At 56.7% G+C, this 57,671-nt stretch carries 56 protein-coding genes (2 of these 56 cut by a window edge); 47 read left to right on the top strand and 9 right to left on the bottom strand.

What is annotated here, in order from left to right; all coding sequences use genetic code 11:
- From G8764_RS19010 to G8764_RS18965, 10 genes are all read left to right on the top strand, one after another.
- Window positions 1-662, top strand: the 3' portion of a protein-coding gene (locus G8764_RS19010) for a flagellar motor protein (protein ID WP_166166678.1). Its footprint begins 79 nt before the window's first position; only the last 662 of its 741 coding nucleotides appear in the window; its start codon lies off the left edge, out of view; it ends in the stop codon at window positions 660-662.
- 15 nt (window positions 663-677) lie between these two features.
- Window positions 678-1,763: a flagellar motor protein MotD gene (gene motD / locus G8764_RS19005; protein WP_166166675.1), complete on the top strand. Its 1,086-nt coding sequence runs from the start codon at window positions 678-680 to the stop codon at window positions 1,761-1,763.
- A gap of 154 nt (window positions 1,764-1,917) precedes the next feature.
- Window positions 1,918-2,727: an AAA family ATPase gene (locus G8764_RS19000; protein WP_166166672.1), complete on the top strand. Its 810-nt coding sequence runs from the start codon at window positions 1,918-1,920 to the stop codon at window positions 2,725-2,727.
- Window positions 2,724-3,311: a hypothetical protein gene (locus G8764_RS18995; protein ID WP_166166669.1), complete on the top strand. Its 588-nt coding sequence runs from the start codon at window positions 2,724-2,726 to the stop codon at window positions 3,309-3,311. The genes G8764_RS19000 and G8764_RS18995 overlap by 4 nt, the downstream gene beginning before the upstream one ends.
- 268 nt (window positions 3,312-3,579) lie before the next feature.
- Window positions 3,580-4,065 (top strand): chemotaxis protein CheW, encoded by a 486-nt coding sequence (locus G8764_RS18990; protein WP_166166666.1) that lies wholly within the window; start codon window positions 3,580-3,582, stop codon window positions 4,063-4,065.
- A gap of 34 nt (window positions 4,066-4,099) precedes the next feature.
- Complete coding sequence (locus G8764_RS23005; protein ID WP_166166663.1) at window positions 4,100-4,537, top strand: DUF2802 domain-containing protein; 438 nt, start codon at window positions 4,100-4,102, stop codon at window positions 4,535-4,537.
- Window positions 4,537-4,962, top strand: a complete 426-nt coding sequence (bamE, locus tag G8764_RS18980) for an outer membrane protein assembly factor BamE domain-containing protein (RefSeq protein ID WP_166166660.1) — start codon at window positions 4,537-4,539, stop codon at window positions 4,960-4,962. Before G8764_RS23005 ends, bamE begins: the two co-directional genes overlap by 1 nt.
- Before the next feature lie 196 nt (window positions 4,963-5,158).
- Window positions 5,159-6,004, top strand: coding sequence for an AAA family ATPase (locus tag G8764_RS18975; protein WP_166166657.1), 846 nt, complete (start codon window positions 5,159-5,161; stop codon window positions 6,002-6,004).
- A gap of 67 nt (window positions 6,005-6,071) precedes the next feature.
- Window positions 6,072-7,247, top strand: a complete 1,176-nt coding sequence (locus G8764_RS18970; protein ID WP_166166654.1) for a vWA domain-containing protein — start codon at window positions 6,072-6,074, stop codon at window positions 7,245-7,247.
- Between the two features lie 280 nt (window positions 7,248-7,527).
- Window positions 7,528-8,289 carry a DUF4197 domain-containing protein gene (locus tag G8764_RS18965; protein ID WP_166166651.1) on the top strand — a complete coding sequence of 254 codons (762 nt, stop codon included), beginning with the start codon at window positions 7,528-7,530 and terminating at the stop codon, window positions 8,287-8,289.
- Between the two features lie 70 nt (window positions 8,290-8,359).
- Here the strand turns inward: G8764_RS18965 and G8764_RS18960 are convergent, their stop codons facing one another.
- Both G8764_RS18960 and G8764_RS18955 read right to left on the bottom strand, forming a co-directional pair.
- On the bottom strand, window positions 8,360-9,142 hold the full coding sequence (locus G8764_RS18960) for an alpha/beta fold hydrolase (protein WP_166166648.1): 783 nt from the start codon (window positions 9,140-9,142) through the stop codon (window positions 8,360-8,362).
- Complete coding sequence (locus tag G8764_RS18955) at window positions 9,143-10,144, bottom strand: M14 family zinc carboxypeptidase (protein ID WP_166166645.1); 1,002 nt, start codon at window positions 10,142-10,144, stop codon at window positions 9,143-9,145.
- 446 nt (window positions 10,145-10,590) lie between these two features.
- Between G8764_RS18955 and G8764_RS18950 the strand changes: the two genes are divergently transcribed.
- The 5 genes from G8764_RS18950 (at window position 10,591) to G8764_RS18930 (ending at window position 15,041) form a co-directional block, all read left to right on the top strand.
- Window positions 10,591-11,559 (top strand): endonuclease/exonuclease/phosphatase family protein, encoded by a 969-nt coding sequence (locus G8764_RS18950; protein WP_166166642.1) that lies wholly within the window; start codon window positions 10,591-10,593, stop codon window positions 11,557-11,559.
- Between the two features lie 222 nt (window positions 11,560-11,781).
- Window positions 11,782-12,378, top strand: coding sequence for a LemA family protein (locus G8764_RS18945; RefSeq protein ID WP_166166639.1), 597 nt, complete (start codon window positions 11,782-11,784; stop codon window positions 12,376-12,378).
- A 53-nt stretch (window positions 12,379-12,431) separates the two neighbouring features.
- Window positions 12,432-13,169, top strand: coding sequence for a TPM domain-containing protein (locus tag G8764_RS18940; protein WP_166166636.1), 738 nt, complete (start codon window positions 12,432-12,434; stop codon window positions 13,167-13,169).
- Complete coding sequence (locus tag G8764_RS18935; protein ID WP_166166633.1) at window positions 13,169-13,786, top strand: TPM domain-containing protein; 618 nt, start codon at window positions 13,169-13,171, stop codon at window positions 13,784-13,786. The genes G8764_RS18940 and G8764_RS18935 overlap by 1 nt, the downstream gene beginning before the upstream one ends.
- Window positions 13,787-13,820: 34 nt before the next feature.
- A complete protein-coding gene (locus tag G8764_RS18930; protein ID WP_207951969.1) occupies window positions 13,821-15,041 on the top strand; it encodes a nucleoside recognition domain-containing protein in 1,221 nt (406 codons plus the stop codon).
- 86 nt (window positions 15,042-15,127) lie between these two features.
- Here the strand turns inward: G8764_RS18930 and G8764_RS18925 are convergent, their stop codons facing one another.
- Window positions 15,128-15,898, bottom strand: a complete 771-nt coding sequence (locus G8764_RS18925) for an SDR family NAD(P)-dependent oxidoreductase (RefSeq protein WP_166166630.1) — start codon at window positions 15,896-15,898, stop codon at window positions 15,128-15,130.
- Between the two features lie 210 nt (window positions 15,899-16,108).
- Here G8764_RS18925 and G8764_RS18920 point away from each other — a divergent pair, with 210 nt between their 5' ends.
- Window positions 16,109-17,251 (top strand): patatin-like phospholipase family protein, encoded by a 1,143-nt coding sequence (locus G8764_RS18920; RefSeq protein ID WP_166166627.1) that lies wholly within the window; start codon window positions 16,109-16,111, stop codon window positions 17,249-17,251.
- Window positions 17,252-17,352: 101 nt separating this feature from the next.
- Window positions 17,353-17,784: a hypothetical protein gene (locus G8764_RS18915; RefSeq protein ID WP_166166624.1), complete on the top strand. Its 432-nt coding sequence runs from the start codon at window positions 17,353-17,355 to the stop codon at window positions 17,782-17,784.
- Window positions 17,785-17,960: 176 nt separating this feature from the next.
- Here G8764_RS18915 and acnB read toward each other — a convergent pair whose 3' ends face one another.
- On the bottom strand, window positions 17,961-20,585 hold the full coding sequence (gene acnB / locus G8764_RS18910) for a bifunctional aconitate hydratase 2/2-methylisocitrate dehydratase (protein WP_166166621.1): 2,625 nt from the start codon (window positions 20,583-20,585) through the stop codon (window positions 17,961-17,963).
- A 409-nt stretch (window positions 20,586-20,994) separates the two neighbouring features.
- Here acnB and G8764_RS18905 point away from each other — a divergent pair, with 409 nt between their 5' ends.
- From G8764_RS18905 to G8764_RS18885, 5 genes are all read left to right on the top strand, one after another.
- A complete protein-coding gene (locus G8764_RS18905; RefSeq protein WP_166166618.1) occupies window positions 20,995-21,441 on the top strand; it encodes a DUF1289 domain-containing protein in 447 nt (148 codons plus the stop codon).
- 22 nt (window positions 21,442-21,463) lie between these two features.
- The gene (locus G8764_RS18900; RefSeq protein WP_166166615.1) at window positions 21,464-22,093 is read left to right on the top strand and encodes a MiaE family protein; all 630 of its coding nucleotides are present in this window, start codon (window positions 21,464-21,466) and stop codon (window positions 22,091-22,093) included.
- Window positions 22,094-22,156: 63 nt separating this feature from the next.
- Complete coding sequence (locus G8764_RS18895) at window positions 22,157-23,116, top strand: 2Fe-2S iron-sulfur cluster-binding protein (protein ID WP_166166612.1); 960 nt, start codon at window positions 22,157-22,159, stop codon at window positions 23,114-23,116.
- Between the two features lie 121 nt (window positions 23,117-23,237).
- Window positions 23,238-24,152, top strand: a complete 915-nt coding sequence (rdgC, locus tag G8764_RS18890) for a recombination-associated protein RdgC (RefSeq protein ID WP_166166609.1) — start codon at window positions 23,238-23,240, stop codon at window positions 24,150-24,152.
- 129 nt (window positions 24,153-24,281) lie between these two features.
- Window positions 24,282-25,121 (top strand): 23S rRNA (adenine(2030)-N(6))-methyltransferase RlmJ, encoded by an 840-nt coding sequence (locus G8764_RS18885; RefSeq protein ID WP_166166606.1) that lies wholly within the window; start codon window positions 24,282-24,284, stop codon window positions 25,119-25,121.
- Between the two features lie 302 nt (window positions 25,122-25,423).
- Here the strand turns inward: G8764_RS18885 and rapA are convergent, their stop codons facing one another.
- Both rapA and G8764_RS18875 read right to left on the bottom strand, forming a co-directional pair.
- Window positions 25,424-28,225, bottom strand: coding sequence for an RNA polymerase-associated protein RapA (gene rapA / locus G8764_RS18880; protein WP_166166603.1), 2,802 nt, complete (start codon window positions 28,223-28,225; stop codon window positions 25,424-25,426).
- A 105-nt stretch (window positions 28,226-28,330) separates the two neighbouring features.
- Window positions 28,331-29,164 (bottom strand): 6-carboxytetrahydropterin synthase, encoded by an 834-nt coding sequence (locus tag G8764_RS18875; protein WP_166166600.1) that lies wholly within the window; start codon window positions 29,162-29,164, stop codon window positions 28,331-28,333.
- 136 nt (window positions 29,165-29,300) lie between these two features.
- Here G8764_RS18875 and ung point away from each other — a divergent pair, with 136 nt between their 5' ends.
- Entirely contained in the window at window positions 29,301-29,981 is a 681-nt protein-coding gene (gene ung / locus G8764_RS18870; protein WP_207951975.1) for a uracil-DNA glycosylase, read from the top strand.
- 46 nt (window positions 29,982-30,027) lie between these two features.
- Here the strand turns inward: ung and G8764_RS18865 are convergent, their stop codons facing one another.
- A complete protein-coding gene (locus G8764_RS18865) occupies window positions 30,028-30,864 on the bottom strand; it encodes an HDOD domain-containing protein (protein ID WP_166166594.1) in 837 nt (278 codons plus the stop codon).
- Between the two features lie 36 nt (window positions 30,865-30,900).
- Window positions 30,901-31,845, bottom strand: a complete 945-nt coding sequence (gene ygfZ / locus G8764_RS18860; protein ID WP_166166589.1) for a CAF17-like 4Fe-4S cluster assembly/insertion protein YgfZ — start codon at window positions 31,843-31,845, stop codon at window positions 30,901-30,903.
- Window positions 31,846-31,972: 127 nt separating this feature from the next.
- Here ygfZ and G8764_RS18855 point away from each other — a divergent pair, with 127 nt between their 5' ends.
- Entirely contained in the window at window positions 31,973-32,221 is a 249-nt protein-coding gene (locus tag G8764_RS18855; RefSeq protein WP_166166586.1) for an FAD assembly factor SdhE, read from the top strand.
- Between the two features lie 8 nt (window positions 32,222-32,229).
- On the top strand, window positions 32,230-32,676 hold the full coding sequence (locus G8764_RS18850) for a protein YgfX (RefSeq protein ID WP_166166583.1): 447 nt from the start codon (window positions 32,230-32,232) through the stop codon (window positions 32,674-32,676).
- Window positions 32,677-32,704: 28 nt separating this feature from the next.
- Here the strand turns inward: G8764_RS18850 and nadB are convergent, their stop codons facing one another.
- The gene (gene nadB, locus G8764_RS18845) at window positions 32,705-34,351 is read right to left on the bottom strand and encodes an L-aspartate oxidase (RefSeq protein ID WP_166166580.1); all 1,647 of its coding nucleotides are present in this window, start codon (window positions 34,349-34,351) and stop codon (window positions 32,705-32,707) included.
- 392 nt (window positions 34,352-34,743) lie between these two features.
- Here nadB and rpoE point away from each other — a divergent pair, with 392 nt between their 5' ends.
- The 22 genes from rpoE to G8764_RS18735 all read left to right on the top strand — a co-directional run.
- Window positions 34,744-35,337, top strand: a complete 594-nt coding sequence (rpoE, locus tag G8764_RS18840) for an RNA polymerase sigma factor RpoE (protein ID WP_166166577.1) — start codon at window positions 34,744-34,746, stop codon at window positions 35,335-35,337.
- A 349-nt stretch (window positions 35,338-35,686) separates the two neighbouring features.
- Window positions 35,687-36,481 (top strand): sigma-E factor negative regulatory protein, encoded by a 795-nt coding sequence (locus tag G8764_RS18835; RefSeq protein WP_243748909.1) that lies wholly within the window; start codon window positions 35,687-35,689, stop codon window positions 36,479-36,481.
- Between the two features lie 169 nt (window positions 36,482-36,650).
- On the top strand, window positions 36,651-37,583 hold the full coding sequence (locus tag G8764_RS18830) for a MucB/RseB C-terminal domain-containing protein (protein WP_166166571.1): 933 nt from the start codon (window positions 36,651-36,653) through the stop codon (window positions 37,581-37,583).
- 132 nt (window positions 37,584-37,715) lie between these two features.
- A complete protein-coding gene (locus G8764_RS18825) occupies window positions 37,716-38,174 on the top strand; it encodes a SoxR reducing system RseC family protein (RefSeq protein ID WP_166166568.1) in 459 nt (152 codons plus the stop codon).
- A gap of 230 nt (window positions 38,175-38,404) precedes the next feature.
- Window positions 38,405-40,204: a translation elongation factor 4 gene (gene lepA / locus G8764_RS18820; RefSeq protein ID WP_166166565.1), complete on the top strand. Its 1,800-nt coding sequence runs from the start codon at window positions 38,405-38,407 to the stop codon at window positions 40,202-40,204.
- 28 nt (window positions 40,205-40,232) lie between these two features.
- Complete coding sequence (lepB, locus tag G8764_RS18815; protein WP_166166562.1) at window positions 40,233-41,078, top strand: signal peptidase I; 846 nt, start codon at window positions 40,233-40,235, stop codon at window positions 41,076-41,078.
- Between the two features lie 37 nt (window positions 41,079-41,115).
- The gene (locus G8764_RS18810) at window positions 41,116-41,520 is read left to right on the top strand and encodes a DUF4845 domain-containing protein (protein WP_341806420.1); all 405 of its coding nucleotides are present in this window, start codon (window positions 41,116-41,118) and stop codon (window positions 41,518-41,520) included.
- Window positions 41,513-42,196, top strand: a complete 684-nt coding sequence (rnc, locus tag G8764_RS18805) for a ribonuclease III (RefSeq protein ID WP_425049217.1) — start codon at window positions 41,513-41,515, stop codon at window positions 42,194-42,196. The genes G8764_RS18810 and rnc overlap by 8 nt, the downstream gene beginning before the upstream one ends.
- A complete protein-coding gene (era, locus tag G8764_RS18800; RefSeq protein WP_166166553.1) occupies window positions 42,196-43,143 on the top strand; it encodes a GTPase Era in 948 nt (315 codons plus the stop codon). The genes rnc and era overlap by 1 nt, the downstream gene beginning before the upstream one ends.
- A 359-nt stretch (window positions 43,144-43,502) precedes the next feature.
- A complete protein-coding gene (gene recO, locus G8764_RS18795; protein WP_166166551.1) occupies window positions 43,503-44,222 on the top strand; it encodes a DNA repair protein RecO in 720 nt (239 codons plus the stop codon).
- An 8-nt stretch (window positions 44,223-44,230) separates the two neighbouring features.
- A complete protein-coding gene (gene acpS / locus G8764_RS18790) occupies window positions 44,231-44,596 on the top strand; it encodes a holo-ACP synthase (RefSeq protein WP_207951968.1) in 366 nt (121 codons plus the stop codon).
- Between the two features lie 121 nt (window positions 44,597-44,717).
- The gene (gene cysM / locus G8764_RS18785) at window positions 44,718-45,608 is read left to right on the top strand and encodes a cysteine synthase CysM (RefSeq protein WP_166166547.1); all 891 of its coding nucleotides are present in this window, start codon (window positions 44,718-44,720) and stop codon (window positions 45,606-45,608) included.
- Window positions 45,609-45,611: 3 nt separating this feature from the next.
- Window positions 45,612-46,946, top strand: a complete 1,335-nt coding sequence (gene rlmD, locus G8764_RS18780) for a 23S rRNA (uracil(1939)-C(5))-methyltransferase RlmD (RefSeq protein WP_166166545.1) — start codon at window positions 45,612-45,614, stop codon at window positions 46,944-46,946.
- A gap of 68 nt (window positions 46,947-47,014) precedes the next feature.
- Complete coding sequence (relA, locus tag G8764_RS18775; protein ID WP_166166535.1) at window positions 47,015-49,258, top strand: GTP diphosphokinase; 2,244 nt, start codon at window positions 47,015-47,017, stop codon at window positions 49,256-49,258.
- Between the two features lie 254 nt (window positions 49,259-49,512).
- Entirely contained in the window at window positions 49,513-50,346 is an 834-nt protein-coding gene (mazG, locus tag G8764_RS18770; RefSeq protein WP_166166533.1) for a nucleoside triphosphate pyrophosphohydrolase, read from the top strand.
- 278 nt (window positions 50,347-50,624) lie between these two features.
- A complete protein-coding gene (gene adk, locus G8764_RS18765) occupies window positions 50,625-51,275 on the top strand; it encodes an adenylate kinase (protein ID WP_166166531.1) in 651 nt (216 codons plus the stop codon).
- Window positions 51,276-51,300: 25 nt separating this feature from the next.
- Window positions 51,301-52,344 carry a ferrochelatase gene (gene hemH, locus G8764_RS18760; protein WP_425049216.1) on the top strand — a complete coding sequence of 348 codons (1,044 nt, stop codon included), beginning with the start codon at window positions 51,301-51,303 and terminating at the stop codon, window positions 52,342-52,344.
- A 591-nt stretch (window positions 52,345-52,935) separates the two neighbouring features.
- Window positions 52,936-53,949, top strand: coding sequence for a hypothetical protein (locus tag G8764_RS18755; protein WP_166166527.1), 1,014 nt, complete (start codon window positions 52,936-52,938; stop codon window positions 53,947-53,949).
- Window positions 53,950-54,125: 176 nt separating this feature from the next.
- Window positions 54,126-54,863 (top strand): tRNA (adenosine(37)-N6)-threonylcarbamoyltransferase complex dimerization subunit type 1 TsaB, encoded by a 738-nt coding sequence (gene tsaB / locus G8764_RS18750; protein ID WP_166166525.1) that lies wholly within the window; start codon window positions 54,126-54,128, stop codon window positions 54,861-54,863.
- Between the two features lie 14 nt (window positions 54,864-54,877).
- A complete protein-coding gene (locus G8764_RS18745) occupies window positions 54,878-55,669 on the top strand; it encodes an undecaprenyl-diphosphate phosphatase (RefSeq protein WP_166166523.1) in 792 nt (263 codons plus the stop codon).
- A 56-nt stretch (window positions 55,670-55,725) separates the two neighbouring features.
- The gene (locus tag G8764_RS18740; protein ID WP_166166521.1) at window positions 55,726-56,601 is read left to right on the top strand and encodes an NAD(P)-dependent oxidoreductase; all 876 of its coding nucleotides are present in this window, start codon (window positions 55,726-55,728) and stop codon (window positions 56,599-56,601) included.
- A gap of 13 nt (window positions 56,602-56,614) precedes the next feature.
- Window positions 56,615-57,671, top strand: partial view of a M18 family aminopeptidase gene (locus G8764_RS18735; protein WP_166166519.1) — the 5' portion only. Its footprint extends 254 nt past the window's final position; 1,057 of the gene's 1,311 nt are visible here — the first part of the coding sequence; its start codon is at window positions 56,615-56,617; the stop codon falls past the right edge of the window.

Genomic DNA, 57,671 nt, shown 5'->3' with positions numbered 1-57,671 from the left:
GGCAGGCGCTGGTGAATGGGCCGGCGGCGCTGATTGTATTGGGCGGCACCCTGGGTGCTGCCATGCTGCAAACCCCCATGGTGCAATTGAAGCGGGCGCTGGCGATTTTCCCCTGGGTGTTCAACCCGCCGCGGCCGCAATTTGAGCAGGGGTTGCAGCGGCTGGTGCGCTGGGCGGTAGCGGCGCGCAAGGAGGGCTTGCTGGGGCTGGAGAATATGGCCGAGAAAGAACCGGACGGCTTCGCTCGCAAAGGTCTGCAGCTGCTGGTCGATGGCAGCGAATCGGAGGCCATCCGACGGGTGCTGGAGACCGATATGATCGTCGGCGAACAGCGCGACCTGGACGCCGCCAAATTCTATGAGTCCATGGGCGGCTATTCACCGACCATCGGTATTATCGGCGCTGTTATGGGGTTGATTCACGTGATGCGCAACCTGGCCGACCCCAGCGAGCTGGGGCCGGGTATTGCGGTTGCCTTTGTCGCCACCATTTACGGGGTGGCGTTAGCCAACCTGTTCCTGTTGCCGGTGGCCAACAAGATCAAGACCTGTATTCTCGATCAATCCCAGTACCGGGAGTTAATGATCGAGGGCATTATCGCCATCGCCGAAGGCGAAAACCCCCGCACTATCGAAATGAAACTCGATGGCTATTTGCGCTGAGGCCCGGGTTGCAACATGCCTAGACGTCGACCGATAGAAGTAAGCGTAAACCACGAGCGTTGGCTGATCTCCTATTCCGACTTTATCACCCTTTTGTTTGCCTTTTTCGTAGTGATGTATTCCATTTCCCAGGTCAATGAAAGCAAGTACCGGGTGCTGTCCGAGACCTTGTCGGGCACCTTTACCAAAGTGATGCCGGCGCTCAAGCTTGACCCCATCAGCATCGGCAATCCGAGTCTCGCCTCAGTACCCAGTGTCATCGACAGCGGCGGTGAGTTCGACGCCGATCACACCATGCAAGGCGACGGCGCCTTTGATAAAACCGCGGACCTGCCGCAGTTGTCGGACCTGTTCGAACAGGAGTTTGCCGACCTGCTGGACGATGAATTACTGCAGCTGCACAGCAACGAGTTGTGGCTGGAAGTGGAATTGAAATCCAGCGTGCTGTTTGACAGCGCGGAGGCGACCCCAACCCTGCAGGCGCGCTCCATCTTTGCCGACATTGCCGCCCTGCTGGGAAAATTCGACAACCCGGTACAGGTGGAAGGCTTTACCGATAACGTGCCGATCAACAATACCAGGTACCCCAGTAACTGGGAATTGTCAGCCGCGCGGGCGACAGCGGCGGTGAAGCTGCTGGTGGAGGGCGGTATCGCCCCCGAGCGGCTCGCTGCGGTGGGCTATGGTGAATACCGGCCGGTGGCGGACAACGCTACCGTTGAGGGCCGGGCGGCCAACCGGCGAGTGGTGCTGATGATTGCCCGGGAAAAAGTCGAGCGCCCCAACGTGCAAACCGAGGCGGAGATCAGCCGCGCAGTGGAGCCGCCGGCGGTACAGGCGAGCCAACCCTATCCGCAACCGGGGCTGTCGGGCACGTCACTGGGGGCGGACGAGGGGGCCCTGGCGGAGTTGTTGAGCAGTGAAGGGGCGGGGCCAGCAGCTGGCCCTGGCTCGGCAGGAGAAGCAGTCGGCGCAGGGGGCAGTGCGGCCGAGCGGTTGCCAGCGGCTGAGCGGCTGGCACCGGTGGGTGAGATAACTCCGGTTGAAACCCAAGGCGGCGGATTATTGTTCAGCTCGGATCCGGACTTGCCTCGCAATTGAACGGTCTTGAGTGAGGATGGTACGTGCTTTGCGTTGCTGCAAAATCCATAGGCGTTGGAGCCATAGAATTGACAGTTGTGGACAGGAGAGGCGCTGGAGTCGTGAGCTGCTGGATTGATAGGCTGGTTGTTGGTGGTAATAAGGAGACCGGGTTGTGCTGGTCTGGACTGTAGCCAATCAAAAAGGCGGAGTCGGTAAAACCACTACCGCCATTGCACTCGCGGGTCTGTGTGCCGAGCAGGGCAAGCGGGTACTATTGGTGGACCTGGATCCGCACGGCTCCCTCAGCAGCTATCTCAAATTCGACCCCAGCGGCACCGGCAAGGGCAGCTTTACCCTGTTTCAGCAGCGTCGCCAGCTGTCCCGGGAGCTGGTGCGCAGGTGTATCCAGCCAGCCGGTTTCGAGCGACTGGAGATCCTGGTCGCATCGCTGGCACTGGCGACCCTGGAGCGGGAGGCCATTAGCCGCGACGGTATGGGGCTGGTCCTCAGTCGCGCCCTGCAACTGGTGGCGCCGGATTACGACCTGGCCATAGTCGATTGTCCGCCCACGCTCGGAGTGTTGATGATCAACGCCCTGGCCGCCTGCCAGCAGTTGGTGATTCCGGTGCAGACTGAATTCCTGGCCCTGAAAGGGTTGGAGCGTATGACCCAGACCCTGGCCATGATGGGTAAATCCCGACGCCAGGCGCTGGCCTACAGTATCGTCCCGACCATGTTTGATCGTCGCACCCAGGCCTCAGTCAGCAGCTTGCGGGTCATTCGCAACAGTTACAGTGAAGGGGTTTGGCCGGGCAAGATTCCGGTGGATACGCGCCTGCGCGATGCCAGTAAGGCCGGTGTGCCGCCGGGCTTGTACCAACCCGATGGGCGCGGGGTAGAGGCCTACCGCTCGCTGCTCAAGTGGCTGTTGGTGCACAACACCGCGCCCGAAGTGGCGCCCGTGGCCAGGGCGTTGCCGTGACCGATATAACCCCGGATTCGCCGCCACTGGCGGTATTGCAAGATTATTTTGACCAGCTGCTGACCCAACCCGCGCCTGCTGCGGCGGGCGACTGGCTGGCAAACGGCCGCCCCCATTGGGCACAACAGCGCTTCGAGGTGTTGCCGTTCGAGGTGTCAGGGTTGACCCTGGCGGTATCCCTGTCGGCCCTGGATCAGGTTCAGCCGCTGGTCGGGGATTTAATCCCGCAGGCGGGGCAGGGGGGGTGGTTTCTACAGCTGAAGGCCGGGCAAACGGCGGGCATTGCCGTGCTCAATACGGCCCGGCTGGTGATGCCAGCACACTACAGTGACGATTTTCTCCACAGTGCTCGCCATGTGATTGCGGTTAGAGGCCTGCCCTGGGGGCTGCTGGCCTGCGCGGTGGAGCAACCGCTCAGCATCGAACCGGGCGGCGTCAATTGGCGCACAGATCGCGGCCTGCGGCCCTGGTTGGCGGGCGTCGCCAAAAAGCCTGGCTGTGCGTTGCTGGACATTTCCGCCATGGGGCGGATGCTGGAGTGCGAAACTTCGGCTCAGTCATCGGGCGGGAAGCCAAGTCAGTAGTTGATTGCAATAACTGCCTGCACCTAAAGTTTGCAACTACAACACACAACTACGACCCACAACTACGACCCACAACTACGACCCACAACTACAGCCTGTAGCATCGACCTGCAAAGATAATGGCACGGATGCTGCACATACAGTAAACAGTAGCCAGTATCGCTGGATTTTTGACGCCTCGCTCCGGTTTGCCGGGGGGATAAAGTCAGGGCGGCGGGCGGAGCTCAGTGCAATAGAGCCGGCGCTGAAGATTTTAAGGAACAGACTTATGGTAAGCACTAACACCCAGGCCAGCGCTAAAGACGACCCGGTTTTGCAGTGGGTGACCTTTCGTCTGGCGGGCGAGACCTACGGCATCAACGTGATGCAAGTGCAGGAAGTGTTGCGCTACACGGAAATTGCCCCGGTGCCCGGGGCACCGACCTACGTGCTCGGTATCATCAATCTGCGTGGTAACGTGGTCACTGTACTGGATACGCGCCAGCGCTTTGGGTTGCCGGAAGGCGAAGTTACCGAGCAAACGCGCATCGTCATTATCGAAGCTGAGCAACACGTGGTGGGGATTCTGGTGGACAGTGTCTCCGAAGTGGTTTATCTGCGCGAATCGGAAATCGAAGCAACCCCTAATGTGGGCAGTGACGACAGCGCGAAATTTATTCAGGGTGTTTGCCACAAGAACGATGAGCTGATGATCCTGGTGGACTTGAACAAGTTGCTCAGTGGCGCTGAGTGGTCGGAGATGGAAAGTCTCTAAAGGGCTGACCCAAACAAATGAGCGGAGGTGTGGGGTGTGGATTTTAGAGTACAGCTGGGTTGAGATCGGCGTGGCTCTGGCGTTTGGACTGAGTCTGTTGGCCAATTTGCTGGCGCTGGCGGGTTTGGCGCGGGGGCGCAAACAGGCGCGCCTGGGCGCTGCGTTGCAGGAGCAACTGGAGCAGGGCATGCAGTTGATCAACAGCAGTTCCATGGGTATGGGGCGCAAGTTATTGCATTTGGAGCGCCAACTGCAGGACAACGAGATTCCCACCCTGGCGGTCGCGCCGGAAACCACTGAGGCCCGAGCCAGCCAGGCCGCACCAATGGATGAGAGCCTGCAAGATGCCGCCTCGCTGCTGACCGCAGGTGTAGCGCCGGATGAGGTGGCTCGGCGCTGTGGCATATCCCGGGCTGAAGCGGCGCTAATGAAGCTGATGCACTCCCAAGTCAGTCGCGCAACGGCTGCCTGATGGGACGGATTAAGCGCGGCGGCACTGTATCCGGCCTGGGTATGACCCTGACAATTATCCTGCTGGCGACAGCATTGTCCGCTTGCCAGGTGCTGGAGGTTAGCAACCAGAGTCAATACCAGCAGGGCGGGGTGTCGCTGGATAAAACCCGGCTCGACCGTATCACGACCGGCAAGACCAGTCGGGCCGAAGTTCTCGCCAGTCTCGGACCACCGGATACGGAAACCTGGAAGGATGGCCAGACAACCTACACCTATCACTTTGACCAGCAGCAAAACAAGCGCGTGCGCCTGCTGTTCCTGTTTAGCTATCGCGGCCAGCAGACACACCAGCGTTCTTTCTATGTCCGCTTCGCGGCGGACGATACGGTGGATAAAACCTGGTACAACGACCTGCATCCCCAGGCGCTTGTCACGGAAGACTAAAGCCCCCGGCAAGACCACGCAGAACCAGCACCCGCGCTCAGCGCTACCCCCCGTCGCTCGCTGTTTAGCGCCGGCTCAGGGGCCGCTTTCGAGCGCAATGTCCTAACATTTGTTTACCCTTCCGCCCCTCTCCGGGGCCCGCCAGCGCCAATTCGTTGTGTTAAACTGCCCGGCAGTTGGAACTGAGGGTAAATTGATGAAGTTTGAAGGTACTGATAGCTACGTAGCCACCGATGATCTGAGCATGGCGGTCAACGCCGCTGTAATTCTGCAGCGGCCACTGCTGGTAAAGGGTGAACCCGGCACCGGCAAGACCATGTTGGCCGAGCAAGTGGCGCAATCCATGGGCAAGCGCCTGATCCAGTGGCACATCAAATCTACTACCAAAGCACAGCAGGGCCTGTACGAGTACGATGCGGTATCGCGCCTGCGCGACTCCCAGCTCGGCAACGAGAAAGTCAATGACATCGCCAATTACCTGAAAAAAGGTAAGCTGTGGGAGGCTTTCGAGTCTGACGAGCAAGTGGTGCTGCTGATTGACGAGGTGGACAAAGCCGATATCGAGTTTCCCAACGACCTGCTGGTTGAGCTCGACAAGATGGAGTTTTACGTCTACGAGACCAACCAGGTGATCAAGGCCAAACAGCGGCCGATTGTGATTATTACCAGCAACAACGAGAAGGAGTTGCCCGACGCCTTCCTGCGCCGTTGCTTCTTCCACTACATCACCTTCCCCGAGCGGGAAACCATGAAAGAGATCATCAAGGTTCACTACCCTGATATCAAAGCCGACCTGGTGCGCCAGGCGCTGGATATTTTCTTCGATGTGCGCAAGGTACCCGGCATCAAGAAGAAACCATCCACATCGGAGCTGGTGGACTGGCTGAAGCTGCTGATGGCGGACGATATCCCCGATGAAGTCTTGCAAAATGGCGACAGTCGCCAGGCGATACCGCCACTGTACGGCGCGCTGTTGAAAAACGAACAGGACGTGCATTTGCTGGAGCGGTTGGCGTTTATGACCCGGCGGCAAGGCAAGTAAGCGGCTTTTGGTAATCCCAAACAGAACACCAAAGCCCGGTGGCCCGCAAGACCAACAGGAGTAATTGATGCTGGTTAATTTTTTCTACGCGTTGCGTACCGCTGCGGTACCGGTGTCCCTGAACGAGTTGCTGGTGCTGCTGGAAGCTATGGAAAAGCAGCTCGCCTTTGGCAGTATCGATGATTTCTACCTGCTGTCCAGAACCTGCCTGATCAAGGATGAAAAGTATTTCGACAAGTTTGACCGCGCCTTTGGCGCCTACTTCAAGGGCCTCGAGAGCCTCGAGGGAATTGTCGAGGCGCTGATACCGGACGAGTGGACGCGGGCTGAGTTTATGAAAAACCTCAGCGACGAAGAAAAGGCCAAAATTGAATCCCTTGGCGGGCTGGAAAAATTGATCGAGGAATTCAACAAGCGCCTGGAAGAGCAGAAAAAACGGCACCAGGGGGGCAATAAGTGGATCGGCACCGGTGGCACTTCACCGTTTGGCAACAGCGGTTACAACCCTATGGGCATACGAGTGGGAGGCGAGAGCCGCAATAAATCGGCGGCCAAGGTTTGGGAAAAGCGCGAATTCAAGAACCTCGCCGACGATGTGGAACTTGGCACCCGCAATATCAAGATGGCCCTGCGCAAACTGCGCAAGTTTGCTCGCACTGGCGCAGCGGAGGAGCTGGACCTGGACGATACCATCAAGTCCACCGCCAACAATGCCGGTTTTCTCGACCTGAAGATGGTGCCCGAGCGCCACAATGCAGTGAAGATTTTGCTGTTTTTTGATGTGGGCGGCTCAATGGACCCGTATATTCGCGTCTGTGAAGAGTTGTTCTCGGCTTGCAAGACCGAGTTCAAGCACATGGAATATTTTTATTTTCACAACTTTCCCTACGAGTACGTGTGGAAAGACAATCGCCGTCGTTCCACCGACATCACCTCGCTGTTCGATGTGCTGCACACCTATCCCCACGATTACAAGGTTATTTTTGTGGGAGATGCCTCCATGGCGCCGTTTGAAATTACCCATAAATATGGCAGCGTGGAGTATATGAACGAAGAGCCCGGGGCGGTGTGGATGCAGCGCCTGCTGGATACCTACAACAAAGTGATCTGGCTCAATCCCACCGAGCAGCGCTACTGGCAGCACACCCACAGCATTGAGCTGACCCGCAAGATTGTTGATGGGCATATGTACCCGCTGACGCTGGATGGCCTCGATAGGGGAATTCAGTTTTTGACCAAGTGAGTTCGTTTGCGCCAAGCTTGTTCGGATTGCTTTTTTCCGTGCCGCACTGAGCGTGGCTCACAATGTTCGTTGTCATCTTCTATACGACTTGCCAGGTTTTACTGCGGGAAAACGCTGCACCTTTTCGCAGTTTTTTCCGGCGCAGCGTTGGACGCCTTGGGTCTCGACCCGCGCTAACTCTGCTTCCGGATTTTCACTACTGGCAAGTGCAGAAAATTTCCTTTTTTCTGCAGGCAGCTGCTAGGATGATCGCTGTCTTCCTAACCCGGCAGGTGCCGTTATGAATCTTCAAAAAGCTGGAATTGCCCTGTTTTTATCGCTGGGGCTGGCGTCACTGCCGGTCAATGCCAGCTGGCTCGATACCCTCAAAGGAATTTTTGCTGGCTCGAATAGTGAACAGTCCGCTGCCGCCGCCCCGGTGCAGCTGAGTAGCAGCGATTTCAATGATGCCCTCAAACAGGCCCTGGCGCTGGGCGTGGAACGCGCTATCAACGAACTGGGGAAAGAAGGCGGCTACCTCCAGGATGTCACTGTGCGCATTCCAATGCCGGCACTGCTGGAAAAAACCCGGCCGGTACTGCAGTTGCTGGGGCAGGAACAACTGGCCGATAACTTTGAAGAAACCATCAATCGGGCAGCGGAAAAAGCCATTCCCGCTGGCGCCAACATTTTTGCCAACGCCATCCGCAATATGAATATTGCGGATGCCAAAGCGCTTCTCAACGGCCCGGAAGATGCAGCCACAAATTACTTTCGCCAGCATACCCACGAGCAACTGGTGGCCGCGTTATTGCCCATTGTTCAGCAAAATACCGCCGCCACCGGCGTTACCAGTGCCTATAAAAACCTGGTGAACAAAGCCACGGCACTGTCCAGCGGGCTGTTATCCGAGGAGGCGCTCAATCTCGATCAGTACATCACCGACAAGGCTCTGGATGGCCTGTTTCTCAAACTGGCAGAAGAAGAAAAACTGATTCGTGCCAATCCCGCTGCACGTAGCACCGAGCTGCTGCAAAAAGTGTTTGACAGCATTGGCAAGTAACTTCTGAGGGGCAGGGCAGGTTACTGGCGAATTTCTCAGCGTCCTGAAAGGTGGCGAACGACGCTTAATTCTACAGGGGCCGCGGGGGCTGTTGTTCTCGCGCGACTCGAACCCGGTTGTGGGTAAACTCCAGTATGTGGCTTATCACCCAATCCGGATCGTCCAGGGGTAAATCGTGGCCCGCCAATTGGTGCCGCTTAAAGTCGGCCCTGTAGAAGCGGGCGATGGCGGCGGAGCAGTTGCAGTTCACCAGCCGATCTGCGCTCGAGCACAGCACCAACAGTGGCCGGGTGAGTTGCGCCGGCGGCCGGAAGCGCGCCGCGGCGTACAGTTGGCGCAGCAGGTTGCGACCGCTTAGGGGGGCGTCCTGCGCGTAGCCGGCCCAGGTGGCTGCGATGTGGTAGTGGTCGGCATGGCGGTTGGATGTCAGGGCCAGAATCTGCTGTTCACGGGGGTAGGGGGCACTGGTGAGGATAGCTCGTATCAGCTTTAGTTTGGCGCGGGGCTGCAAGCGCTGGCGCGACGGAGACAGTGTCGCGGCACTGCTGTTAATGACCGTACCGCTGATGAAATCTTGGGGGTATTGATATAGCCATTGCAGGGCCAGCATGCCTCCCAGTGACAGCCCGACAATGCTCCAGTCACCGCCAGCCCGAGCCAGCGCGCGCCAGCGTCCGCGCAGGTCTTTGACATTAGCAGGCACTGTCGCTGGTGCCACGCGCCGATACTCGGTGCCGGTGCCAGGCAGGTCAAGACAGATAACCTGGCCGCCACTGCGCTGTTGCAACAGCGCGGGAAAGTCGCCCCAATGGCGCTGCTCCCGCCCCAGTCCGCGCAGCAGTAGCCAGTTCAATCAGTTGCCCCATCGATCGTGATTGGCGGCGGCGTGGAGAAAAAACTCCAGCAGATTCCAGTGCCGGCGCAGGGTGCGACGATAGCGATGGGGACGTATCGGGTTGAACGGGCCCAGCAGGTCGAAAAGCTGCAGCGGGTTTTTGCGCACCCACAGCCATGAACCCATTTCCAGTGTCCAGGGCAGCAGTACGCGCTCGCCCTCCGGATTGGCGGCTACATGCAGGTCTACCAGGTAATCCCAGAGGTCGCCGTGGGCCAGGTAGCTGTCGGATTGGGCTTCCACCTGATAGACGTGGTAGGGGTGGGTGATGCGCAGACGTTGGGCCAGCAGCCGGGCCTGGTCCAGGTAGGGGAAGGGTTGTACAGTCCTGGCGTAGGGGTACCAGAGTCGATCGGTAGCGCCAAATCCCGAATGCAGGTCCAGAGTGAGGCCGTAGCGGGAGGGGAACATCTCAGTTTGGACAAAATCAGCGATGGCCCGGGCTTCCAGTTGCATGGGGGCATTTTTCCTGCCTCGATACCAGGGGATGCGGGTGCTGAGGCGCTGCCCGGATATGGGCCAGTGACGATTATGCTCCGCTTCTACCGGTGCGTTACGCATCAGGTCTACGCCGTTGGCGTTGCTGCGCCGGCGCATCAGCATGCCCAAGGGGTTGACCAGGGGTACGGTTACCAGGCGGCAGTGTTGCAACAGGTTGCGCAGGTATTGGTCCCATTGCAAGCGGCCGACAAAGGCAGAGAGGTAGGCCAGTGCCAGGTGCGTACCAATTTTTTCCAGCCCGTGTACGCCGGCGAAAAAACCCACGCAGGGCAGGGTGCGGTCGTCGGAACCAAATACCAGTGCTTGTAGCGGATAGCGGTGGTGGCCGTGGCTGACTTCGCCCAGGGTTTGCAGGCGGGCGTAGGGAGTGGCCGCGGCTACCAGTGCCTCCAGCCGGGCATACTCTGGAAAGGGCAGCCGCTCAAATCCATCGTCGCTGGTGTGGGGCTCATGGCCCATAGCGGTAATCCGCAACTGCGCTGCAGGTCAAGCATTTGGCAAGAACGGCAGCGCGGCAGGTAAATCTCAAGGCTTGTGTCTCAATAACGAACTCCCAAAATCCATGTCACAGTCATGCACTGGATACAATTGCCACAGCTCCCCGTAGCCAACGCCGCGCTCGCTCGGCCGCCAGTTTCGGATCACAGTGGAGCTCTGAGTGACCAGTACAGCCGTATCCTAGCCGCCAATTATGACGTTTGCGTGTACGCTTGTTGCCCTGCCGCGTAGCCTCAACAGGGGCAGTGCAGTCTGTATACGCGGCCCGCGAACAGGCATATAGTAGTGCTAAGTACTTGTTGCTTGCGAGCACGGCAGGTACTGGCAGAGCCAATGCATTCGCTCGCTTTACAGGCAATATCAAGCAGTTACGCAACTGTCTTGAATTCGTCGCAAAGGGAGGGTGTATGCAGGTTACTGTCGGCACATTCAACCTCAACAACTTGTTTTCCCGCTTTAATTTCCAGGCCACAGTGGATGATTCCTCGGCGACCGAGGGAGGCTACAAGTTCGAATTCGACACTCGACTTGGTGTCAAACTGCGTACTTTCAGCGGTCGTCTGGTGCACGGCAAGGACATGGCCGATACCAAACTCATTGCCAACCGCATACTGGCGATGGATGTCGACGTGTTGGCGGTGCAAGAAGTCGAACACATCGAGATCCTGAAGGCGTTTAATCGGGATTTTCTCCACAGTCGTTACCAGCACGTGGCCCTGGTAGAGGGCAATGACCGGCGCTTGATCGATGTGGGTGTGCTGTCGAGTCTGCCTTTCGGAGCAATCACCTCGTTCCAGGCCAAGGTCCATCCGGACGCGCCCCAGAGCCGCATATTCAGCCGCGACCTGCTGCGTATCGAGATCCTCCATGCAAACCGGCGCAAAAAGCTTTTCAGTGTCTACAACACACACTTGAAAAGCCCGTTTGTGGCCTATGCCAATGATCCGGTGGCGGCAACCATTGAGGCCGACTCCCGGCGCCAGCGCCAGGCGGAAATGATCGCCGCAATCCTCAGCGATACAGAGCGCCCCAACAGCTCGTTTATACTGTTGGGAGACATGAACGACACGCCCGACTCGGCCTGTTTGCAACCCATGTTAAGCGTCGATAACCGGCCGCTGTTTAATGCTTTGCAAAGCCCCGTGGAGACCCGGCGGCCGAAACGTGAAAGCCAGGGGCCGGGGCCGCAGACCAGTGCCTGGACATATCGTCGCAACCCCAGCGGGCCGGCGCCGCCGGAGTTCAAATTGATTGATCAAATCTGGTTGAGCCAACAGTTGCTGCCCAAATTTAGTGTCTCCCATATCGACCGGCGCAGCAGGCACGGCGGTGACGGCAGTGATCACGACCCGGCCTGGATAGAGCTTGAATTGTAGTACCCCGCTGTAATCTGGCCATTGCGGTTGTACAAAAAACAGGCGCGATACAGTTGCTCGGCTTTTACAAATGCAGTAGATCCCGGTAGTAAAAATTGCTAGAAAAGATCAGCAATAAAGACATCCTCGCTGACTTTCAATACACTGTTCGCAACTCGCTGTTCATAACATTCATGCTGCGCGTGAGCGCTGTTGGAAGTCTATTGTATTGGAGATGAAAACATGGGCATTAAAAGATCCTTCGCCCTGGGTGTGTTGCTGCTCACTCTGCTTAGTGTCAGCGGTTGTGGTATCAACAATATTCCCAGCCTGGATGAACAGGTGAAAGCCAACTGGGCCCAGGTGGAGAATCAGTACCAGCGCCGCAGTGACCTGGTGCCGAACCTGGTGGCCACGGTCAAGGGTTATGCGGCACAGGAGAGGGAAACCCTGACTGCCGTGGTCGAGGCGCGCTCCAAGGTCAGTTCCATGCAGGTGGATGCCGATATCCTCAACAACCCCCAGGCATTGCAGCAGTTTGAACAGGCCCAGAGCCAGCTCAGCAGTGCACTGAGTCGCTTGATGGTGGTGGTGGAGCGCTATCCGGATTTGAAATCCAACCAGAATTTTCTCGCCTTGCAGTCGCAGCTGGAGGGCACCGAAAATCGCATAGCGGTGGCGCGGCGGGATTTTATCCAGTCGGTAAGCCAGTACAACACCGAAATCCGGACCTTCCCGGGGCGTATCTGGCACAGCCTGTTGTACAGTGATATGCCACTGCGTGAAACCTACCAGGCGACCAGCGAGGATGCGGCGGCCGCCCCTGAGGTGAAGTTTTGATTCCGGCGCGCCGACTTCTGCCGCCGGCCAGGCTCTTGCTATCGCAATTGTCAATGCTAATGCTATTGCTGTGCTTATCGGGCCTGGGCTCGATAAGCACAGCTGTTGCCGAGCCCGTTTTCCCCAAACTCACCGGGCGGGTGGTTGATAGCGCCGACCTGATCAGCCCGGCCGCGGAGGCAAAACTGAACACACTGTTGGCGGGCCATGAGCAGGCCAGCGGCAACCAGGTGGTGGTGGTAACTCTCCCGGATCTGCAGGGTTACGCCATCGAAACCTACGGTTACCAGTTGGGGCGGCACTGGGGTATCGGCCAGCAGGGCAAGAATAACGGGGTACTGCTGCTGGTCGCCAAGCGCGAGCGCAAGCTGCGCATCGAAGTGGGTTACGGCCTGGAGGGTGTGCTTACCGATGCCATCAGTTCCAATATTATCTATGCGGTAATGCAACCGGAATTCAAGCGCGGGGATTTCGACGCCGGCGTGGTTGCCGGAGCGGCCGCCATTGTGCAAGCCCTGGGCGGTGAATACAAGTTGGCCAAACAGGGGCGGCAGCAGTCCAGGCCATCGAAGCTGGCCTATGTGTTTATTATCTTTTTTATTCTCTGGGTGGTACTGAGCGGCTTTTTCGGCGGCGGCGGCCGCGGTTCCGGTCGGCGCCTCAGGGATCGAGGCTACTATGCTGGCGGTTTGGGGGGCGGCGGTTTTGGACGTGGTGGATTTGGCTCGGGCGGCGGTTTTTCCGGCGGCGGCGGTGGCTTTGGTGGCGGTGGCGCGTCGGGGGGCTGGTGATGGGATTGCTTAACGATGTACAGATGAAAGTGGTCTCCGATGCGATTGCCAGGGTAGAAGCAGGGACCGATGCCGAGCTGGTGGCGGTACTGGCGAAAAGCTCGGACAATTATTTTTATGTTTCAACACTGTTGGCCGCAGTGTTGGCCCTGTTGCTGCCACTGGTGCTTAAGTTCACGCCGTTTTGGCTCAGTGGCGATGAACTGCTGCTGGCGCAATGGCTGCTGTTTATCGTGGCGGCATTGGTGTTGCGTTTTCCGCCGTTGATGATGCGGCTGGTGCCGGGCAGGGTGAAGCGGCAGCGCGCATCCAATTTTGCCCATCGCCAGTTCCTGGAAAACAATTTGCATCACACCCGCGGCGAGACCGGCGTGCTGATTTTTGTGTCTGAAGCGGAGCACTATGTGGAACTGATAGCTGATCGCGGCATCAGCCGGCATGTCAGCAACGAGCAGTGGGGGGCTATTGTCGATCAATTTACCACCCGGCTGCGCGCGGGCAACACCGAGCAGGGCTTCGTCGAGTGTATAGAGCAGTGCGGGGCGTTGCTGCAGAAATTCTCACCGGCGACGGAGGAGAAAAATGAGCTGCCCAATCACCTGGTGGTCCTGCCTTGAGTGCAGTGCCGGTGCCGACTGGCGGTAGCCCGGCTTGAATTACGTTTGGGCCGGTCTGTTGCTGATTGGTTTTGCCGTCAGTGTAGTGCGCTGGCTGGCTGGCGATGTCAACGTGCTGCAGGAGGTGGTGGCGAGCAGCTTTGCCATGGCCAAGCTGGCGGTGGAGATTGCCATCGGCCTGATCGGCTTGCTGGCGCTCTGGTCGGGGTTGTTTCGCATCGCCGAGCAAGCCGGCCTGGTACAGCGCTTGAGCCAGTTGCTGGCTCCTTTTTTCAGCCGGGTCATGCCGGAGGTGCCTCGCGGTCATGCGGCCCAGGGGGCCATCACCATGAACCTGGCGGCCAATATGCTGGGGCTCGACAACGCCGCCACGCCACTGGGCCTGAAAGCCATGCAGGCCCTGCAGAGCCTGAACCCACACCGTGACACCGCCAGCAATGCGCAAATCCTGTTTCTGGTGCTCAATACCTCCTCAGTGACGCTGTTGCCGGTCACTATTTTCATGTACCGGGCGCAACTGGGCGCCGCCGACCCTACCGATGTGTTTATCCCCATACTACTGGCCACAACCGCGTCCACCCTGGTGGGGCTGATTACGGTGCTGTTGATCCAGCGCATTCGCCTGGACGGGGTGGTGCTGGCCTATCTGGGTGGCATACTGCTGTTTGTCGGGGGGTTGGTGTACTGGTTAACACTGCTGCCGTCCAGCAGCCTGGCGCAGGTGTCCCAGAACCTGGCCAATGGCTTGCTGTTGCTTATTATTGCCGCGTTTGTGGCGGTTGGACTCTATCGGCGGGTGCCGGTCTACGAGGAGTTTATCAACGGTGCCAAAAGTGGCTTTGAAACCGCTGTGCAGTTGATTCCCTACCTGGTGGCGATGCTGGTGGCCATCGGTGTGTTTCGCGCCAGTGGGGCGCTGGACTATTTACTGCAACTGGTAACAGTGGTATTTGCCGGGCTGGGTATCGGCACCGGCTTTGTCGATGCCCTGCCAGTGGCCTTTATGAAACCGTTTAGCGGCAGTGGCGCCCGCGCCATGATGGTCGACACCATGAACACCTTTGGTGTGGACTCGCTGGTGGGCCGGCTGGCGGCGGTGATGCAGGGCTCCACGGAGACGACTTTGTACGTATTGACCTTGTATTTCGGGGTGGTGGGCATCACCCGTATGCGCTATGCCCTGTGGTGCGGGCTGCTCTGTGATGGTGTCGGTATAGTGACATCGATCACTCTCGGGATGTGGTTTTTTGGCTAGTTTACAGCGGGGAGCCTCCTTTTTGTTCAAAGGTTCCAGCTCAGTGGTTTACGGCATCCTGTAAAACGGCGTTCGGCAACTTGAGCTTACAGCGCCGATAAGCCGCCATCCACAGCTATGGCCTGGCCGGTCATAAAAGTATTGCCCGGGGAGCACAGCAACAGCATAACGTTAACGATTTCCTCCGGGTTTGCCAGGCGTTTCATAGGGGTGGAGCGGCTCAGGCTGGACTCGAGCTCGGCGCTGGTTTTGCCCGGCGCCAGGTTGGAATCTGTCACCATGGGCGTCAGGGTAAAGAAGGGGCAAACGGCGTTGACCCGAACTCCCAGTTTGGCGTATTCGGCGGCCGCGGTTTTGGTGAGGCCGATTACCGCGTGTTTGCTGGCGGCGTAGATCGCCATCTTCGGGGCGGCGGCCAGGCCAGCGGCGGAACTGACATTGAGAATGACGCCGTTACCCTGTTCTTTCATTGCCCGTAGCTGGTGTTTCATGCCGTACAGAACGCCGTTAACGTTAACCGCCATCTGCTGCTCTACAACCTCGCTGTCACTGTCTTCGAAAGGCGTCAGGCTCTGTACGATGCCGGCGTTATTGATGGCGATGTCCAGCTGGCCGTAGAGCTCAATCGCCGCCTCCACCATGGCCTGGCAGTTATCCTCCCGGCGCACGTCGCAAACCATAGCCGCGGCCGGGCCGGGCAGTTGCGAGGCGACGGTCTCGACGCCGTTTTCGTAGATGTCGCCCAGCACCAGTCTGGCGCCGCGGGCGGAAAATTCGTGGGCCAGCAGTTCGCCAAAGCCGCTGGCGGCACCGGTGATAAGTACAACCTTGTCGCTATAGTCGAGTAGGGGGTCCATGAAAACACTCTCTGTGGTTGGATTCGCAGTGGCCACAGACCTTATTGGATTCCTGCTCGCGGGTAAAGTACTACAATAGTAATAGCAGTGTGTTGAGTGCTCACAGGGCCAACTGGCCAGCGTCGCTCTAACCCGTTATTGTGTAAACCGTTATGTAGTATCCGACATTGTGTTATCCGCAATTGTCAAAAGAGCAGAGACCCTTATTCTATGGCAACCAATGCCCTAATCCTGTCCGGTGGCGGTGCCCGGGCCGCCTACCAGGTTGGCGTGTTGACCGCACTCAATGAAGTGTTGCCATCTTCCACCCACAACCCGTTCCCGATTATCTGCGGCACATCGGCCGGTGCCATCAATGCCCTGGCGCTGGCGACCCACACGGGTCACTACTACGAAGCCGTGGCCGACTTGCAGAATATATGGCGTGAATTGACCACCGCACGGGTCTATAAGACCGGCTGGACGGATGTGTTGGCCGGGGGCTTTCGCCTGATCCGCTCGCTGTTTCACGAAGGGGTCGCCAGCCGCAACTCGATAGCCCTGCTGGACAACCAGCCGCTGCGGGAATTCCTCTATCGGCGCATCAATTTTGCGAGGCTCGATGAGGGGGTCAACAATGGTGACCTGAAAGCCGTTTGTGTGACCGCCATGAACTACTCAACTGGTGAGTCGGTGAGCTTTTACCAGGGCCATAGTTCGGTCCAGCCCTGGCGGCGCTACCGCCGCATCGGCGTGCCGACCAAACTGGACTTTACTCACCTGATGGCGTCGGCTGCCATTCCCGGGTTGTTTCCTGCGGTCAAGATCAAGACGGATCACTACGGTGACGGCGCTCTGCGCCAGTTGGCGCCGCTCAGCCCGGCGTTGCACATGGGGGCGGATCGCCTGTTTGTCATCGGTGTGTCGGCTAACCGCAACCCGGTGATGTGGACCAAGGCCTCTATCCCCCAGCGCCATTCACCCTCGATTGCCCAGGTATTTGGCCACCTGTTTAGCAGTGCCTTTATCGACGGCCTCGAAGGGGATCTCGAACACATCGAGCGCATCAATGAATTGCTGCGGGTGATTCCCGATTCCACCTTGCAGGCGGAAAATATCGCCCTGCGGCCCATCGATACATTGATTATTTCTCCCAGTAAAGCCCTCAATAAAATAGCCGGCCGCAAGGTGCGCTACATGCCGCGCAGTGTACGTTTCTTTTTGCGCGCCACAGGCGGTACCGCAAAAATGGGGGGCGCGACAACTGCCAGTTACCTGATGTTTGAGCCCCCGTTTATCAATGAGTTGATCGAACTGGGTTATCAGGACGCCATGTGGGAGAGGGGCAAGCTGCAGGATTTTTTCCAGGTATAAGAAAGGCAATTTGTGCGTCAATCATCGTGGCTCGGTGGCGTTTGCCGATCTCCGGTGCTAGGCTTTATAGCAATTTATTTACCAGGCGGGCAGGGCCGGCAATGAAAAAAACGTGGGTAGCAGTCGTCGCTGGCATCGCACTTGTAGCGCTCACCAGTGTTGTCACCTTTTTCGTAATTGGTTTTACCGGTTTCGACTCAGAAGAGTATCATGACGTCAGTGTTTCCAGACGCTACAATATTTTTGATGGCTACAGCTTGTGCGAAGCGGCGCTGAAAAAAACCATTAGCGGCCAGGTGCAAAACGTCGTCAGCGATGACAGGGCGGCGAAATACGATCGTATCAGCAATACCAACCAGATGTTTTTCGAAGCCTCCTATCTGCCCGAGGTGGGGTTGTTTGGCGCGGTCAGCAAAATTGAAAAGCGGCTCTACGCGCGCTGCGATGTGTCGGCGGAAACCAACGTTGTGGAAGCGATCAGTCTGCGTGAGGTGGACGAGGAAATCTTTAGCGAAGTGCACAAGCAGCCCTGATAAATATTCTGCTTAAACAGGCATTATATAACGCCTGTTGAACCCGACTCGTCTGTTAAACATGCAAGTCTGTTGACCAGTTGGGCCCCTTGCCAAGAAGGTAACATTAACAGCCAAACAAACAAAAAACCCCGCTATAAGCGGGGTTTTTTGTTCAGTGTCGTGTCGAGCAAGGGCTAGACAGCAACGTCCTGAATCTCGACCGCGGCGATTTTCTTGCCCTGGTCGTGCTTGGCCTGGAATTCGGCGATTTGATCGAAGTTCAGGTATCGATAAATTTCACTGGACATGGAGTCCAGCTTGTTGGCGAATTCCATATACTCTGCCGGGGTTGGCAGCTTGCCGAGGATGGCGCCCACTGCAGCCAGTTCCGCTGAGGTCAGGTACACGTTGGCACCATCACCGAGGCGGTTAGGGAAGTTGCGAGTGGAGGTGGAGAGCACGGTGCTGTTGGGTGCAACTCGCGCCTGGTTACCCATGCACAGGGAGCAGCCGGGCATTTCCATGCGGGCACCGGCGCGGCCGAAGATATTGTAGTAACCTTCTTCCATCAACACGTGCTCGTCCATCTTGGTCGGCGGAGAAAGCCACAGGCGGGTGTTGATGCTGCCTTTAAAGGCATCCAGCAATTTACCGGCGGCGCGGAAGTGACCGATGTTGGTCATACAGGAGCCAATAAACACCTCGTCCACCTTGTCACCGGCAACCTCGGACAGCAACCTGGCATCGTCCGGGTCGTTCGGGCAGCAGACCACTGGTTCCTTGACGTCAGCCAGGTCAATTTCAATGACCGCGGCGTACTCGGCGTCCGGGTCGGCCTGCATCAGGCTTGGGTTTGCCAGCCACTCTTCCATCTTCTGGGCACGACGCTCCAGGGTGCGGGCGTCACCGTAGCCGTCTGCGATCATGGAGCGCAGCAGCACCACGTTGGAACGCAGGTACTCGGCCACAGAGTCTTCGGACAGCTTGATGGTACAGCCAGCGGCGGAGCGCTCGGCGGAAGCGTCGGATAACTCAAAGGCCTGCTCGGCGGTGAGGTGATCCAGGCCTTCAATTTCCAGGATGCGGCCGGAGAAGATGTTCTTCTTGCCCTTCTTCTCAACAGTCAGCAGACCTTGCTTGATGCCGTAGTAAGGGATGGCGTGCACCAGGTCGCGCAGGGTAATGCCAGGCTGCATCTTGCCCTTGAAGCGCACCAGAACAGACTCGGGCATATCCAGCGGGGTTACACCAGTGGCTGCGGCAAACGCCACCAGGCCGGAGCCGGCCGGGAAGGAGATACCGATCGGGAAGCGGGTGTGGGAGTCGCCGCCGGTGCCGACAGTGTCAGGCAGCAGCATACGGTTCAGCCAGGAGTGGATGATGCCGTCGCCGGGACGCAGGGAAACGCCGCCGCGGGTCATGATAAAGTCCGGCAGGGTGTGCTGGGTGTCAATGTCAACCGGCTTGGGGTAGGCGGCGGTGTGGCAGAAAGACTGCATGGTCAGGTCGGCGGAGAAGCCGAGGCAAGCCAGGTCTTTCAGTTCGTCGCGAGTCATCGGCCCGGTGGTGTCCTGGGAGCCAACGGTGGTCATCTTGGGCTCGCAATAGGTGCCAGGGCGAATGCCTTTGCCGTCGGTCAGGCCACAGGCGCGACCGACCATTTTTTGTGCCAGGGTATAACCCTTGCCGGTATCGGCAGGAGCGACCGGCATGCGGAACAGGGTGCTGGGCGGCAGGCCCAGTGACTCACGCGCCTTGCTGGTGAGGCCGCGGCCAATAATCAGGTTGATGCGGCCACCGGCTTGAACTTCATCGAGCAGCACGTCGGATTTCAGTTCGAATTCGCTGATGGTCTCACCGGCTTCATTGAGGATCTTGCCTTCATAGGGACGAATCTCGATCACGTCGCCCATATTGAGGTTGTCGACTGGAGCTTCAAACACCAGCGCGCCGGCATCTTCCATGGTGTTGTAAAAAATCGGCGCGACCTTGCTGCCGATACAGACACCGCCACTGCGCTTGTTGGGTACGCCGGGCATATCTTCGCCGAAGAACCAGAGTACCGAGTTGGTAGCGGACTTACGGGAAGAGCCGGTGCCTACCACATCGCCGACAAAGGCCACGGGCAACCCCTTGGCTTTGACCGCTTCGATTTGCTTCATCGGGCCGGTAACGCCGTGCTCTTCGGGAGTCAGCCCGTCGCGGGTCATTTTAAATGCGGCCAGTGCGTGCAGCGGAATATCGGGGCGGCTCCAGGCATCCGGAGCGGGGGACAGATCGTCGGTGTTGATTTCACCAGTGACCTTGAAGACGGACATCTTGATGCTTTCGGCTACCTTGTCGCGATTGGTAAACCACTCGGCATCGGCCCAGGATTGCATCACGCCCTTGGCGTGCTCATTGCCGCCCTTGGCTTTCTCTTCCACATCGTGGAAGGCGTCGAACATCAGCAGGGTGTGTTTCAGCTCTTCCGCCGCCAGTGCTGCCAGCTCATTATTGTCCAGTGCATCCACCAGAGTAACGATGTTGTACCCGCCGTGCATATTGCCGAGTAATTTGATGGCTGCTTGCTTATCGATTAACGGAGAGGTGGCTTCACCGCTGATGATTGCGGAGAGAAATCCGGCTTTTACATAGGCGGCTTCGTCAACGCCGGGGGGAACGCGATTGGTGATCAGGTCGAGGACAGTTTCTTCTTCTCCCGCCGGAGGGTTTTTCAGCAGCTCAATCAGGCCTGCAACTTGTTCAGCGGTCAGGGGTTTTGGCGGTATTCCCTGAGCGGCACGCTCCTCCACGTGTTTACGATAGGCTTCTAGCACGGTTAGTTCCTCTAGTTAGTGATAAATACTTACTGCCCCAGGATCTCTGGAAGGTAAGACTACCGATGACCCACATCGGTTGGTTCTTGCGGTTGATTGGTTCGGCGGAGTTGCACCGATTAATCACCTGGAACGGGGGCAAAAGTATACATGATCCCCCCGGGTTAGTTAAGGCGGCGCGACTGGCCCCAACTAATAGCCATTATAGGCGCGGTGAATAATGTTCTTAAAGCAGAAAAGTGGAGCTTATGCAGAAAATCTGCCGGCGGCGCGGGATTTTCCCGCCTGCAGTCTTGCCTGCGGTGTTTATTGGTGCACAATGCCCCGGTCGCCGGACTATTGCCGTATAATACCTGGCTGCTCGCCGAGCCGTTGTCTTTGTTTACTGTTTGCCAAGTTACAGGTGGTCATGTTCAAGCCCGTTAAAACCCCTTGTGTAGGAGTCTGTTCCACCGGTCTCGGGGATCACGTCTGTCGCGGCTGTAAGCGCTTTGTCCACGAAGTGATGTACTGGAACGCCTACAGCAACGATGAGCGCTATCTGATCGCCCGGCGTTTGGAGGGTTTCTTGACCCAGGTGGTGAGCAACAAGCTGCAGATTGTCGACGAGGCCAAGCTGCTGGCGGCCATCAAGCATCAGCAACTGCGTTTCAACCCGGAGCAGGGCGCCTACTGCTGGCTATTTGACCTGTTGCGGGCCGGCGCCAGCCAGATCGACGATCTCTCGGTCTACGGCGTGGTGCGCCAGCCGGACTGGCAGGACGAGACGCTGGTCGCCATCAAGCAAGCCATTGAGCAGGATTACTACACGCTCTCCTGTGCCTATTACGAACGCTATTTTTCCCAACCCGCCTGACAGATCCAGTTGGCCAGTGACCATGACCGATATCGCCCCTGTAGTAGAATTCCTGAAGTGCCGCACTCCCGCCGAGTGGCTGGAGCGAGCGCTGGATCAGTTGGAGTTGATCCTGTTGGATCACGCCGCCAACGAGATGAAGGCGGCCCAGTCAGCCATGACCCTGATGGCGAAAAACCCCACCAAAATCGATCTGCTCAACAAAATGAGCCGCTTGGCGCGGGAAGAACTGGTGCACTTTGAGCAAGTGCTGAAAATCCTGAAAAAGCGCGGCATTGGCTACCGCCCGATCCGGGCCAGCCGCTACGCCGCGACCCTGGCCCGGCATATTCGCAAGCCCCAGCAGGAAAACCTGGTGGATACCCTGATTGTGGGCTCGATCATTGAGGCGCGCTCCTGCGAGCGGTTTGATCGGCTGGCGCCACACCTCGACAGCGAACTGAATAAATTTTACCTGTCGCTGCTGAAATCGGAGGCCCGCCACTTCCAGGATTACCTTGATCTCGCTCGCCGCTACGCCGAGAAGGACATCAGCGCCCGGGTGGAATTCTTTTTGCTGAAGGAAGCTGAGGCCATCCGCAGCCCGGACCGGCTGTTTCGGTTTCACTCCGGGGTGCCGGTGGCAGAGCCGGAGTACCCGCAGGCCGGTTGAAACCGGCACTGTGCCGGATAGCTGCTCCGCAATGGTCAGCGGGACGAAAAAGAGGGAGCAAGTGTGATTGAAGTGGAGTACCAACAAGCCCGGCTGCAATTGCAGCCAAATGAAAGCGTGCTGGAGGCATTGGAGCGCGGCGGCCACAAGATTCCCAACAGTTGCCGCAAGGGCTTGTGCCACGCCTGCCTGATGCAAACCGGGGGGGCTGTGCCCGCCGCCGCCCAGCAGGGCCTGAACGAAAGCCAGTGTCAACAGGGATACTTCCTGGCCTGCAGCTGCTACCCGCGGGAATCCCTCAGTGTGTCCCTGCCCGCCAGGGACTCGCTGTTGCAAGCGGTGGTGCAGAACAAGAGGATGCTCAACCAGACGGTGCTGGAGTTGACCCTGCAAGCCGCTGTGCGCTGGCAGCCCGGCCAGAATGTTCTGCTGTGGAAAAACACATTGCTCGGCCGTCCTTATTCCATCGCCAGCCACTCACTGCGCGATGGCTGCCTGGTGTTACATATCCTGCTGCACCGCCATGGGCAGTTGAGCCGCTGGTGCCATGAGCAACTCCAGGTTGGTGCAACCGTTGCCCTCAGTCCGCCCGATGGAAACTGTACCTACGACATCCAGGACGCGCAAAAGCCGTTGTTGCTGGTTGCAGCCAGCACCGGCCTGGCGCCGGTCTATGGCATAGTGCAGGAAGCGCTGGCCCGCGGTCACCGCGCGGCTATTGACCTGTATGCGGTCGCCGAGCAGGCGGAGGATTTGTATTTGCGCGCCGAACTGGCGCAGCTGGCGCAACAATACCCGCAGCTGAATTATTACCCGGTTATCCAGCGCGGCGCCGATGCTACCGCGCTGGTGGGCGATGCCGCGGATTTGATCGCCCGCCGCCACCCGGCTTTGCGCGGCTCTAAAGTGTACCTCTGTGGCACGCCGCAGGTGGTAGAGGCGTTGCACAAGCGCTGTTTCCTTGCCGGCGCCAATCGCGCCGACATAGTCACCGATCCGTTTGTCACCGGTCATGAGCCATAAGCCCGGCTTGTCGCCGGTTTGGCTGACGGCTTGTTCGGCTATGGCGGCTAATTGATTTGTCGTCGCTGCCCATTTGCACCATAATGCCCGCCCTTTTTCACAGCAAAGGCAACAGATCTTCATGTGGTTTAAAAATCTCCTGCTCTATCGTTTTACCAGTCCCTTTGATCACTCCACAGAAGAATTGAACCAGCGGTTGGAAAAGTTCGCTTTTTCACCCTGTCGCAGCCACGACACCAGCAAATATGGCTGGGTGTCACCCATGGGCGAGCTCAGTGACGAGTTGCAGTTCAGCGCCCAGGGGCGCATCCTGCTGTGTGCCCGGCGGGAGGAGAAAGTGCTGCCGGCCGCAGTCATTCGGGAAAAGCTGGATGACAAGGTCAAGCTGATTCAGGCCCAGGAAGACCGGCCGGTGTCGCGCAAGGAAAAAGAAACCCTGAAAGAAGAAGTTATCTTTGATTGCCTGCCCCAGGCGTTTACTCGCTCGAATCGCACCTATGGTTATATCGATGTGCAGAATGGCTGGCTCTGTATCGACAGCAGTTCCTACACCAAGGCCGAGGAGTGGATGAAGTTGCTGCGCGACAGTCTCGGCAGCCTGCCAGTGGTGCCCGTTCAGGTGACGGAGTCGCCTTCGGTGGTGATGACCTCCTGGCTGCGCGGCGAGCCGCTGCCCGAGAATCTGTTGCTGGGGGACGAGTGCGAGCTGCGAGAGCCGCGCGAGGACGGCAGCATTGTGCGCTGCAAGAAGCAGGAGTTGCTGGCCGAGGAGATCGATCCGCACCTGCAGGCGGGCAAGCAGGTCATGAAGCTGGCGCTGCACTGGAACGATTGTTTGCAGCTGGTATTGGCGGACGACCTGGCGGTCAAGCGCCTGAAGTTTGGCGAACAGTTGGTGAGCGAAGCCCAGGACAGTGCCAACGGCGACAAGGCCGCGCAGTTTGATGCGGACTTTGCCCTGATGACAGGTACCCTGGAGCAGTTTATTCCGCAGCTGCTGGGCTATTTTGGCAACACCAAAGCAGACGCCATTTAGCATCGCTGGCATTTAAATCTCGCAGGCTACGGTGCAGCTGGTAATTAGTGGCAAGTAACAGCCTGTAGCAGGGTTCCCGCCTGGGTTGCAGATGTTAAGGATTCATCATAAGTTGGGAGCGCGTTGTCCATGTTGAGCTATCGTCACGCCTACCACGCCGGCAATCACGCCGATGTGTTAAAGCACCTGGCCGAGGTGCTGATTCTCGACTATTTGCGCAAGAAGGCCGACAAGCCGCTGCGCTATATCGACACTCACGCGGGCCCGGGTTTGTACGATCTGGCAGAGGGTTATGCCAGGCAAAACAGTGAGTTTGAATCAGGTATCAGTCGCCTTTGGCAGGCGCCCGACTTGCCGGAGCCGCTCAGCCGTTATGTGAATACGGTGCGCAGTTTCAACCCGGGCAGTGAGTTGACGCGCTACCCGGGCTCGCCGGCGATTGCCCGGGCGATGCTCGGGGCGAAACACAAGCTGCAGTTGTTCGAGTTGCATCCGGCTGATTTTGAGCAGTTGCAGAAGTGGGGGCGGGGCGATCGTCGTGTCAGTGCGGAGAAGCTGGATGGCTTTCAGCGCTTGCCGAAGTCGCTGCCGCCCCATGAGCGACGTGCGCTGGTGGTGATCGACCCGCCTTATGAGTTGAAACAGGATTACCAGGCGGCAGTGGCCGCACTGGAGAGTGCTGTTCGGCAGTTTGCCAGTGGTGTGTATTTGCTTTGGTATCCGTTGTTGCAGCGCGATGAGGTCGGCCGTATGTTGAAGCGTTTGCGGGGCAGGGATTGGCACTGGTTAAATGCGGAGTTGTGTGTGGGTGCGGCCAGTAGCGGTGGTATGTATGGCAGCGGGGTGTTTGTGATAAATCCGCCTTGGCATTTAATGGATGAGCTGCGGGTCAGTTTGCCGGTGTTGCAGCGCTTGTTGGGGGATGGCAGCGAGCAGGACTTTAGTTTGACTGGTGGTGGTGAGGGCTGAGTTTCATCAGTTTTTCTGATTACTTCTTTGCCCCTTGCCCGCTTGCCCTTTTGTCCCTTTGCTCCTATGCATAAGCCAGTTATCGGCGATGGCAGGTATATAACTTGTAGCCATTGGGGTATTAGTTCTTTTCCCGGCCTGGCTGCGGGGGCTTGCTTTCAAGACTCGCCGAGGTTCCATCCATGGAGGCTCCACGACAGCATCCATGCTGTCGAGGGTCTTGAAAGCAATCCCCCGAAGCCAGGCCTGGCATATTGCCAGCTTTAGGGCACTCGCTATGGTGGTAGTTAGGCCCTGCTCAATCACGTCAGTACTGCGACCCTGATTGCATCGAGGCGCAGGTGGGCGTGCTGCAGGTAGCGTCGGCTACTGGCTTCGGCTTCGCGCACGAAGTTGATTTCTTCTTCGCGAATATTGGGGTTGACTGCAGCGAGTGCGGTCAAGCGTTCCAGCTCTTCTTCGTAGAAGGCATCCAGTTGGGCGATTGCCTTGGCGGTGAGTTCGGTTTGCAGGGCTTCCGCTTTTTCTTCCAGGTGGACGATGATGCGGTCGAACTCTGCCCTGGCGTGTTGCAGCAATTGTTTGGCAGTGGCTTTCTTTACGGGCTGGGCCAGTTTGTTGATGTGCTCAGCGGTGACGATGGCTTCCAGCGCGCGCAATTCGTTGTCGCATAGCAGGCGCACGCAGCCGGCTTCGACGAAGCGTTGCAGTTGCAGTTGTTTGGGCGCGGGGCAGGTGAATTGGAACAGGCCTTCCACCAGCAGGCTGCCGGGCTTCAGCGGTGGCAATTTCAGGGTGCAGAGGGCGGTATTGCCGCGTTCGCTGCTGAGTACCATGTCCATGACGCCGGTAACCATGGGGTGTTCCCAGGTCAGGAAGTGCATGTCTTCGCGGCTGAGTGCCTGTTGCCGGCAATAGGTTGCGGTGATGCCTTCATCCGGCAGGCCGGGGAAGTGGTCGCATTGCATGTGGTCGGAGGGGTGGGCGACAAAGGCCTTGTCACTGTGGCGTTCGTGGTCGATGCCGTAGACTTCGAATACGTCTGTCATAAAGTCGACGAGATTGCTGTCTTCATCCTGGCTTTGCAGTTCTTCGACCAGGGTTGCGGCCACTGCCGGTTTGCAGGAGTTCAATTCCAACAGCCGATCGCGGCCTTTGCTGAGCTCTTCCAGTACGGCGTCGGTGCGGGCGCGGGTGCGTTCAATCAATTCCTCGATGTCGGCAGTGCCCATCAAGCAGTCCAGCAGCTGGTCTTCGAATTCCGCGAATATCTGGTGGCCGATGGGGCAGACGCGCTCGAAACAGTTGAGGCCGCGGTGATACCAGTTGAGGATTTTATCCTCGTCGCTGTTTTGTAAATAGGGAATATGTATTTGTACGGTTTCAGTTTGCCCGATGCGGTCCAGTCGGCCGATGCGCTGCTCGATTAGGTCCGGGTTGAGGGGCAGGTCAAACATCACCAGGTGGTGGGCGAACTGGAAGTTGCGACCTTCGCTGCCGATCTCGGAGCAGACCAGTACCTGGGCGCCATCCTCGAGGTCGGCAAAATAGGCTGCCGCGCGGTCCCGTTCCACCAGGCTCAACCCTTCGTAGAAAACGGCGCTGCGCACGCCGCCGCGCAGGTTCAGGTAGGTCTCCAGGTCCAGTGCAGTTTCGGCACTGGAACAGATGATAAGGATTTTCTCGCGCCGCTGTTGTTTCAGCCAGGCCACCAGCCAGGCGATGCGTTCGCTGTCCAGCAGGGGGTCCGCTGTCAGTTCGTCGCTAGTGAGCGGGTAGGTGTGCAGCTGCCGCTGCGGAAAGCCTTGCACCGCGGCCCGGGTGTTGCGAAACAGTACCCGGCCGGTGCCGTGGCGATCGAGCAGTTGATCCACCAGGTGTTGCCGGATTTGTGGCTGGTCCTGGGTTAATTGTTCGAGTGCTTCAGGGCCAAGCCTGGCCTGCAGTTGTTCGGCCAGTTCCGGGTTTTGCACGATGCTTGCCGCGGGGGTGCTGGACAGCAGTTGTTGCACCAACAGGTTGACCTGTTGAAACTGGGCCTGTTCCTGTTTAAAGGTGGCTAGATCGTAGTAGCGATCCGGATCCAGCAGGCGCAGGCGGGCAAAATGGCTGTCCAGCCCTAACTGCTCCGGTGTAGCGGTCAGCAAGAGCAGGCCGCGAGATTTGCGGCTCAGTTGCTCGATACCTTCGTAGGCCGGCGATTGGCGGTCCGGGTGCCACTCCAGGTGGTGGGCTTCATCCACTACCAGCAAATCCCAGTCGCATTGGCAGGCTTGCTGCAGCCGCTTTTCGTGATTGGTAATAAAGGTCTGGCTGCAGAGAAATAACTGCGCGTCTTCAAACGGATTTTCAATTCCCGACTCTTCCATGGCCTGGGCCCGGGCTTCGTCGAGCAGGGTAAACTGCAGGTTGAAACGGCGCAGCATCTCTACCAGCCACTGGTGGGCCAGAGTCTCCGGTACCACAATCAGGACCCGCTCACTCAAGCCCTTGAGCAGTTGCTGGTGGATAATTAGTCCGGCTTCAATTGTTTTACCAAGCCCGACTTCATCGGCTAGCAGGACCCGGGGGGCAAAGCGCTGGCCCACTTCGTGGGCAATATACAACTGATGATCGAGCAGCTGGACGCGTGGGCCGAGCAACCCCGTCGTTTCCATGTTGGCGAGTTGCTGTTGATGCAGCAGGGTTTGATGGCGCAGTTTGTACTCGCGCAGGCGATCAATCTGGCCGGCAAACAGGCGGTCCTGAGGTTTGCTGAATTGCACAAAGCAATCCAGTTCTATTTCGCCCCAGCTCTGGCTCTGTTGTTCGGGATCGCGGCCGTGATAGATAATGTAGCCATCTTTTTCGCTGATGTCTTCGATCAACAGTTGATCGCCTTCACTGTTGGCGACGGTGTCACCGAGCCGGTATTGCACTCGGGTAAGCGGGGCATTGGACTTGGCATAGACACGCTGTTCCGCCGCGGCCGGAAAACTGATGGTGACAAAGCGGTGATCGGTTGTGCTGACGATTCCCAGCCCCAGTTCGGCTTCAGTGTTGCTGATCCAGCGCTGTCCTGGTACAAAAGTTGCGCCGGTGAATGGCTTGTTGGGCTCTGACAAAATTACCTCATCAGTTTTTGATTTAATGTTTACAGAAGGGCGCTGCTAACGCGTTGCAATTGTTACTAGCGTGATGCTTTTGTTGCTAGCGCGATGCTCTTATTTCTAGCGCGATGCTATGGCACCTTTTCCGGCGCCTTCAAATGCCTTCACTACAATGTTGTCGCTGGGGTGGTCGAGCTTGATTTGTTCGGCGATATGGTTGGCGATCCATTCGACCGTAGTGTCACTGTCGATCAGGTAGCAGCTTTGTTGTGGCAGGCACAATTCAAAGCTGCCCTGTGCGGTGGTGTAGGCAAATTGATAATGGCCGTCCTTCTCGCGCTCTATGTCTTCGCGGGTGCCAATATAGATATCCCGAAACCGTTCTGCCCATTGCTGCTCCAGCGCCGGGTCGCGTTCACCGTTGCGCCGGATGGCAATCCGTGAGCGGTGGCCGTGGGCGATGCGCTGGCAGTTGCCGGAATGTTTTTTCAGCCCGTGGCTGTAGTGGTAGAGCGCTCCGTCAATGGTTTCGGGGTTGAATTCCAGCTGCAACTTGTCGAGCTCGGCGGGCAGCAGTTTCTGCACTTGTTCGATACACCACTGGGCCACTGTGGCGGGAGTGATCTCCTCGACGTCAACCAGGGTGACCGCGTCCCTGGGGCTGGTGCAGTGCAGGCGGTTCTGGCCAAAACTCCAGCCCAGGCTGATCTGGTTGCCTGCGACTTGCCACTGCAGGTGAGGAGAGCGTGTGGGCACCAACAGGCAGTGATCAATGGTGGAATCCAGCCAGTTGCGCAGGGTTTTCTTGACGATACCGAAATCACAAACCATGCCCTGGGCGTCGAGGGCGCCCTGCAATTCTGTGCTGGCCAGCCAGGTTTCCCCGAGCAGGCCGCGGTCGGGGTGCAGATAGCTAAAGTCGATGTTGGTAAGGTTGTCTACAAAAAGGCGCATGGAATAAACGGGCTAGGCCAAAAGCGGCTATATTACCTGACCTTGGCGGAGTAGTCCTAGTAAGTCGTGAATTCTGTTAGGATTTCTGTCCGAATCAGGTATCAACAAAGCCTTATAAAAAGTAGTGGTATCGATGATGAATGACCGTGTTGCGCTTCACCCCAGCTGGCTGGCAGAGCTTGAAAGTGAGTTCGAGCAGCCCTATATGCGCGACCTGAAGCAGTTTCTGCAGGCGCAAAAGCAGAGTGGCAAAACGGTCTATCCGCCGGGGTCGCAGATCTTTGCCGCACTGGATTCGACGCCGCTGGACAGGGTCAAAGTGGTTATCCTCGGGCAGGACCCCTATCACGGACCGGGCCAGGCTCACGGCTTGTGTTTTTCCGTGCCGTCGGGAATCAGGATTCCGCCCTCCTTGCGCAATGTCTATAAAGAGATTCAGCGCGACCTTGGGTTCGCCATTCCCGACCACGGCTGCCTGCAGCATTGGGCTGAGCAGGGAGTGCTGTTGCTCAATGCCACCCTGACGGTGGAGGCGGGGAGAGCCGGCTCCCATCAGGGGCGCGGTTGGGAGGAGTTTACCGATCGGGTGGTGGCGCTGCTGAATACCCGGCGCGAGGGATTGGTGTTTATGTTGTGGGGCAGTTATGCGCAAAAAAAAGGCAGGATCATCGATCGTAGCCGCCACTGTGTGCTGGAGTCTCCCCACCCGTCACCGCTCTCGGCGCACCGCGGCTTTCTTGGTAACGGCCACTTTTCCCAGGCTAATGCCTACTTGCAGGAGCGCGGGGAGACGCCCATTGACTGGGCGATCAGGTAGGACCACTCCAGCAGCTGACAAGAGCCGGTTGCTGGATGTGTGCTGACTAGCCAAGCATTTGCATGGCGGCTTCCATTTCGGCGCTCAGGTCTTCGCCTTCTTCCTCCCGCATATCCGGGTCGAGGCCCAGTCGGGCAAAGGCAGTGACGGCGGCGTAATCGATATTGGCCAGCTCGTTTTCGCTGCCCATATAGCTTTGCAGCAGGGCCACCGTAACGATATCGGCGTAATCGGCCTTTTCCTGCTGGCGATAGAAGTCGACGTGCTGGCTGGGCACTTTGCGAATTTCTTCTGGAAACTGCCAGCGCTCCAGGATCATATCCCCCACTTCGCCGTGCAGTGCTTCGATAACCCGGTCCAGGGTAATACTGTCCTTCAGTAGCGCCGGGTGTTCTTCGGCGTAGCTGAGGATGGGCAGGGCGCCAATTTTATGTACCAGGCCCGCCAGGGTGGCCTGGTCTGGACGCAATTTGGTGCAGTGCTTGCAGAGCAGGTGACAAATGCCGGCGATTTCAGTGGAGCGGCTCCATATTTCGCGCATGCGTTTGTCCACCATATCGGAGGTGGCCTGGAACATTTGCTCCATGGCCAGGCCGATGGCGATGCTGCAGGTGTACTCCATGCCCAGTCGCATCAGGGCCATTTTCAGGTCTTCAATTTCTTTGGCGCCGCGCAGCAGGGGGCTGTTGGCCACTTTAATGATGCGGGCGGCGATGGCGGCATCATTGCCAATGACTTTGGCCAGGTCATTGATTCCTGCGTCGGAGTCTTCGGCAATTTCCCGCACCTTGAGGGCGACTTCCGGCAAGGTCGGCAGGACCAACCGATCCGCTTCAATAGCTTCCAGCAACTCCTGGCGGACAGTGTCGACGACTTGGTTCATATTAGGCTTCCTTAATGAGCTACAACTTTGTTTTGACTATGTATATATAGCATAGGGCAGGGCAACCTGTGCCAACTTTTCAGAATCCTCGGGATTGAGGCAGATATTGTCGGCGATTGCAGCCTCTGCTGTAACCACGCCCAGAAGTTCAGTGCGGCCCGCAAGTGAGACGGCGTTGACTACGGCGCCAACACTCTGGCCCTGGTGCAGCTGGAAGAGCGGTTGGCCAGGCGTGAGAGCTTGCTCGGTGGCGGCGCGGAAATGGTACATATGGCGCTTGAGTTTGCCTTTGTAGTGCATGCGGGCAACAATTTCCTGGCCGGTGTAACAACCCTTTTTAAAGCTGATACCGGCGATTGCTTCACACTGCAGGTTCAGGAGCTGGGGCAGGAACTCTTCTACGGTCTCCTGTTCTACCCAACCGCGTCCCAGTTCTATATCCCGGGCGCGCCAGAGCCGGTTGTCGTCGGCGCGGGGCAGTGCCGCCAGCGCTGCCGGCAAATCCTGCTCGGCATCGAGCCAGCACTCCAGCCGCCGGGCATCAATCAGGGAGTAGGTGATGCCCTCCCGCACGACAGTAGAGGCGCCCTGGCCCGACTGGCCCAATTGCGTCAGGTCCAGCGCCGTCAGCAGGGAGGCTAAATCATCGCCCTGAACGCCGATAATGCGCCTCTCGGCGCTGAGGTCACGGATATCGGACTTGGCGAAGACGATGTATTTCTTTAGCGAAGCCAGCAGGGCAGGCAGGGCGCTGGCGTTCAGGCGCAGCAATATTCTTTCGCCATCCGGGGCGAGTGCTTCGAAGTTGGCGACCATTCGGCCCTTGGGGGTACAGTGGCTGCCGTGCAGCAAGCGCTGGTCAGTTAATTGGTTGGTGTCGCAGGTCACCTGGCCCTGCAGGAATTTGCGGCAATCGCTGCCTTTTATTTCCAGTAATCCAAGCTGAGTCAGCTCGGACAAGTGTAGTTCTGTAGTGTTCATCAGAGTCTGCCAATGGTAAAAAAAGTATGCGGAGCTTATCACAACCAGAGTCGAGTCGCGGTTGAGTTTGAATGCAGGTTATAATGCCGGGCTAGACCATCAAGTACCCCGCAGAGAAGATTCAATTATGGATAAAAACCGTTTGTTCTGGGCCAGTCGTCGCGGCATGTTGGAGCTGGATTTGGTGCTGCTGCCGTTTCTGGAGAATGTATACGATACCCTGGAGCAAGAGGACAAGGAGCGTTACTGGGCACTGATGGAGGGGGAGGACCAGGATTTGTTCAGCTGGTTTATGCGCCGCACCGACCCGGAAGACCCGGAATTGAAGAAAATTGTCGATATTATCCGCGCCAACACCGGTTTGCAGATGGAGTAAAGCTGGTCTTGAGCGCGCCCGGGCGATTACATATTGTCTTGCAGCCGTCCCGGCTGGCGCTGTGGTGCAGCGCCTGTGTTTTTGTATTGCTGCTGGTCGCCATCAGCTTCGCCCACCGCCTGTTGGGTGTGGGCTTGGGGCTGGCCGTGGTAGGGGTGGCAGTATTGTTGCTAGCCCTGGCAATCCGGCAGGAGCGCCGGGTTGCGGGGCTCAGCCTGACCTGTGAGCAGGGTCGATTTTCCCTGGCTGCCGCTGGCGACAGGCCTGTCCCTGTGCGACTTGTCAGTCGCTGGTACCTGGCGCCCTGGTTGCTGCAGCTGGGCTTTAAAGCGGAGTCGGTAGGATCCGGGTGGGTGACCGGCTCTAGTGGGCGGTTGACCCTGCGCATCTGGCGCGACAGCTGCGAGCCTGAGCAGCAGCGCATACTGCGCACCATCGTCTGCAATCGGCGTTAAACGAAAATATTGCTGCTTGCCGCTGCAGCTATTCCTTGGGGCAGGGCGCCGGGCTGCGTTTGACAAAGACTGCCTGGGCGGCAAAGTTTGACGGTACCAGAATGGTATCCCTGGTCTCCTCCGCGGCATCCGGGTAATCAAGGGAGTAATGCAGGCCGCGACTTTCCTTGCGTTGCATGGCTGAGCGAATAATCAATTCGGCAACCATGGCCAGGTTGCGCAGTTCGATCAGGTCGTTACCGATTTTATAGTTGCGGTAGTACTCCTGAATCTCTTTTTGCAGCAGTTTGATGCGGTGGGTGGCCCGTTCCAGCCGTTTCTGGGTGCGCACGATACCCACATAATCCCACATAAAGCGTCGCAACTCGTCCCAGTTGTGGGAGATTACCACGTCTTCATCGGAGTCGGTGACGCGGGAGTCATCCCAGTGGGGGGCCGGCTCGGGAGTCGGGATTGATGCCAGGGTGGCTTCGATGTGTTCGGCGGCGGACTGGGCGTAGACGATGCACTCCAGCAGCGAATTGCTGGCCATGCGGTTGGCGCCATGCAACCCGGTGAACGAGGTTTCGCCAATGGCGTAGAGTTGATCCAGGTCGGTTTGGCCGCGCTTGTTGACCACTACGCCACCACAGGTGTAGTGCGCGGCGGGCACCACGGGAATCGGCTGCCTGGTAATGTCGATACCAAATTCAAGGCAGCGCGCCTTGACGGTGGGGAAGTGCTCATTGATAAACGCTTCCGGCTTGTGGCTGATGTCCAGGTAGAGGCAGTCGCTGCCCAGTCGCTTCATCTCGTAATCGATTGCGCGGGCGACTATATCGCGGGGTGCCAGTTCACAGCGCGGGTCAAAACGCTCCATAAAGCGCTCACCATTGGGTAGCTTCAGGTGGGCACCTTCGCCGCGCAGGGCTTCGGTAATAAGGAAGGAGCCGGCCTTGGGGTGGTAGAGGCAAGTGGGGTGAAACTGGTTGAATTCCATGTTGGCCACTCGGCAACCGGCGCGCCAGGCCATGGCTATGCCGTCGCCGGAAGCGCTGTCGGGGTTGCTGGAATAGAGGTAAACCTTGCTCGCGCCGCCAGTGGCCAGTATCACGGCCCTGGCCTGGAATGTCTCCACGGCATCACTTTTGCGGTTGTAGACGTAGGCGCCGGTGCATTGGACTTTTCCGGTGCCTGGATTGGGGCGGGTGAGTAAATCGACCGCAATTCGGTTGTCGAAGGTGTCGAGGTTCTTGTGCCCCCGCACTCTGTCCAGCAGCGTACTGTGGACCGCCATGCCGGTGGCATCAGCACTGTGGATGATGCGGCGGTGGCTGTGGCCGCCCTCCTTGGTAAGGTGGAATTGGCTACCATCTTCGACGCGGGTGAAGCTGACGCCGAGATCCACCAGCCATTGAATGGCTTGTTTGCTGCGCTCCACGGTAAAGCGAACGCTGTCTTCGTGGCAGAGGCCGGCGCCAGCCACCAGGGTATCTGCCACGTGATCTTCGACGGAGTCCTGGTCGTCCAGTACGGCGGCGATACCACCCTGGGCGTGCCAGGTCGAACCGGCGGTGAGTTCCCCTTTGCTGAGTACCGCTACTCGCAAGTTATTGGCCAGGCTGAGGGCCAGGGTTAGTCCGGCGGCACCACTGCCGACGACCAGTACGTCGTAATTATGTTTTAGTTTTGCCATAGTAGTATCGCCATAGGTGCTGCCTGTGTAGCTTAATGCGCCAAAAGCGTTAGTATATACAGACTGCGCCTCAGGGGGTATCACCCGGCCTCGAGTTTCAGTTTTGCGGCTTGCAGTTGCCCGGCGGTCAAGTGGCGGGGGGAACGCGCAGGCTAAAGTGCAGGCTAAATCGCAGGTTAAAAAGCCGGGCAGGCCAGTTGTCCGTCAGTCAATGGTGAGCTAACAGGTGAACTAATAGGTGAACTAATAGGTATTTGAACAGTCTAGTCACTGGACTTTAATAGTGGGTAGTTTCCCAAAGAGGTTGCCCAGCCGATATGGGGGGGTGTTCATAGCCCATTCAGGGCGCAATGACATAATCGGCGAATTCGGGAGAGGCTTTGGAGAGCAGAATGACAGCGCAGAGCGCGCCAGACAGTGACCAGCAGTTGGTCAAAAGAGTACAAAAAGGGGATAAGCGAGCGTTCGACCTGCTCGTATTGAAGTACCAGCACAAGATTATTTCGGTCGTCGGCCGTTACGTTAACGACTCTCATGAGGTCTATGATGTTGTCCAGGAGGCTTTTATCAAAGCCTACCGGGCGCTGGGCAGCTTCCGCGGCGACAGCCAGTTTTACACCTGGCTGTACCGTATCGCCATCAATACTGCGAAAAATTACCTGGTTTCTCGCGGGCGCCGGCCGCCCTCCACAGATGTCGATATCGAAGATGCGGAATACTACTCCGGCGGTGACTACCTCAAAGATGTGGATACCCCCGAAAATAACCTGTTTCGCGATGAGCTCAAGGCGGAGGTGGACAGCGCTATTCAGGATTTGCCGGAGGACTTGCGTACTGCAGTGACCTTGCGTGAGCTGGAAGGGCTGAGTTATGAGGAAATTGCCGAGGTCATGGGGTGCCCCGTGGGCACCGTGCGTTCGCGCATCTTTCGAGCTCGGGAGGCCATCGACAAACGCATTGCCCCATTGATGGATGAAATGGAATAAATGGTGATATAAATCCTGTTTTTAGATGAACTTTATTGGGTGAAAGGAATCTTATCTCACAGATTATGTGAACTGCGTGGGTTTTCAAGGCTTGAAGGCTGGTTGAGACCCGGTAAACGATGGCCATCCGGCTGCCGCAGACGCTTTTTTTGCAGCGTCAAGGCGCTTCTATCTAAAAGTGCAGTGGTTGTGTAAAAGCTTATCCGTTTTGTAAAAGCTTAATAGTTTGAAATGGCCGGAGCACTTGCGAAGGCCGTAATACGCGGGAAGGCCAGAATGCTGGCTTAGGTTGATTTATTAACGGTTACATTAATAAATAGCAACTATCAACAAAGGCGAATTGATTAACATGGCATTGAATTCCGAGCAAAATGTGAAGGTAACCCCTGCTGCAAAGTCTCTTGCAACTGCAAAGATTGACACAGCCAGGGACGGCAGCAACGCTGCCGATGGTTTGTCAGAACATATGCGAGAATCACTGTCAGCGCTGGTTGATGGTCAGGCGTCCGAGCTGGAAATCCATCGACTGCTCAAAGCAGGCAAATATCAGTCCGAGATCGATAACACCTGGAGCCGCTACCAGTTGGTGAGTTCCACGCTTCGCAACAACCTTGCCAGTGGTCCACTGGTTGATCTCTCCTCCGCAATCCGCGAAGCCATTGAGCACGAAGATATTCACAGCCATTCCAGGGTCGGCTGGCGCAGCAACTTTCTTAAAGTAGGCATCGCAGCGTCAGTGGCGGCGGTCATGGTATTTACCACCCAGATGGTTGGCCTGCAATCGGGCATAACCGGTCCCGGCCAGGGGGGCGATGGACCGACAGTAGCAACCGTTAACACCACAGACCCTTCTCCGGCGGCTATCAGGCAGGCTGTATCACTGCCCGCGGGTTTCCAGGCGCCAACAATAAACGCTCGGGTCGTCAGTTCCCAGCCTGGACTTAGCGCTCGGGAAAGCCAACCGCGCTATTACCCCGTGGTGACCAAGGCACAATCGGTGCGGCCGGTCAGCACCCCATCCCCTGAAGTTCAAGAGTATTTGCAAAAGGTAATGGAAGTTCACGCCGGAAATGCTGCTCTCAATAGCGGCCGCGGTCTGTTACCATACGCGCGCGTTCCCGTTGCCGGGGGCGATCAACCCTAGAGGCCCCTGGCAGTGCCATGTTCCTGACCTGACGGCTACACAATCGCAGGCAGGGTGGAGCTGATTGGCAGGGCTCTTGATATACTTGCAGATATTGATAGCGCGGTTTCGTGGTACGCCAATGATTGGAATTAAATCAGTTCTCCAGACTCTGCTGGCAGCGTGGCTTATGCTAACTGCCGGTCATCATGCCCTGGCGGCCGATGCCGAAACGGAAGAAGCCTTCCGGCTGTTGCAAAATATGTCCAAGGCGCTCCGGGAAACCGATTATCGCGGCCTGTTTACCTACGAATATGGTGGCGCTCTAAAGACCATGCGGATTACCCATCAGGTAGCCGATGGCATGGAATATGAGTATCTTGAATACCTCAATGGTCCGCCCATCAGGGTAGAGCGGGGCGGCATCAGCGTCGATTGCCTGCCCCCGGCCGATCAGGTGTTGCGGGGCATGATCCCGGCATTAAACGGTAATTCTCACGGCCTGAACCAGCATTATTACTTCCGTTTTCGCGGCGATGATCGTATTGCCGAGCGTCACGTATCGGTAATGCAAATCATCCCCCGCGACCCCTATCGCTACGGCTATACGCTGTTTATCGACAAGCAAACCTTCCTGCCGCTGGGGTCTATGGTGCTCAATGCCAGTAATCGGGTATTGGAACGATTGCAATTCTCCAGCCTCGAAGTGGTCCCCACTGATGACTGGATCGAGGTGGTTGAATCCAATACCCGGGTGAGCCGGCCCCAGTGGCCAAGCTGCGCCAGCGGCAGGGAAGATCGCAACTTCGCCTGGCAAGTCAGCTGGATTCCCAGTGGCTTTATGCCGGCCGGTGAGTCGACCATTGAAGGGGTGGGGGACGTACGCTTGTTTACCGACGGCTTGTCGGCGTTTTCCGTGTTTGTGCGGCCCTCTGTCAAAGCGATCTCTGCCCAGGGCAAGGCCCAGCGCGGCGCCACTGTCGCCTATATGAAGCAGGAAGAGCTCAATTCAGTGCCGCATACCATTACCATTGTCGGCGAGATTCCGGCGCGAACGGCCCAGCGCATCGCCGCATCGGTGCTTATCCCCGAACCCGATGGGAGTGGCCTCGATGGACAGTAAGGCTTTATCCAACCTTAAGCCTCATTTATCAAACTGCAAGCCTTTGTCCAAGCGCAGCAATGCGCCTGCCAGCAGGGCAGGAGTCGCTATTTTTCCCACGTTTGAGCCCTGCGCCAGGGCGGAGAGAGAGCAATGATCACCGAGGCCGGTCGCGTGGTAGTGGTGGAGGCCGACTGCTTGTGGGTTGAAACCATTCAGCGTTCCACCTGCAGCTCCTGTGCGGCAGAAAAAGGTTGTGGCCAGGGCATTGCCGCCAGGTTCGGCGCCCATTCGAGCTATCTTCGAGTGTTGCTGGAAGGGCGCGACGCTAACCAATACCGGGTTGATGATGAAGTGACCATTGGCATTCCGGACGACGTGGTCGCCAACAGCTCCCTGATCGTTTACCTGACGCCGCTAGTCGGCCTGATCGCCGGGGTCCTGCTTGGCGATGCCCTGTTCGAGGTCGAGGCGGGGGTGGTTGTGACTGCACTGCTTGGGTTTGCAGGCGGGGCGGCACTGGTGCGTGTTTACAGTCATTTACGCCGCCATGATCGCAGGTTTCAGCCGTTTCTGGTGGACGGTTTAACACCGCTCAACTGGCAGACCTGAAATGTCCGTTAACTGCGCTGTAATGCCCATATTCCGCCCTGCGGCGCACAGTTGGCGGCGCTCTAATGCTTATCTCGTGGCGCAGTTTCTTCAAATGGGTTAGACTTGCCCCCCTTTTCCAGGGGGCAGTCCCGGGCGGGGTAGTGCCCGGCGGGCGCAAGTGCTAACAACGCTTCTGGTAATCGTGACTCCCAGAGTTAAATCCTCGTATTTTTGGTAAAAACATTAACGTGACCGACCTAAGCCATATCCGTAATTTCTCCATTATTGCCCATATCGACCATGGTAAATCGACCATAGCGGACCGGTTTATCCAGGTCTGTGGCGGTTTGACTGAACGCGAAATGGAAGCCCAGGTGCTCGACTCCATGGATATTGAGCGGGAGCGGGGCATTACCATCAAAGCCCAGAGTGTCACCCTCGATTACAAGGCCCGTGACGGTAAGACCTACCAGCTGAATTTTATTGATACGCCCGGGCACGTGGATTTTTCCTACGAAGTCTCGCGTTCTCTCACGGCTTGTGAAGGTGCCCTGCTGGTGGTTGATGCTGCCCAGGGAGTGGAGGCGCAATCCGTTGCCAATTGTTATACCGCCATCGAGCAGGGGCTCGAGGTTATTCCGGTATTGAACAAGATTGATTTGCCCCAGGCCGATCCCGACCGAGTGGCCCAGGAAATCGAGGAAATTATTGGTATCGATGCCACGGAAGCGGTCAAGTGCAGCGCCAAGTCGGGAATTGGTGTTGAGGATGTGCTCGAGGAGTTGGTGCGACTGGTGCCACCGCCGGTGGGCGACGTCGATGCGCCGCTGCAAGCCCTGATAATAGACTCCTGGTTTGACAACTACCTCGGGGTGGTATCGCTGGTGCGCATCCGCCAGGGAACGCTCAAGGTAAAAGACAAAATTATTACCAAGTCCATCGGCAAGTCACACGTGGTCGACAGTGTTGGGGTGTTTACGCCCAAGCTGAAGAAAACCGGGGTGCTGCGCGCCGGTGAGGTGGGTTTTGTGGTTGCCGGAATCAAGGACATCCAGGGCGCGCCCGTCGGTGATACCTTGACTCACGCCGCCACTCCGGACATCGCCGCGGTACCCGGTTTCCAGAAAGTGAAGCCGCAGGTGTACGCCGGCCTGTTCCCGGTCAGTTCGGACGATTACGAGGCATTCCGCGAGGCGCTGGCCAAGCTCACCCTGAATGATGCCTCGCTGTTTTACGAGCCGGAGAGCTCCGACGCCCTGGGCTTCGGCTTTCGCTGCGGCTTTCTCGGTATGCTGCACATGGAAATTGTGCAGGAGCGACTCGAGCGTGAATACGACCTGGACCTGATAACCACCGCACCCACGGTAGTTTACGAAGTGCTGAAATCCGATGGCGAGATAGTCCACGTCGACAACCCCTCTAAGTTGCCCGACCCGGGCCTGATCGAAGAGATGCGGGAGCCGGTAGTAGAGGCCAATATCCTGGTGCCACAGGATCACCTCGGCGCAGTGATTACCCTTTGCGTTGAAAAGCGTGGTGTACAAAAGGATATGCGCTATTTGGGCAGCCAGGTGTCCCTCACCTACGAGCTGCCCATGAACGAAGTGGTGCTGGACTTCTTTGACCGGCTGAAGTCAGTCAGTCGAGGTTTTGCCTCACTGGATTACAACTTCGATCGTTTCCAGGCGGCCCGCCTGGTGCGCCTCGATGTATTGATCAATGGCGAAAAAGTGGATGCGTTGGCGCTGATCGTGCACCGTGATAACGCCCCTTACAAAGGCCGCCAGCTGGCCGATAAAATGAAAGAGCTGATCCCGCGGCAGATGTTCGATGTGGCAATTCAGGCTGCCATTGGCGGGCAAATCGTTGCCAGAACCACAGTAAAAGCACTGCGCAAGAATGTAACCGCCAAGTGCTACGGTGGTGACATTACCCGTAAGAAGAAATTGCTGGAAAAGCAAAAGGCGGGTAAAAAGCGCATGAAGCAGGTGGGCCGGGTGGAGATCCCCCAGGAGGCTTTCCTGGCTGTTCTCAAAGTTGACGATTAACCAATGCCTGAGGCGACAGTTCGTTTAAATGGATATTAATTTTCCCCTGATTCTGGTGCTGCTGGTTTTTGTCAGCGGCTTTATTTGGTTGTTTGACGCGCTCTTCCTGGCGGCCAGGCGCAAGGCGGCAATCGCGGCAGTTGACACGCAATTTGCGGGTTTGGAAGTGGATTCCGAGAACCAGCAGGATGCCTATCTGCAAGCCAAAACCCAGGCGGCAAAGGAACCGCTGGCGGTGGAATACTCGAAATCGTTTTTTCCGGTACTGTTTGTGGTACTGGTGTTGCGCTCCTTTCTGGTCGAGCCCTTCCAGATACCGTCCGGCTCTATGGTGCCAACCCTGGAGATTGGCGATTTTATCCTGGTCAATAAATACACCTATGGCGTTCGCCTTCCGGTGGTGCGCAATAAAATCATACCCGTCAATGATCCCAAGCGTGGCGATGTGATGGTGTTTTTTCCGCCTCACCGACCCGATACCTATTTTATCAAGCGCGTAGTGGGCCTGCCGGGCGACGAAATTCTCTACATCAACAATGTGCTTTACATCAATGGTGAAAAGCAGCCGCAAACCCTGCTGGCATCACTGCCACCGGGTAATCCTCAATTTCAATTAATGAAAGAAACGCTGGCTGGTGTGGAGCATGACATGCGCAAACACGTGGTACCCGGTCGGTTGAGCCGCGAGGGCAGCTGGGTCGTGCCAGAAGGGCATTATTTCATGATGGGCGATAATCGGGACAACAGCTCCGATAGTCGCGAGTGGGGACCCGTGCCAGAAGAAGCAATTGTGGGCAAAGCGTTTGCTGTGTGGATGCACTGGGATTCATTTTTCAGCTTGCCAAGTTTTAGCAGGCTGGGCCCAATCCGCTAAACTCTCTATTACCATGCCGGATAAGAGGAATACCCCCGTGCCTTTAGCTCGAACTCAAACAGGTCAATCCAAACTGGGACTGCTCATTCTGTTGGCGGTCATCGGCTTTTTTCTTCTCTGCGCATTTCGCTTGATTCCTGCCTATACCGAGGATCGCTACATCCAGTCTGCATTGTCCAGTCTCGGTGATGAGGGCGCGCTGGTGAATGAGCTGTCCGATAACGAGATTCGACGCAAAATCAGCAACTTTTTTATGATCAATAACGTTCGCAGTCAAACGGCCAAGGATTTACAGATCGAACGCTTGAAAGACCGGGTTTTAGTCAGCCTGGATTACGAAGTTCGCGTACCACTGCTCTATAACATCGATGTGGTCATGACGTTCAATAACACCTGGGACAGTTCGCGCCCGGATGAATGCTGTAAGCCCGCCAGTGAATAATATTGGCCGCCAACGCCTCTGTCATCGACTGGGCTATACATTTAAGGACCCGGGGCTGTTCGATTTGGCCCTGACTCATCGCAGCTTTGGTGCTGAAAACAATGAGCGGCTGGAATTTCTCGGTGATTCCATTCTCAATTTTGTTATTGGCGAATGGCTGTTCCAACGCTTTTCCAGCGCCAGGGAAGGGCAGTTGAGTCGCTTGCGGGCGCAGATGGTAAAGGGTGAAACTTTAGCCGAGATTGCCCGTGAATTTGATCTTGGGCCCAGCCTTAACCTTGGCGAAGGGGAACTCAAGAGCGGTGGCTTTCGGCGTGAGTCGATTCTCGCCGATACCGTGGAGGCGATCATTGGTGCGATCTATATTGACAGCGGCATGGCACCGGCCCGGGAGCGGGTGCTGGCCTGGTACGCCGAGCGTCTCGACAAGCTGCGCCTCGAAGGCAACCGCAAGGACCCCAAAACCGAGCTGCAGGAATTGTTGCAAGCCAGCAAGGAGCCGCTGCCAGAGTACCAGGTGGCAGAGGTTACCGGCGAGGCACACGCGCAACAATTTACAGTGAGCTGCAAGATTTCACTGCTGGCGGAACCCACAGTGGCCTCCGCCAGCAGCAGGCGGACAGCGGAAAAGCGCGCCGCCGCCGCCGCATTGAAAAAATTGGCAGGTAAACAGTGATGACTCCAGTATCCGCCGGGCCAGGCTCGGACTCCGAGGCAGCTTCCAGGGGAGACGGCGACTCGCGCTGTGGTTATGTGGCAATTGTCGGGCGGCCGAACGTCGGCAAATCGACACTTCTCAACCACATTCTCAAACAAAAAATCAGTATTACCTCGCGCAAACCACAAACCACCCGCCACAAGGTGCTGGGCATAAAAACCGAAGGCGCTGTACAGGCTATTTACGTCGACACGCCGGGCCTGCATTTACAGCACGGCAAGGCCATTAATCGCTATATGAACAAAACCGCGACCGCGGCGTTGCGGGATGTGGATGTGGTTATTTTTCTGGTGGATCGCCTGCATTGGACCGACGACGATGACATGGTGGTCAAACGCCTGCAGAATCTTTCCTGTCCGGTGATTATCGCGGTGAACAAGGTTGATCAACTGGACGACAAGCAGGTGCTGTTGCCGCACCTGCAAAAGCTCGCCGGCGATCTCAACCCCGATGAGATCGTGCCCATATCAGCCCTGCGCGACGTGAACCTCGATACCCTGGAAAAACTGGTGGCCGAGCGCTTGCCCAAAGGCCCCCACTTTTTTCCGGAAGATCAGATTACCGATCGCAGCTCACGCTTTCTCGCCGCTGAAATAGTGCGCGAGAAAATTACCCGACAGCTGGGCGATGAATTGCCCTACCAAATGACGGTGGAAATCGAGGAGTTCTCCCACGCTGGTAATATTATTCATATCGGAGCCTTGATCCTGGTGGAGCGCGATGGCCAGAAGCGGATTTTAATCGGCGACCGCGGAGCGCGCATCAAGCAAATTGGTCAGCAAGCCAGGGAGGACATGGAGGCGCTGTTTGATTGCAAGGTGATGTTAAAAACCTGGGTCAAAGTGAAGTCGGGCTGGTCGGACGACGAACGTGCCCTGCGCAGCCTCGGTTACGACGATATTTAAGCGGCTGCGGGATTGGGCTTACCCACAAGATTAAAAATGTTCCTAATTACCACCTAAGCTAAGCTTTCGTGCAGCCGGCACTATGTTAGGTCTGGCTTCGGGGGCTTGCTTTCAAGACCCTCGACAGCAGGGATGCTGTCGTGGAGCCTCCATGGATGGAACCTCGGCGAGTCTTGAAAGCAAGCCCCTGGAGCCAGGCCGGGAGCAAAGCTACTGTCCCAAGGGCTACAGGGTATATGTTTACTATCGCCGATAGCTGGCTTATTCATAGGCGTAATTAGGAAAATGTTTGCAACGTCCCGCCTCTCGCGCTGCGACAGCCAAGTCCGACCGACGTCTAGCCTGCTGGTGAGTCTTTGATGCGAGTAGAATTGCAACCCGCCTACATTCTCCACACCCGTCCGTTTAGCGATACCAGCTTGATTCTCGATTGCCTCACCGAGCAGTACGGACGTCTTTCCCTGTTGGCCAAAGGCGCGCGTTCACCCAAGTCCCGGCAGCGGCAAATGTGCCAGCCTTTTCGTTCGCTGCTGGTGTCCTGGCAGGGCAGGAGCAACCTGAAAACCCTGGTGGATATAGAAGCCCAGTCCCCCCAGCCCTTCAATCTGGTGGGGCGATTTTTGTATTCCGGTTTTTACCTGAACGAATTGATTGTACGGGCACTGCGGGAAGGCGATGCCTGCCCGGAAATATACCAGCGTTACCGGTTGGCTCTTATGCAGCTCGACAGTCAGGCAGAGCTGGAGCCACTGCTGCGCGAACTGGAGTTAGGCTTGGTGGCAGACCTGGGGTATGGCATCGACCTGCGCCACGACGCGACCACGTCTGCCCCTCTTGAGCCCGACAGCTGGTATCGGTTGGTGGCGGAGCAGGGCCTGGTCTACGTACCGGCTGAGGCTGGCGGGGATAGTTTCCTGGGGCGCCATTTGCTCGCTGTGGCCAGTGCTGATTACTCGGATGTGGAGGCGCTGCGCCAGGCCAAACGCTTGACGCGGCTGCTGCTCAAGCCGATTGTTGGCGACAAACCATTGAAGAGCCGGGAGTTGTTTGTGACACGAAAAGGGAGGGAGGGCAGGTGATCGTAGGTATGGGCACCGACATTGTGGAGCTGGTCAGAATCGAGCAATCCTATGCAAGGTTGGGAGACGCCTTTGCCAAACGTATCCTGACCCCGGATGAGTTTGAGGACTTTAGCCGCAGCCGGCGCCAGAAAGCCTTTTTGGCCAAGCGGTTTTGTATCAAGGAGGCGGCGGCCAAGGCACTCGGCACCGGAATCGGTCGCGGCGTATCCTGGCAGCATATGTGGGTGCAGCACAATGAAGCAGGTGCACCACAATTGTGCTTTACAGGTGGTGCGGCATCCCGGCTGGCCTTGTTGGGCGGGACCAGAATCCACGTCAGTGTGTCGGATGAGCAGTCTTACGCGACGGCAGTCGTAATTCTGGAAAGCTGATCAGATGTTTTCCGTCAGGCGTTGTATAATATCCAATCCGGGCACAGTTGTTAGCCTGGTAATTGGCAGCCTGGCTGTTAATCATTGATCAGCAAGATAGAGCTTTTTAGTAGTAGATATTATGGAATACCCAACCATCGAATCCTGTATTGGCAATACGCCATTAGTCCGCTTGCAGCGCTTGCCGGGCAATACCAGCAATACCCTGCTGGTGAAACTGGAAGGCAATAACCCAGCCGGTTCAGTCAAGGACAGGCCCGCCCTGTCGATGATCAATGAAGCCGAGCGGCGAGGTGATATCAAGCCCGGCGATACCCTTATCGAAGCCACCAGTGGCAATACTGGCATTGCCCTGGCCATGGTCGCTGCCATTAAAGGCTACAAGATGGTACTGATTATGCCCGATAACGCCACTGCAGAGCGCAAGGCTGCGATGACGGCTTACGGAGCAGAGCTGATTCTGGTGACCAAAGAAGAGAGCATGGAAGGTGCCCGTGACCTGGCCCAGACCATGCAGCAGCAAGGTAAGGGGATCGTGCTGGATCAGTTTGGCAACAGCGATAACCCGCGCGCCCACTACCAAACTACCGGCCCGGAAATCTGGCAACAGACCGGCGGCAGTATTACCCATTTTGTCAGTTCCATGGGCACTACCGGTACTATCATGGGCACTTCCCAGTACTTGCGGGAAAAAAAACCGGAGATTGAAATCATCGGCCTGCAACCCCGGGACGGCGCCAGCATTCCCGGTATCCGACGCTGGCCAGAGGAGTATATGCCGTCAATTTTTGATGCATCCCGGGTCGACCGGGTGATCGATATCGACCAGCAACTGGCAGAGCAAACCATGCGCGATCTGGCCACCAGAGAGGGCATTTTTTGCGGGGTCTCCAGTGGTGGCGCCGTGGCCGGTGCCCTGCAAATTAGCCAGCAGGTTGAGAACGCAGTAATCGTTGCCATCATTTGCGATCGCGGTGATCGCTATTTGTCCTCCGGCGTGTACAGCGCCTGATTTATGGCGCGCTTATTCAAACCCGGCAAATCCGCGGCCAGATTGCGCACCCCCGAAATTGCTCCCACTGAGCTATTAATCGACGACCTGTCCAGTGATGGCCGTGGTGTCGCGAGGCATGACGGCAAGGTGGTCTTTGTCGACGGTGGCCTGCCCGGAGAGCGCATTGAGGTGGCCCACTATCGTCGCCAGAAGCGCTACGCCGAGTGCCAGGTGAAAACCGTTCTGCAGGCCTCCGAGCAGCGCGTTGTTCCTGTTTGCGAGCATTTTGGGGTGTGCGGTGGTTGCCAGCTGCAGCACTTGCAGCCCGGCACCCAAATCACCTACAAGCAGAACGCCTTGCTGGAAATGCTGCAACGCCAGCAACAGCTGCAGCCGGAGATTCTTTTGCCGCCGGTCACATCACCGGCCTATGGTTATCGAGCCCGGGCCAGGTTCGGGGTTACCGGGGCCCGCGAGCTGGCCTTCCGCCAGGGCTCCAGCGATCAGTTAACGGCGGTTCAGCATTGCCCGGTGTTAACCGAGCCGCTGCGTAATCTGGTGCCTCTGGTGCAGCAGTGGCTGGGGCAATTGCCGCCAAAGCCCGGTGTCACCCACATAGAGTTTATCGATGCGCGGCCCAGTCCGGCCATTGTTATTCGCCACACCAAACCGCTGCCGGTGCCAGTGCAGGACAACTTGCGGGCACTGGTCCCTCATTGCCAGGTCTTTTTGCAGGGCCAGAAAAATGGTGACTATGTCAATATCACCGATCGCAGTGAAATAAACTCCCTCTATTACCACTTGTCGGCACAAAATTTGATAGTAAATTTTATGCCCGGCGACTTTACCCAGGTAAACCCGGCGATTAACCCAATAATGATCGAACAGGCTCTGCTTTGGCTCGATCCCCGGCGCAGCGATAATGTCGCCGATCTGTTTTGCGGGGTCGGGAATTTTACCTTGCCTATTGCTCAGTTGGCGGGCCGGGTTTTGGGACTCGAAGCACAGGACAGCATGGTGGTTCAAGGGCGGCAGAACGGCGTTCTTAACCAACTGGAAAATATTACATTTGCCGCCCTGGATTTGAGTAGTGAGGCATTGGCGAGCCGATTGTCGGAGCTGGGCTGCAACAAGGTGTTGCTGGATCCACCCAGGGCGGGAGCCAGATTTGTGTGTGAACAAATGGGGGAAACCACGGTCGAAAGACTGGTTTATGTATCCTGTAATCCCGCCAGTTTCGTTCGCGACAGTGGTGCCCTTGTCGCGGGCGGTTTTAAACTCAAAGCGTTGCGCGTGCTGGATATGTTTCCGCAGACAGCACACCTTGAAACCATGGCGCTGTTCTTGCGCGATTAGCGCATTTTCACCCGTGGTAAAGGCGCGAGGTAATGGCGCGAGGTGGTAGCGTATGATATGGAATTTGTATGGTTAAAGTTAGAGAAGATCACCCGGTTAAAGAAGATGGCAAAGTTGATATAGATGCCTGGCTGGGTCGGCTCAGCAGTATTCATACCTTGCAGCCGGACGATTATCCGTTGCTGTACAAGGCCTGTGAAACAAGTCTCCACGCCGAAGATCAGGCCCCCCTCAGCGATAACCGCTGGTCGGAGACAGCCAGCAGTTTTCGCACCGGGCTGGAAATGGCGGAAATTCTCGCCGATCTGCATCTCGATTGCGAAACCTTACAGGCAGCGATTCTCTACCGCGCCGTGCGAGAGAAAAAGCTGTCGCTTGATTTCGTTGAAACGCAGTTTGGCGAAGGTGTCGCCAAACTGATTCGCGGTGTTATTCGCATGGCGGCGATTTCCAGCTTGCGCAACGATTCTGGTGAAGGCGTTTTTGGTTCTCCGTCCCGCGAACAAACTGAAAAAGTCCGCAAAATGCTGGTGGCGATGGTCGACGACGTGCGTGTCGCGCTGGTCAAATTGGCGGAGCGCACCTGCGCAATTCGAGCGGTTAAAAACGCGCCTGAGGCAAAGCGGCGTAAAGTGGCGCGGGAAGTCTCGGACGTCTACGCCCCGCTGGCTCACCGGCTCGGTATTGGTCACATCAAGTGGGAACTGGAAGACCTGGCTTTTCGCTATCTTGAGCCGGACGATTATATGGCGATTGCGCGCCTGCTCGATGAGCGCAGGGTAGACCGCCAGCAGTTCATTCACAATGTCGTGGACATCCTCACCCGAGAGCTGGAAAGCAATAACATTCACTCCGAGATCAGTGGCCGCGCCAAACATATCTACAGTATCTGGCGTAAAATGCGGCGCAAGGATATCGGCTTTTCCCAGGTTTACGATATACGTGCCGTTCGTATCCTGGTGCCTACAGTGCGCGACTGTTACGCGGTTCTGGGTATCGTCCACAGTCTCTGGCGCAACATTCCCAACGAGTTTGACGACTACATCGCCTCGCCGAAAGAAAATGGTTACCGCTCATTACACACTGCGGTAATCGGCCCGGATCGCAAGGTTCTGGAAGTGCAAATCCGTACCAGGTCCATGCACGAAGAGGCCGAGTTCGGCGTTTGTGCCCACTGGCGTTACAAAGGTGCCGATGAGCAGGGCAACGAAGACAGTTACGAGCAAAAAATTGCCTGGTTGCGGCAGGTGCTGGAATGGCACGAGGAGTTGGGCGGGCAAACCTTACAGGAAGACCTGTCGATTGGTGTAGAGCAGGATCGAATTTACGTTTTCACTCCCGATGGTCACATCATCGATTTTCCCAAGGGCTCAACACCGCTGGATTTTGCCTATCGCGTACACACGGAGATAGGCCATCGCTGTCGCGGCGCCAAGGTCAATGGCCGAATTGTGCCGCTAAACTATGCGCTAAAAACCGCTGACCAGGTGGAGGTCCTGACCGGTAAACAGGAGGCACCAAGCAGGGATTGGCTATCGCCGGGCCTGGGTTACCTTAAAACCGGGCGCGCCCGGGCCAAAGTACAGCACTGGTTTAAATTGCAGGCCCGCGACCAGAATATTGCCGAGGGACGGGCAGTGCTCGACAAGGAATTCCGCCGCCTGGCGGTGGATGGGCTGGACTATGAGCAGTTGGCCAAGAATTTAAATCTGGACGGCCTGGACGATCTGTACGCCGCCGTCGGTGCCAGCGACCTGGGCGTTGGCCAGGTTATCAATGCTGCCCAGCGCATGCTGGCGCCGAAAACACACGTCGACCCGGTTGTCAGTCTGGTGGGCAAGGCCTCACAAACCTCGACCAGCAAGGATTTGTTTATCGACGGGGTTGGCAATCTGTTGACCCATATCGCCGGCTGCTGTAACCCGGTGCCAGGGGATGCCATTATTGGCTACATCACTCTGGGGCGCGGCGTATCGATCCACAAGCAGGACTGCCATAACATGCTGCAACTGCAATCCGATGAGCCTGAGCGCATCATCAAGGTGGATTGGAGTGAGGCGCCTCAGAACGTCTACTCGGTAGAGGTGATGATCGAAGCGTTTGATCGCCACGGCTTGCTGCGGGATATTACTGCACTCCTGGACGCAGAGAAAATTAACATCAGTGCCATGCAGACCCTGTCCGACAAGCGCAAGAATACCGTGGATATGATGGTGACACTGGAGATCGGCAGTTTCGAGGCCTTGAGTAAAGTGCTGAGTCGGCTCAATCAATTGCCCAATGTGGCTTCAGCGAGGCGCAAGCATAATTAGTGTCTATACATTAACGACAGGTTTTGGTGGACACCATTACGACACAGAGAAGTACCCAAAGCACTCGCTACGCTGGGCCCATCCCGTGCAAGAAGTGAATACTTTGGGTGCGCAGGGCAGGCGCCGCTGTCCAAATTGATGACGTTTTTCATCCTGATTACCACTTAAGCCGGGTGTCGTGTTGCTGGCACTATGGCAGGTCTGGTTGCGGGGGCTTGTTTGCAAGATCCGCATCAAATTTCCGAGTAATAGCTATGACTGGCAGTACTTCAAACGAACAGCTTCGCTATACCATCGCCGATCTGCAGCAACTGATGCGGCGACTGCGCGACCCGGTTAACGGTTGCCCCTGGGATATAGTACAAAGTTACCGCACCATTGCCCCCTCCACCCTGGAGGAGGCCTACGAAGTCGTCGACGCGATCGAGCAGGAGAATTACCAGCATTTAAAAGAAGAGCTGGGCGATTTGCTGTTTCAAATCATCTTTTATACGCAATTGGCCAGCGAAGAGCAGCGCTTTACTTTTGACGGCGTTGTTTCCGACCTGGTGAGCAAGCTGGTTCGGCGTCATCCCCATGTATTTCCAGACAACTCGCTGGCAAGTTTTGCCACCACACCGCGTACTGCCGAGGAGGAGCAGGCGATCAAGCAGCGTTGGGAACAACTGAAACAAGAGGAGCGCGAGGCCAAGGGGCATGCGGGCGTTCTGGATGATATTCCGGTCAGCTTGCCGGCCCTGTCCAGGGCCGCCAAATTGCAAAAGCGCGCCAGTGCAGTGGGTTTCGATTGGCCGGACATCAGTGGCGTGGTGGTAAAAATAGAAGAGGAACTCGACGAAGTTAAGCAGGCAATTGCCAGCGGTGATGGCAAGGCATTGACCGAGGAATTGGGAGATTTAATGTTTGCCGTAGTCAACGCCTGTCGTCATGCGCGAGCGGAACCGGAATCAGCTTTGCGTTACACCAACAGCAAGTTCGAACAGCGCTTTCGCTTTATTGAAGATAAACTCAGGGAGCGGGGAATCTCCCCCCAGGACGCTTCGCTGGAACTCATGGACGATCTCTGGGAGCAGGCTAAATCTCGCTGATCACGGACCCGTAACAAGGCTGTAGCGGCTCAGTTTAATTTAGACCTTGGTCTATCGTCTTTAATAAAATTACTTTTAAATCAATGTGTTGCGGATTCCCCAAGCTCTCCAGACGGCCTTTTTGCTTGTGGTTTAAGGGGGCTGCGTGTATTGTAAGCGGCCATATTCAGGTCTTATGTGAGCCGCTTGGAGAGTTGGAATTCCTCCTCGGCAAACGTTTGGAATTTTAAAATCAGATCTGTCTCGCAAGAGCAGAACAGTCAGGAGAAACAACCTCTATGCGTATCATCTTGTTGGGTGCACCCGGAGCGGGCAAAGGCACTCAAGCTCAATATATTACCGAGAAGTACGGTATCCCCCAGATTTCCACCGGCGATATGCTGCGGGCCGCGGTTAAGGCAGAAACACCACTGGGACTGCAAGCCAAGGACATTATGGCTTCGGGCGGGCTGGTGTCCGATGAACTGATTATCGGTTTGGTCAAGGATCGCATTGCCCAGGACGATTGCGTCAACGGCTTTTTGTTCGACGGATTCCCGCGCACAATTCCACAGGCAGAAGCTCTGCAGGAAGCCGGCGTTGCCATTGATCACGTGCTGGAAATCAACGTCGAGGACGAGGAGATTGTCAAGCGCATGAGTGGCCGACGGGTGCATCCCGGCAGTGGCCGCACTTATCATGTTATTTTTAATCCACCCAAGCAGGAAGGCAAGGACGATCAAACCGGTGAAGCACTGATTCAGCGGGAAGATGACCAGGAGGAAACCGTTCGCAAGCGCCTGGCCGTATATCATCAGCAAACCAAGCCGCTGGTAGGTTTTTACCAGCAATTGGCGGCGAGCAACAATAATGTGCCCAAGTACAGTTGTGTAGAAGGTGTGGGTGACCTGCCTTCAATTACGGCAAAGGTATTTGCTGCTCTGGGGTAAATCTCCGCTTCAGTTCGCACATTTCATGAATAGGCTCCCAGTGGAGCCTATTTTTTTTCAATCTATTAATTGCTGCAGGGTAAAAATGGAAAAATCATCCAGTCACGCTCCTTTGGGTGTCATTTTGATGAATTTGGGAACGCCCACCGAAGCCAGTCCCAGGGCAGTGCGTCGATTCCTGAGTGAATTCTTGCATGATCACAGGGTGGTCGAGTTGCCAAGAGTTCTATGGTGCCCAATTTTGCACGGTATCATCCTGCCGTTTCGGTCGCCGAAGGTGGCGAAGCTCTATGCAAAGATTTGGCAACCGGGCGGGTCACCGCTCAAGGTCATTACTGAGCAACAGGTCAGTGAGCTGCAGGCCCGCTACCAGGAGTCCGATGTCAGGATTACTTACGCTATGACTTATGGTGAGCCGAAGTTGGCCCAGCGAGTCGCCGAACTCGAAGCGGATGGTTACAAAAATATACTCGTATTGCCGTTGTACCCGCAATATTCAGCCACCACAACTGCAGCCATTTACGACCAGTACGCCCGTCTTATCATGCAGCAACGAAATATCAGCGAGCTGCTCATTCACAAATGCTATTACGACAACCCCGGTTACCTGGACGCGCTGGCACAGTCCGTACGGGATCATTGGCTGCAACACCCGCAGCCGGAAAAGCTTCTGTTTTCATTCCACGGCATTCCCAAGCGGTGTGTGGAAAAGGGCGATCCTTACGAAGAGCACTGCCGCTATACCGCCCGGGAAGTGGCACAGCGGCTGCAACTGGAGGAATCCCAGTGGGCGATAAGCTTTCAATCACGTCTCGGTAAAGCAGAATGGCTGCAACCCTACACCGATCAGCTGCTGGAAAAGTGGGCTCAGCAAGGGGTGGCTAGCGTCAATGTCATCTGCCCGGCATTTTCGTCGGATTGCCTGGAAACCCTGGAGGAGATCGATGGCGAAAATCGGGAAGTCTTTCTTTCCAGTGGCGGCAGGACCTACAGCATGATTCCATGTCTTAATGCTTCGCCAGCCCATATATCCATGATGGCGTCCATCGTCGATGGCTATAGAAAGTAGTTGGTAACAGCAACGTCTATGGCACAGGTGTGGTAAATCGGTGGTAACCAGTGGATAAGTTCAGGTTTTATGTTTTCCGGCTTGTGATTTCTAACGAGGCGAATTGATTCACCTTTCCTCAGTTGCCAGGCAAGTTATGGCGGTGAGGGAAGGTGGCAAAATTGCAGCAATTAAGTGCAGTGTGAAAACCCTATTTACCAGGTTGCAGCAGGTCGAACTAATTCTTATTTGCCGCCGCTAACGATTTAATATCCGCTCCCGACACTTCTTTTACCTCAACTCTCCCTTCACGTTTTCCTCAATTCTCGCCTCACTTTTACTTCGAACTTCGCCCCCGGATTTTTTTTGCAAACTGCTGTCGACTGAAAAACTCTAAAGTTGCGCAGTTGTTTTGCCGGCCTTTTCTTAACTTTCTCTCTTTTTGAAGGGAAAATCAGGAAAACTTTTAAAAAAAACGATTAAAAATGCATTAAACGCTGGAAAAAAGAATTTTTTCAAATAATATTCGCTATAATGACACGGTGATTATTTTTTGAGCCGTGTTGAGTTGTTTTAGCGGTACCGCATCGTTATTTTCGAGGAGAGTTAAAAATGCCCAGAGTGAAAAAAGCAAAAGCAAAAAAAGCGCCGGCGAAACGCCGAGCCGCCCCTAAAGCCAAAGCCGCCCCTAAAGCCAAAGCCGCTTCCGGAATTGCTCCGGCTGTTGCTAAAGCACAGAGTGCGCTGAATAAACTCAATAAGGACATTACTGCTCAAGCCAAAGCGCAAGCTGCTGCTCGCAAAAAAGCGGCCACGGCAAAAGCCAAAGCTGCCAAAAGCAAGAGGGCTGTCGATAAACGCTCTGCACAATCTGCGGCTGCTAACCAGGCAAAAATTGCCGCCAAGGTCAAAGATCTGCGCGAGAAGGCAGCCACAGTGAAGCTGGAGCTGGCTACCGCCAAGAGCATAGCGGCCGGCAAGGCGGCGGAAGCTGCGGTCGATGCGCGGATTGAGGCGTTAAGCAGTTCGCTGGCGGCGAAAGCCGACGCTGAAGCGGCAAAAGCAGCAAAAGCCTTCGAGGCCAAGTGGAAGAAGAAACGTGCTGCCGAAAACGCCAAGAAAGTCGCTGCGACCAAGAAAAAGCTGAAGGCGAAAGCCAAACTGGTTGCCGCCAAGGCCACCGCCAAGGCTAAGGCAGCGCAGAAAAAAGCCGCCGCCAAAGCAAAGGCTATCGCTAAAAAGGCAGCTGTGAAAGCCAAGGCTGCGGAAAAGAAAGCCGCGGCACGGATGAAGGCCGCTGAGAAGAAAGCCGCTGCGCGAGCCAAAGTGGCGGCGAAGAAGGCCGCTGTGAAGGCCAAAGCTGCTGCCAAGAAAGCCGCAGCCAAGAGCAAGGCGAAAGCTGCCCCGAAGCGTAAAGCCGCAGCCAAGAAAGCAGCGCCGGCTGCAGCTCCAAAGGCCGCTCGCAAGAAAGCCGCCGCTCCGCGCAAGGCAGCAGCTAAAAAAGCAGCACCTAAAAAGGCAGCGCCTAAAAAAGCAGCCGCTAAAGCCAAAAGGGCGCCGCGCAAGAAAAAGGCCGCAGTTGCAGCCGCAGTTGAAACCCCGGCTTCTACTCCAGTAAGCGAGTAATTAGCTGAAGGTAGTCAGTCACAAGACAGCTAACCCCAAGGTTGGCTGTCGGGACTTTTGCTGACCATTAGAATCCCTGCCATGCCAAATGGCGGGGATTTTTTATTTTCCCTGTATCAAGACCGCGAATTCTGCCAAAATGTGAGGCTCCGATGTAACCCCCGATGTCTTGCAGTATGAAACGAATTCTGGCCATTGACACGTCCAGCGATCATTGCTCGATTGCGCTGTCAAACCAACAGGGGCAAATATTTGCCTCAAGCATCAACTCCCCCAGGCAACACAGTCAAAAACTCCTGCCTTTGATCGATGAGCTATTGGGCTCCCAGCAAATGGCGCTCGCGGATATTGATGCGATCGCCTATGGCAGGGGGCCTGGATCCTTTACCGGGATCAGGATTTGCCTCGGTGTCGTGCAGGGGTTGGCGTATTCACAAGATATACCGGTCGTCCCGGTATCAACCCTGCGCGCCATGGCCCAGGGGGCGCTGCGCCAGAAGCTGGTTGGGGCGCAAGAGGCTGTGCTGGTTGCTGTGGACGCGCGCATGGATGAAGTTTACTGGGCACTCTATCAATGCCTGCCAACTGCCGCGAGTGGCAGTGAGCATGGATTACAGCTGGTGCAACTGGCGGATGAAGCGGTGTCGCCACCGGCGCTGGTTGCCGAACACAATGCTTTGCGCCAGGTGCAGGGCAAGGGCCTGGTTTGCCTTGGCTCTGGTCATCATTATGCGCAGATAAGCGCTATTGCAGCCGGGCAGCACGTCGCTGACTTTGAGCCTCAGGCCGTGGATATTTTGCAATTGGCGCAATTGGAGCTGGAGCAGGGTGGAGCGCTTGCGGCGGAGCAGGCACAGCCTGTGTATCTGCGTGACAGTGTGGCCTGGAAAAAAAGACAAAGGATTCGTAATTAAACCGCAGAGGCACCATGGATAGTGTTCAACTTGTATTTCTCGCCCTTATTCAGGGGTTAACCGAATTTCTTCCCATCTCAAGTTCCGGTCATTTAATCCTGCCCAGTGAGGTGCTGGGTTGGCAGGACCAGGGGTTGGCTTTCGATGTGGCGGTGCACGTCGGTTCGCTATTGGCGGTGCTCGGTTATTTTCGCCATGAAGTTATCGCATTGGCGAACGCCTGGGTTGCCAGTTTAGGCGGTAAATCCTCAGCTGAAAGCCGCTTGGCATGGTTTGTTGTGCTGGCAACAATACCAGCCGGCCTGGCCGGGGTGATTTTCCACGACTTTATCGAAACCAACTTGCGCAGTGTCCTGGTGATCGCAATCACAACTATTGTGTTTGGGGTATTGCTTGGCTGGGCTGACAGTACCGGCAAGCGCACTACGTCCTTGCAGCAAATGAGTTTGCGCCAGGCACTTATCGTCGGTTGTTGCCAGGCGCTAGCACTCATTCCAGGCACGTCTCGCTCTGGCATTACCATGACAGCCGCGTTGGCGCTCGGGTTGGAGCGGCAGGCCGCCGCCCGTTTTTCTTTTCTGCTGTCCATACCACTGATTGCGTCGAGTGGTGGGTATAAGGCAGTGGGTCTTATCGGCGCCAGTGCCATTGTCTGGGAGGAACTGCTGCTGGGCATAGCAGTGGCTGCCGTCAGTGCAGCACTCTGCATTCATTTATTCCTGGCCTGGATCGACAGAATCGGCATGTGGCCATTTGTTATCTATCGCCTGGTGCTGGGAGCGGTGTTGTTGCTACTGCTGTACTGAGACCGATGCTTTGATGCCTGGCTGTGTACAGGGCATCCGCAAAAAAGGTAACTTTTATGAAGAAAATCGGCTTTATTGGCCTGGGTGTCATGGGCTTTCCTATGGCCGGGCATTTGCAAAGGGCAGGTTACGAAGTCACGGTTTACAATCGCACGGCGGCCAAGGCAGAGCTTTGGGTCAATACCTTTGGCGGCAGCCGCGCCGCAACCCCCGCCGACCTTGCAGGTAACGTCGACATTGTATTTTCCTGTGTCGGCAATGATAACGACCTGCGGCAAGTGATCAGCGGCCCCAGCGGAATTCTCAATACAGTAAAACCGGATACGATTGTGGTTGATCACACCACTGCATCGGCGCGAGTGGCGGTTGAACTGTCCGAGCTGTTGGTAGATAGACGTTGTCATTTTCTTGACGCCCCGGTTTCCGGAGGTCAACAAGGTGCAGAAAACGCGGCCCTGACGGTAATGGTTGGTGGCGACGAGAAGATTTTTACCAGAGTAATACCGGTACTTGAAACTATGGCGAGATCGGTGCAGCGCCTGGGGCCGGTCGGTAGCGGCCAGCTCTGTAAAATGGTAAACCAGGTGTGTATCGCAGGCTTGTTGCAGGGGTTGGCCGAGGGCCTGAGCTTTGCCGAGCGCGCCGGACTGGATGCGCAACAAGTCATCGATGTTATTTCCAAGGGCGCCGCCCAGTCCTGGCAGATGGAAAATCGCTCAGCCACCATGCTGGCCGGAGAATACCAGCATGGTTTTGCTGTCGACTGGATGCGCAAGGATTTGGCTATTGTGCTGGAAGAGGCCCGCAGTAATGGTGCTTCGCTGCCGGTTACGGCGCTGGTAGACCAGTTTTATGCGGATGTGCAGGCGGCGGGAGGAGGGCGCTGGGATACGTCCAGCCTGTTGACCCGGCTCCTGCCAAAACAAACTTGAGGTGAGAAATACTTTGGATAGCACAGGATTTAACCAGGATTTACTGGACTTCTTATATCAATCTCCAACGCCGTTCCACGCTGTACAATCCATGGCGTCAAGGCTGGAGGCAGCAGGGTTCCAGCGCTTGCAGGAGACGCAAAGCTGGGCCCTGGCAGTGGGCAACAAATACTATGTGTGCCGCAATGACTCCTCCATTATTGCGTTTGTTTACGGTAGTGAAGCGCTGGTTGAAACGGGCTTGAGGCTGGTTGGCGCCCACACAGACAGCCCCTGCCTGCGGGTAAAACCGCAACCGGAGCTCAATAGCCAGGGGTATTTTAAACTGGGCGTCGAAGTTTACGGTGGTGTGCTGCTCAATCCCTGGTTTGACCGGGATCTGTCACTTGCCGGGCGGGTGACTTACCGAACCCACGCCGGGCAAGTGAAAAGTGCGCTGCTCAACTTCGAGCGACCGCTGGCCACCATTCCAAGCCTGGCCATTCATCTGGACCGGGAAGCAAATAACAGCCGTACCATCAATGCGCAAACCGATATTTCACCTCTGCTGATGCAGCTTGAACAGGATGGCAAGCAGGATTTTCGCCAATTGTTACTGGCGCAATTGCATGAGCAGGGCACTGCAGACAGCAAGGAAGTGCTGGATTTCGATCTCAGTTTTTACGATACCCAAAAGCCGGCGCTGGTGGGCCTGAAAGAAGAGTTTATCGCCAGCGCCCGATTGGACAATTTGCTCAGTTGTTACACCGGATTACAGAGCTTGCTCGCCGCCGATGGCAGCCAGAGCTGCCTGTTGGTTTGCAACGATCACGAAGAGGTGGGCAGTCGTTCGGCCTGCGGTGCCCAGGGGCCGATGCTGCAGGACTTTATTTGCCGCCTGTTGCCAGACCCGGAAGCCAGGATTCGCTGCCTCAGTAACTCCCTGCTTATATCCGCCGACAACGCGCACGGCATTCACCCCAACTACGCCAGCCGCCACGACAGCAACCACGGCCCAATTCTCAATCAGGGGCCGGTGATAAAAATCAACGCCAACCAGAGCTACGCCACCAACAGTGAGTCAGCCGGGC

This window comes from Pseudomaricurvus alcaniphilus (assembly GCF_011440395.1).
Taxonomy (GTDB): domain Bacteria; phylum Pseudomonadota; class Gammaproteobacteria; order Pseudomonadales; family Cellvibrionaceae; genus Pseudomaricurvus; species Pseudomaricurvus alcaniphilus.
Note: the sequence above shows the minus strand (reverse complement) of the source record. Positions and strands in the feature narration are given on the sequence as shown.

Bases quoted from the DNA above. Each gene is read 5' to 3' on its own strand.
- motD (WP_166166675.1), top strand. From the start codon at position 678: ATGCCTAGACGTCGACCGATAGAAGTAAGCGTAAACCACGAGCGTTGG.
- G8764_RS18990 (WP_166166666.1), top strand. From the start codon at position 3,580: ATGGTAAGCACTAACACCCAGGCCAGCGCTAAAGACGACCCGGTTTTG.
- bamE (WP_166166660.1), top strand. From the start codon at position 4,537: ATGGGACGGATTAAGCGCGGCGGCACTGTATCCGGCCTGGGTATGACC.
- G8764_RS18975 (WP_166166657.1), top strand. From the start codon at position 5,159: ATGAAGTTTGAAGGTACTGATAGCTACGTAGCCACCGATGATCTGAGC.
- G8764_RS18970 (WP_166166654.1), top strand. From the start codon at position 6,072: ATGCTGGTTAATTTTTTCTACGCGTTGCGTACCGCTGCGGTACCGGTG.
- G8764_RS18965 (WP_166166651.1), top strand. From the start codon at position 7,528: ATGAATCTTCAAAAAGCTGGAATTGCCCTGTTTTTATCGCTGGGGCTG.
- G8764_RS18955 (WP_166166645.1), bottom strand. From the start codon at position 10,144: ATGGGCCATGAGCCCCACACCAGCGACGATGGATTTGAGCGGCTGCCC.
- G8764_RS18950 (WP_166166642.1), top strand. From the start codon at position 10,591: ATGCAGGTTACTGTCGGCACATTCAACCTCAACAACTTGTTTTCCCGC.
- G8764_RS18945 (WP_166166639.1), top strand. From the start codon at position 11,782: ATGGGCATTAAAAGATCCTTCGCCCTGGGTGTGTTGCTGCTCACTCTG.
- G8764_RS18940 (WP_166166636.1), top strand. From the start codon at position 12,432: ATGCTAATGCTATTGCTGTGCTTATCGGGCCTGGGCTCGATAAGCACA.
- G8764_RS18935 (WP_166166633.1), top strand. From the start codon at position 13,169: ATGGGATTGCTTAACGATGTACAGATGAAAGTGGTCTCCGATGCGATT.
- G8764_RS18925 (WP_166166630.1), bottom strand. From the start codon at position 15,898: ATGGACCCCCTACTCGACTATAGCGACAAGGTTGTACTTATCACCGGT.
- G8764_RS18920 (WP_166166627.1), top strand. From the start codon at position 16,109: ATGGCAACCAATGCCCTAATCCTGTCCGGTGGCGGTGCCCGGGCCGCC.
- G8764_RS18915 (WP_166166624.1), top strand. From the start codon at position 17,353: ATGAAAAAAACGTGGGTAGCAGTCGTCGCTGGCATCGCACTTGTAGCG.
- G8764_RS18905 (WP_166166618.1), top strand. From the start codon at position 20,995: ATGTTCAAGCCCGTTAAAACCCCTTGTGTAGGAGTCTGTTCCACCGGT.
- G8764_RS18900 (WP_166166615.1), top strand. From the start codon at position 21,464: ATGACCGATATCGCCCCTGTAGTAGAATTCCTGAAGTGCCGCACTCCC.
- rdgC (WP_166166609.1), top strand. From the start codon at position 23,238: ATGTGGTTTAAAAATCTCCTGCTCTATCGTTTTACCAGTCCCTTTGAT.
- G8764_RS18885 (WP_166166606.1), top strand. From the start codon at position 24,282: ATGTTGAGCTATCGTCACGCCTACCACGCCGGCAATCACGCCGATGTG.
- G8764_RS18875 (WP_166166600.1), bottom strand. From the start codon at position 29,164: ATGCGCCTTTTTGTAGACAACCTTACCAACATCGACTTTAGCTATCTG.
- ung (WP_207951975.1), top strand. From the start codon at position 29,301: ATGAATGACCGTGTTGCGCTTCACCCCAGCTGGCTGGCAGAGCTTGAA.
- G8764_RS18865 (WP_166166594.1), bottom strand. From the start codon at position 30,864: ATGAACCAAGTCGTCGACACTGTCCGCCAGGAGTTGCTGGAAGCTATT.
- ygfZ (WP_166166589.1), bottom strand. From the start codon at position 31,845: ATGAACACTACAGAACTACACTTGTCCGAGCTGACTCAGCTTGGATTA.
- G8764_RS18855 (WP_166166586.1), top strand. From the start codon at position 31,973: ATGGATAAAAACCGTTTGTTCTGGGCCAGTCGTCGCGGCATGTTGGAG.
- nadB (WP_166166580.1), bottom strand. From the start codon at position 34,351: ATGGCAAAACTAAAACATAATTACGACGTACTGGTCGTCGGCAGTGGT.
- rpoE (WP_166166577.1), top strand. From the start codon at position 34,744: ATGACAGCGCAGAGCGCGCCAGACAGTGACCAGCAGTTGGTCAAAAGA.
- G8764_RS18835 (WP_243748909.1), top strand. From the start codon at position 35,687: ATGGCATTGAATTCCGAGCAAAATGTGAAGGTAACCCCTGCTGCAAAG.
- G8764_RS18830 (WP_166166571.1), top strand. From the start codon at position 36,651: ATGCTAACTGCCGGTCATCATGCCCTGGCGGCCGATGCCGAAACGGAA.
- G8764_RS18825 (WP_166166568.1), top strand. From the start codon at position 37,716: ATGATCACCGAGGCCGGTCGCGTGGTAGTGGTGGAGGCCGACTGCTTG.
- lepB (WP_166166562.1), top strand. From the start codon at position 40,233: ATGGATATTAATTTTCCCCTGATTCTGGTGCTGCTGGTTTTTGTCAGC.
- era (WP_166166553.1), top strand. From the start codon at position 42,196: ATGACTCCAGTATCCGCCGGGCCAGGCTCGGACTCCGAGGCAGCTTCC.
- recO (WP_166166551.1), top strand. From the start codon at position 43,503: ATGCGAGTAGAATTGCAACCCGCCTACATTCTCCACACCCGTCCGTTT.
- acpS (WP_207951968.1), top strand. From the start codon at position 44,231: ATGGGCACCGACATTGTGGAGCTGGTCAGAATCGAGCAATCCTATGCA.
- cysM (WP_166166547.1), top strand. From the start codon at position 44,718: ATGGAATACCCAACCATCGAATCCTGTATTGGCAATACGCCATTAGTC.
- rlmD (WP_166166545.1), top strand. From the start codon at position 45,612: ATGGCGCGCTTATTCAAACCCGGCAAATCCGCGGCCAGATTGCGCACC.
- relA (WP_166166535.1), top strand. From the start codon at position 47,015: ATGGTTAAAGTTAGAGAAGATCACCCGGTTAAAGAAGATGGCAAAGTT.
- mazG (WP_166166533.1), top strand. From the start codon at position 49,513: ATGACTGGCAGTACTTCAAACGAACAGCTTCGCTATACCATCGCCGAT.
- adk (WP_166166531.1), top strand. From the start codon at position 50,625: ATGCGTATCATCTTGTTGGGTGCACCCGGAGCGGGCAAAGGCACTCAA.
- hemH (WP_425049216.1), top strand. From the start codon at position 51,301: ATGAATAGGCTCCCAGTGGAGCCTATTTTTTTTCAATCTATTAATTGC.
- G8764_RS18755 (WP_166166527.1), top strand. From the start codon at position 52,936: ATGCCCAGAGTGAAAAAAGCAAAAGCAAAAAAAGCGCCGGCGAAACGC.
- tsaB (WP_166166525.1), top strand. From the start codon at position 54,126: ATGAAACGAATTCTGGCCATTGACACGTCCAGCGATCATTGCTCGATT.
- G8764_RS18745 (WP_166166523.1), top strand. From the start codon at position 54,878: ATGGATAGTGTTCAACTTGTATTTCTCGCCCTTATTCAGGGGTTAACC.
- G8764_RS18740 (WP_166166521.1), top strand. From the start codon at position 55,726: ATGAAGAAAATCGGCTTTATTGGCCTGGGTGTCATGGGCTTTCCTATG.